The 57671-nt window shown below is 70.4% G+C and carries 51 protein-coding genes and 2 tRNA genes (1 of these 53 running past the window's edge); 31 read left to right on the top strand and 22 right to left on the bottom strand.

The window, feature by feature from the left end; all coding sequences use genetic code 11:
- On the bottom strand, window positions 1-1693 hold the 5' portion of the coding sequence (dnaB, locus tag ACLQ25_RS12465) for a replicative DNA helicase (RefSeq protein WP_425731035.1). 1079 nt of this gene lie to the left of the window's left edge; 1693 of the gene's 2772 nt are visible here — the first part of the coding sequence; its start codon is at window positions 1691-1693; its stop codon lies off the left edge, out of view.
- Window positions 1694-2074: 381 nt separating this feature from the next.
- Between dnaB and ACLQ25_RS12460 the strand changes: the two genes are divergently transcribed.
- Window positions 2075-3673: a hypothetical protein gene (locus tag ACLQ25_RS12460; protein ID WP_425731034.1), complete on the top strand. Its 1599-nt coding sequence runs from the start codon at window positions 2075-2077 to the stop codon at window positions 3671-3673.
- Between the two features lie 87 nt (window positions 3674-3760).
- Here the strand turns inward: ACLQ25_RS12460 and rplI are convergent, their stop codons facing one another.
- The 4 genes from rplI to rpsF all read right to left on the bottom strand — a co-directional run bounded on the left by rplI (window position 3761) and on the right by rpsF (window position 5411).
- Window positions 3761-4207, bottom strand: coding sequence for a 50S ribosomal protein L9 (rplI, locus tag ACLQ25_RS12455; RefSeq protein WP_425731033.1), 447 nt, complete (start codon window positions 4205-4207; stop codon window positions 3761-3763).
- A gap of 14 nt (window positions 4208-4221) precedes the next feature.
- Window positions 4222-4461, bottom strand: a complete 240-nt coding sequence (gene rpsR / locus ACLQ25_RS12450; RefSeq protein ID WP_007073789.1) for a 30S ribosomal protein S18 — start codon at window positions 4459-4461, stop codon at window positions 4222-4224.
- Window positions 4462-4502: 41 nt separating this feature from the next.
- Window positions 4503-5030, bottom strand: a complete 528-nt coding sequence (locus ACLQ25_RS12445; RefSeq protein ID WP_425731032.1) for a single-stranded DNA-binding protein — start codon at window positions 5028-5030, stop codon at window positions 4503-4505.
- A 90-nt stretch (window positions 5031-5120) separates the two neighbouring features.
- Window positions 5121-5411, bottom strand: coding sequence for a 30S ribosomal protein S6 (gene rpsF / locus ACLQ25_RS12440; RefSeq protein WP_007453836.1), 291 nt, complete (start codon window positions 5409-5411; stop codon window positions 5121-5123).
- Between the two features lie 630 nt (window positions 5412-6041).
- Here rpsF and ACLQ25_RS12435 point away from each other — a divergent pair.
- Entirely contained in the window at window positions 6042-6833 is a 792-nt protein-coding gene (locus ACLQ25_RS12435; RefSeq protein ID WP_425731031.1) for a deoxyribonuclease IV, read from the top strand.
- Window positions 6830-9028, top strand: a complete 2199-nt coding sequence (locus tag ACLQ25_RS12430) for a hypothetical protein (protein ID WP_425731030.1) — start codon at window positions 6830-6832, stop codon at window positions 9026-9028. The genes ACLQ25_RS12435 and ACLQ25_RS12430 overlap by 4 nt, the downstream gene beginning before the upstream one ends.
- Window positions 9029-9156: 128 nt before the next feature.
- On the opposite strand, the gene ACLQ25_RS12425 is transcribed toward ACLQ25_RS12430, so the two are convergent.
- The 3 genes from ACLQ25_RS12425 to ACLQ25_RS12415 form a co-directional block, all read right to left on the bottom strand.
- Entirely contained in the window at window positions 9157-10671 is a 1515-nt protein-coding gene (locus ACLQ25_RS12425) for a glycosyltransferase family 87 protein (protein ID WP_425731029.1), read from the bottom strand.
- Window positions 10672-10867: 196 nt separating this feature from the next.
- Entirely contained in the window at window positions 10868-13666 is a 2799-nt protein-coding gene (locus ACLQ25_RS12420) for a transglycosylase domain-containing protein (protein WP_425731028.1), read from the bottom strand.
- 197 nt (window positions 13667-13863) lie between these two features.
- Window positions 13864-14319, bottom strand: a complete 456-nt coding sequence (locus ACLQ25_RS12415) for a DUF5318 domain-containing protein (protein WP_425731027.1) — start codon at window positions 14317-14319, stop codon at window positions 13864-13866.
- A 175-nt stretch (window positions 14320-14494) separates the two neighbouring features.
- Between ACLQ25_RS12415 and ACLQ25_RS12410 the strand changes: the two genes are divergently transcribed.
- A complete protein-coding gene (locus ACLQ25_RS12410; RefSeq protein WP_030331823.1) occupies window positions 14495-15133 on the top strand; it encodes a PadR family transcriptional regulator in 639 nt (212 codons plus the stop codon).
- Window positions 15134-15156: 23 nt separating this feature from the next.
- On the top strand, window positions 15157-16236 hold the full coding sequence (locus ACLQ25_RS12405) for an inositol-3-phosphate synthase (protein WP_425731026.1): 1080 nt from the start codon (window positions 15157-15159) through the stop codon (window positions 16234-16236).
- A gap of 147 nt (window positions 16237-16383) precedes the next feature.
- Here the strand turns inward: ACLQ25_RS12405 and ACLQ25_RS12400 are convergent, their stop codons facing one another.
- A complete protein-coding gene (locus ACLQ25_RS12400) occupies window positions 16384-16863 on the bottom strand; it encodes a methylated-DNA--[protein]-cysteine S-methyltransferase (protein ID WP_425731025.1) in 480 nt (159 codons plus the stop codon).
- Window positions 16864-16932: 69 nt separating this feature from the next.
- Between ACLQ25_RS12400 and ACLQ25_RS12395 the strand changes: the two genes are divergently transcribed.
- Genes ACLQ25_RS12395 through ACLQ25_RS12380 form a run of 4 tightly spaced genes read left to right on the top strand, consistent with a single transcriptional unit; the run spans window position 16933 to window position 20683 of the window.
- Window positions 16933-17451: a SigE family RNA polymerase sigma factor gene (locus ACLQ25_RS12395; RefSeq protein WP_425731024.1), complete on the top strand. Its 519-nt coding sequence runs from the start codon at window positions 16933-16935 to the stop codon at window positions 17449-17451.
- Window positions 17448-18560, top strand: a complete 1113-nt coding sequence (locus tag ACLQ25_RS12390; RefSeq protein ID WP_425731023.1) for a TolB family protein — start codon at window positions 17448-17450, stop codon at window positions 18558-18560. Before ACLQ25_RS12395 ends, ACLQ25_RS12390 begins: the two co-directional genes overlap by 4 nt.
- Window positions 18561-18600: 40 nt before the next feature.
- Complete coding sequence (locus ACLQ25_RS12385) at window positions 18601-19122, top strand: hypothetical protein (protein ID WP_425731022.1); 522 nt, start codon at window positions 18601-18603, stop codon at window positions 19120-19122.
- 28 nt (window positions 19123-19150) lie between these two features.
- A complete protein-coding gene (locus ACLQ25_RS12380) occupies window positions 19151-20683 on the top strand; it encodes a flotillin family protein (RefSeq protein ID WP_425731021.1) in 1533 nt (510 codons plus the stop codon).
- 147 nt (window positions 20684-20830) lie between these two features.
- Here ACLQ25_RS12380 and ACLQ25_RS12375 read toward each other — a convergent pair whose 3' ends face one another.
- Complete coding sequence (locus tag ACLQ25_RS12375) at window positions 20831-22291, bottom strand: CCA tRNA nucleotidyltransferase (RefSeq protein WP_425731020.1); 1461 nt, start codon at window positions 22289-22291, stop codon at window positions 20831-20833.
- 126 nt (window positions 22292-22417) lie between these two features.
- Here ACLQ25_RS12375 and murJ point away from each other — a divergent pair, with 126 nt between their 5' ends.
- The 7 genes from murJ (at window position 22418) to ACLQ25_RS12340 (ending at window position 30692) form a co-directional block, all read left to right on the top strand.
- Complete coding sequence (gene murJ / locus ACLQ25_RS12370) at window positions 22418-24175, top strand: murein biosynthesis integral membrane protein MurJ (protein WP_425731019.1); 1758 nt, start codon at window positions 22418-22420, stop codon at window positions 24173-24175.
- A gap of 432 nt (window positions 24176-24607) precedes the next feature.
- Window positions 24608-26215: a protein kinase family protein gene (locus ACLQ25_RS12365; protein ID WP_425731018.1), complete on the top strand. Its 1608-nt coding sequence runs from the start codon at window positions 24608-24610 to the stop codon at window positions 26213-26215.
- 43 nt (window positions 26216-26258) lie between these two features.
- Window positions 26259-26951: an RNA polymerase sigma factor SigM gene (sigM, locus tag ACLQ25_RS12360; RefSeq protein ID WP_425731017.1), complete on the top strand. Its 693-nt coding sequence runs from the start codon at window positions 26259-26261 to the stop codon at window positions 26949-26951.
- Entirely contained in the window at window positions 26948-27898 is a 951-nt protein-coding gene (locus tag ACLQ25_RS12355; protein ID WP_425731016.1) for a hypothetical protein, read from the top strand. Before sigM ends, ACLQ25_RS12355 begins: the two co-directional genes overlap by 4 nt.
- A 174-nt stretch (window positions 27899-28072) precedes the next feature.
- Complete coding sequence (gene trxB / locus ACLQ25_RS12350; protein ID WP_425731015.1) at window positions 28073-29023, top strand: thioredoxin-disulfide reductase; 951 nt, start codon at window positions 28073-28075, stop codon at window positions 29021-29023.
- Between the two features lie 31 nt (window positions 29024-29054).
- A complete protein-coding gene (gene trxA / locus ACLQ25_RS12345; protein WP_007453873.1) occupies window positions 29055-29378 on the top strand; it encodes a thioredoxin in 324 nt (107 codons plus the stop codon).
- Between the two features lie 150 nt (window positions 29379-29528).
- A complete protein-coding gene (locus tag ACLQ25_RS12340; protein WP_425731014.1) occupies window positions 29529-30692 on the top strand; it encodes an N-acetylmuramoyl-L-alanine amidase in 1164 nt (387 codons plus the stop codon).
- Between the two features lie 6 nt (window positions 30693-30698).
- Here the strand turns inward: ACLQ25_RS12340 and ACLQ25_RS12335 are convergent, their stop codons facing one another.
- Window positions 30699-31364, bottom strand: coding sequence for a GNAT family N-acetyltransferase (locus ACLQ25_RS12335; RefSeq protein ID WP_074315552.1), 666 nt, complete (start codon window positions 31362-31364; stop codon window positions 30699-30701).
- Between the two features lie 285 nt (window positions 31365-31649).
- Between ACLQ25_RS12335 and ACLQ25_RS12330 the strand changes: the two genes are divergently transcribed.
- Window positions 31650-32963: a PLP-dependent aminotransferase family protein gene (locus tag ACLQ25_RS12330; protein WP_425731013.1), complete on the top strand. Its 1314-nt coding sequence runs from the start codon at window positions 31650-31652 to the stop codon at window positions 32961-32963.
- A gap of 7 nt (window positions 32964-32970) precedes the next feature.
- Window positions 32971-33972, top strand: coding sequence for a D-alanine--D-alanine ligase family protein (locus ACLQ25_RS12325; RefSeq protein ID WP_425731012.1), 1002 nt, complete (start codon window positions 32971-32973; stop codon window positions 33970-33972).
- Between the two features lie 510 nt (window positions 33973-34482).
- Here the strand turns inward: ACLQ25_RS12325 and ACLQ25_RS12320 are convergent.
- From ACLQ25_RS12320 to rpmH, 9 genes are all read right to left on the bottom strand, one after another.
- The gene (locus ACLQ25_RS12320) at window positions 34483-35526 is read right to left on the bottom strand and encodes a hypothetical protein (RefSeq protein WP_425731011.1); all 1044 of its coding nucleotides are present in this window, start codon (window positions 35524-35526) and stop codon (window positions 34483-34485) included.
- A 637-nt stretch (window positions 35527-36163) separates the two neighbouring features.
- Window positions 36164-37189 (bottom strand): ParB/RepB/Spo0J family partition protein, encoded by a 1026-nt coding sequence (locus ACLQ25_RS12315; protein ID WP_425731010.1) that lies wholly within the window; start codon window positions 37187-37189, stop codon window positions 36164-36166.
- 27 nt (window positions 37190-37216) lie between these two features.
- The gene (locus ACLQ25_RS12310) at window positions 37217-38524 is read right to left on the bottom strand and encodes an AAA family ATPase (protein WP_425731009.1); all 1308 of its coding nucleotides are present in this window, start codon (window positions 38522-38524) and stop codon (window positions 37217-37219) included.
- Window positions 38525-38779: 255 nt separating this feature from the next.
- Entirely contained in the window at window positions 38780-39478 is a 699-nt protein-coding gene (rsmG, locus tag ACLQ25_RS12305; protein WP_425731080.1) for a 16S rRNA (guanine(527)-N(7))-methyltransferase RsmG, read from the bottom strand.
- Window positions 39479-39633: 155 nt separating this feature from the next.
- Window positions 39634-40236, bottom strand: coding sequence for a protein jag (locus ACLQ25_RS12300; protein ID WP_425731008.1), 603 nt, complete (start codon window positions 40234-40236; stop codon window positions 39634-39636).
- Between the two features lie 214 nt (window positions 40237-40450).
- Window positions 40451-41443, bottom strand: a complete 993-nt coding sequence (gene yidC / locus ACLQ25_RS12295) for a membrane protein insertase YidC (RefSeq protein ID WP_425731079.1) — start codon at window positions 41441-41443, stop codon at window positions 40451-40453.
- A gap of 2 nt (window positions 41444-41445) precedes the next feature.
- Window positions 41446-41739 (bottom strand): membrane protein insertion efficiency factor YidD, encoded by a 294-nt coding sequence (gene yidD, locus ACLQ25_RS12290; protein WP_425731007.1) that lies wholly within the window; start codon window positions 41737-41739, stop codon window positions 41446-41448.
- Window positions 41736-42155 carry a ribonuclease P protein component gene (gene rnpA / locus ACLQ25_RS12285; protein ID WP_425731006.1) on the bottom strand — a complete coding sequence of 140 codons (420 nt, stop codon included), beginning with the start codon at window positions 42153-42155 and terminating at the stop codon, window positions 41736-41738. Before rnpA ends, yidD begins: the two co-directional genes overlap by 4 nt.
- 34 nt (window positions 42156-42189) lie before the next feature.
- Window positions 42190-42327 (bottom strand): 50S ribosomal protein L34, encoded by a 138-nt coding sequence (rpmH, locus tag ACLQ25_RS12280; RefSeq protein WP_355242966.1) that lies wholly within the window; start codon window positions 42325-42327, stop codon window positions 42190-42192.
- A 534-nt stretch (window positions 42328-42861) separates the two neighbouring features.
- Here rpmH and dnaA point away from each other — a divergent pair.
- The 5 genes from dnaA to ACLQ25_RS12255 all read left to right on the top strand — a co-directional run bounded on the left by dnaA (window position 42862) and on the right by ACLQ25_RS12255 (window position 49440).
- Complete coding sequence (gene dnaA, locus ACLQ25_RS12275) at window positions 42862-44775, top strand: chromosomal replication initiator protein DnaA (protein WP_425731005.1); 1914 nt, start codon at window positions 42862-42864, stop codon at window positions 44773-44775.
- An 842-nt stretch (window positions 44776-45617) separates the two neighbouring features.
- Window positions 45618-46751 carry a DNA polymerase III subunit beta gene (gene dnaN / locus ACLQ25_RS12270; protein WP_357171746.1) on the top strand — a complete coding sequence of 378 codons (1134 nt, stop codon included), beginning with the start codon at window positions 45618-45620 and terminating at the stop codon, window positions 46749-46751.
- Between the two features lie 38 nt (window positions 46752-46789).
- Window positions 46790-47662 (top strand): phosphogluconate dehydrogenase (NAD(+)-dependent, decarboxylating), encoded by an 873-nt coding sequence (gnd, locus tag ACLQ25_RS12265; protein WP_425731004.1) that lies wholly within the window; start codon window positions 46790-46792, stop codon window positions 47660-47662.
- Between the two features lie 16 nt (window positions 47663-47678).
- Entirely contained in the window at window positions 47679-48812 is a 1134-nt protein-coding gene (gene recF, locus ACLQ25_RS12260; protein ID WP_425731003.1) for a DNA replication/repair protein RecF, read from the top strand.
- Window positions 48802-49440 carry a DUF721 domain-containing protein gene (locus ACLQ25_RS12255; protein WP_425731002.1) on the top strand — a complete coding sequence of 213 codons (639 nt, stop codon included), beginning with the start codon at window positions 48802-48804 and terminating at the stop codon, window positions 49438-49440. Before recF ends, ACLQ25_RS12255 begins: the two co-directional genes overlap by 11 nt.
- A gap of 10 nt (window positions 49441-49450) precedes the next feature.
- Here the strand turns inward: ACLQ25_RS12255 and ACLQ25_RS12250 are convergent, their stop codons facing one another.
- Entirely contained in the window at window positions 49451-49678 is a 228-nt protein-coding gene (locus ACLQ25_RS12250) for a hypothetical protein (RefSeq protein ID WP_425731001.1), read from the bottom strand.
- 99 nt (window positions 49679-49777) lie between these two features.
- On the opposite strand from ACLQ25_RS12250, the gene ACLQ25_RS12245 reads away from it, so the two are divergent.
- Window positions 49778-50254 carry a MarR family winged helix-turn-helix transcriptional regulator gene (locus ACLQ25_RS12245; RefSeq protein WP_425731000.1) on the top strand — a complete coding sequence of 159 codons (477 nt, stop codon included), beginning with the start codon at window positions 49778-49780 and terminating at the stop codon, window positions 50252-50254.
- Here the strand turns inward: ACLQ25_RS12245 and ACLQ25_RS12240 are convergent.
- Window positions 50239-50793, bottom strand: coding sequence for a hypothetical protein (locus ACLQ25_RS12240; protein ID WP_396803546.1), 555 nt, complete (start codon window positions 50791-50793; stop codon window positions 50239-50241). The two genes, ACLQ25_RS12245 and ACLQ25_RS12240, sit on opposite strands and share 16 nt — an antisense overlap.
- A gap of 521 nt (window positions 50794-51314) precedes the next feature.
- Between ACLQ25_RS12240 and gyrB the strand changes: the two genes are divergently transcribed.
- The 7 genes from gyrB to ACLQ25_RS12205 all read left to right on the top strand — a co-directional run bounded on the left by gyrB (window position 51315) and on the right by ACLQ25_RS12205 (window position 57564).
- Entirely contained in the window at window positions 51315-53261 is a 1947-nt protein-coding gene (gyrB, locus tag ACLQ25_RS12235; protein ID WP_396803547.1) for a DNA topoisomerase (ATP-hydrolyzing) subunit B, read from the top strand.
- A 130-nt stretch (window positions 53262-53391) separates the two neighbouring features.
- On the top strand, window positions 53392-55914 hold the full coding sequence (gene gyrA, locus ACLQ25_RS12230; RefSeq protein WP_425730999.1) for a DNA gyrase subunit A: 2523 nt from the start codon (window positions 53392-53394) through the stop codon (window positions 55912-55914).
- A 4-nt stretch (window positions 55915-55918) separates the two neighbouring features.
- Window positions 55919-56824, top strand: a complete 906-nt coding sequence (locus ACLQ25_RS12225) for a DUF3566 domain-containing protein (RefSeq protein WP_425730998.1) — start codon at window positions 55919-55921, stop codon at window positions 56822-56824.
- A gap of 153 nt (window positions 56825-56977) precedes the next feature.
- A tRNA-Ile gene (locus tag ACLQ25_RS12220) sits at window positions 56978-57051 on the top strand.
- Between the two features lie 42 nt (window positions 57052-57093).
- A complete protein-coding gene (locus ACLQ25_RS12215; protein ID WP_007453934.1) occupies window positions 57094-57222 on the top strand; it encodes a DLW-39 family protein in 129 nt (42 codons plus the stop codon).
- 36 nt (window positions 57223-57258) lie between these two features.
- Window positions 57259-57334, top strand: a tRNA-Ala gene (locus ACLQ25_RS12210).
- An 80-nt stretch (window positions 57335-57414) separates the two neighbouring features.
- Window positions 57415-57564: a hypothetical protein gene (locus tag ACLQ25_RS12205; RefSeq protein WP_425730997.1), complete on the top strand. Its 150-nt coding sequence runs from the start codon at window positions 57415-57417 to the stop codon at window positions 57562-57564.
- Window positions 57565-57671 lie beyond the last annotated feature (107 nt).

Here is a 57671-nt window from a genome sequence, read left to right as displayed (position 1 = left end):
CGCGGCGCTGCGCTTCGGACGCGCGCAGGTAGGCATCGGGGATGTGCTTGACGTTCAGCACGCCCAACTCTCGCAGGCTTCGCACCAGTGACGAAGGACGGTTCCCGCAGGCCACACAACCATTCCGACGCCGGTCGCAGACCGGGCAGCTCTTGGGCAGGATTGTGTAGAGGGTCGAGACAGAGCGTGACCCCCTGATCTCGAAGCCGTCCTCCTCGATGCGCCGGAGAATACCCGGGTCAACGGTGGTGATCCGGCTGTCGGCGCTGCTGCCGTCACCCAACCAGGCACCAAGGGTGTACGGCGGGATAGGAAGTAGCCGGTCGGGAAGGTTGAGCGGGGCTGCATTCGTGACCGCGTGATTGAGACGACGGTCTGCGGTCTCCGTGCGAAGCGTCGCCCGAATCTGCTCGGTGGTGAAGACCCCCGGATGCACGCTGTCAGCCAAAGTAGCGGTCCACCGCTCCACGCGGTTGCGTAAACCCGCGTAAAGCGCTCGGGCGGGATACGCGCGCCCGGGGCGCGCACCCGGCCTGCCGCGCATGGTGGGGGAAACCCCTAGCGGTATATCCCGGGTGACCCGCTCAGCGGTGTGCACGAGTTCCGCTCCGACCGAGCTGGCCAACTCGTTGATGGTGACAGTGTCCGTGCTCGAAGCGGTTGCGGCAGCGATGCGGAGTCGCTCGACGGTCTCCGGACGCCAGTGGTTGCGGCGCCTGACGTCACCCGCTCTGCGGCTCGCGCGGGTGGTGGTTTTCCACAGATGCTCGGCGTCGGCGACGAGGACCGAGCCGTCGGAGAACTCGACCTCGTAGCACGGGCGATCGTGACGTACTTCGAAAGCGTGCGTGACAGCGGTGGGATGCCCGTCGGCACCGATCAGCCGGTCGCCGACCTTGACCTCACCCATCGTGGTCCAGCCATCCGGCGTCGGCAGCGGGGTGTCGAGCGCGAGCGCCTTGCCCAAACCAGGCCGGCCGGCCACGATGATCAACTGTCCCGCGTGCAGGCCGTTGAGCAGCCGGTCCAGGTCGCTGAAGCCGGTCGGCACGCCCGTCATCACGCCGCCCTGCGCGCCCACCGCCTCGATCTCGTCCAGCGTGGGCTGGAGCATGTCGGCCAGGATCGCGAAGTCCTCGCTCACCCGGCGTTCGGTGACGTCGTAGACGGCCTGCTGGGCGAGGTCCACGACGTCGTCGACGTCGCGGCTGCCGCCGCTGGCGGTGCCGTAGCCCAGCTGCACGATCTTGGTGCCGGCCTCGACCAGTCGACGCAGCACCGCCCGCTCGCTGACGATCCGCGCGTAGTACGAGGCGTTCGCGGCGGTGGGAACGCTGGCGATGAGGGTGTGCAGATAGGGCGCCCCACCGATGCGGGCCAGGTCGCCCGAGTCGGTCAGGGCGGCGGCCACGGTAATCGGGTCGGCCGGCTCACCTCGACCGTAGATGTCGAGGATGATGTCGAAGATGGTGGCGTGCACCGGCCGGTAGAAGTCGTTGGTCTTGAGGATCTCGACGACGTCGGCGATGGCGTCCTTGGAGAGCAACATGCCGCCGAGGACGCACTGCTCGGCAGCGACGTCCTGGGGTGGAGTCTTGTCGAACTGGCCGTCCCGCTGCACGGGTGGCTGGCCGTTGCCGGACCGGGCCTCCGCCCGCATGTCGTCGGTGACCGACACCGGTCCCCCCTCCACTGCGTCGGATCCGTCCCAGCTCTACCGCCCGGGTACGACAGTTCTCCCGACCGAACCGGTCGATCGGGGGCCATCGCGCCGGCGGTCGAGGGCCAACCATACGGACCCCGAGGTCAGCGACTCAACAAGCACGGTGGACGAGCCTTGGGACAACCTGTGGACGCCGGTGGACGAGCATGTGCGCAGGGTGTGCACAGCCTGTGGACAACCGCTGGGGAATTCTCGGCCGCAGGTCGTTGACCTGGTGATATGCGGTCCCCACCCTGTGGAGGAGAATATTTCGGTCGGTTCTTTTACACGATCTTCCCGTACTATCTCCAGCGAACGGCTACACCTGGACAGCGGATCACGCTTTGGGTTCAGAAGGGTCACACTCCGGCCGTGAGTTACCGGGACTGGGGACGCGGGGAGGGCAGCCCGCGGGAGCGTCCATCAACCGCCTCGCGGGGTCAGCCCGCGCTGCCCGCTCCGGCCGATCCGTACGACGACGACGCGCCCTACCGCACCTCCAGTCGACGGCGTGCGCGGGACCGTGGGCAGGACGAGCCGGTCGACGCCTACCTGCCGCGGTGGGCGCTGGAATCGGGCGTCCAGCGTGCCGACGGTGGTGGACGACACGCCGCGCCCGACGAGGCACAGGACGAGGTGGAGCCGGAGCGTCCGAGCTCCGGTGCCGGTTGGCGCAGCGCCGAGACGACGGGCAGACGCCGGGCTGACGCGAGCGGTCGGCGCGAGCAGCGGGCGATCGGTACGAGTGGTTGGCGCGAGCAGCCAGCGATCGGCTCGGGTGGTCGGCGCGAGCAGCCGGCGATCGGCGCGGGCCCCGAATCGGACCACACCCGGGAGTGGACGCTCGACCGTCCCCAGGAGCAGGGCTATGCGGGCCGCCGACGCGCCGACTCGGCGGAGGAGGAGCCGGTCTCCGGCGCGGCCGCCGACCGTCGTCCCCGTCGCGCTCCGGCCGGTCGTCCGCAGGTGATCTGGTCCGGTGGGGACCTGGAGGCCGGCCCGGCCGAGGCGACGTCCCGCCCGGAGGTGAGCCGACCGACGCGGCGCAGCCGGCGCGCGGCGGAGGAGTCGTGGACGCGTCCGGCGGTCGATCCCTGGGAACGCGGGTCGGAGCGGCCGGCGGAGCCGGATCCGTCGTACGCGCCCGCGGTGGACCCGTGGGACGCGTCGGGTGTGCACGCCTGGCCGCCGCCCGGCCCGGACACCACGGACCTGAGCGGGCAGTGGTCGCAGGGGGAGAGTGTCGGTGGTTGGGAGCGGTCGGACCGCACCGGCCAGTGGGAGCGGTCCGCGGTCGAGGACGACCAGTGGGACCGGACGCTGCCACCCCGCTCGGATCGACTGACGGAGGGATGGCCGAGCCGGGACAGCGGTTTCTGGCCCGGTACGCGGTTGTCCGGTGACGATCCGCGCTGGATGGACACCACGACGACGTCGGCGCCTCGGTCGCCGGTGGTGGGTTACACCGCGCCGCGACCGCGTAGTGCGCCCGTACCCCCTTCCGGCACCGTGCGTCGGGCGGACCGGTCGCCGGTCGGTACGGCGGCGGTGCGGCGGCGGGTCGAGTCGGTGGCGACGGGCGGCTGGGCGCGGCGTCTGGAGGATGACCTCCTCGACCCTGATCCCGGTGGCTCGGTCCGGCCGCTGCTGTACACGACCGCCTGCTACGTGGTGCCGGCTGTGCTGATCTTCCTGTGGTTGCTGACGCTGGACGGGCAGGCGCCCGCCGGTTGTGTCACCGACATCAGTGGGGGTGGCTGCGACTCCGCACGGTCCCGTGCGTTGGAGTCGTTGCTCGCCGGCTCGCCGCGTTTCGGGTTGGCGCTGGTGAGCAGCCTGGTGGTGGCGGCGCTGCTGCGGCGCGTCGGCACGACGTGGCGGTCGGCGACGATCGCGCTCGCCGCGGCGGTGGTCGGTGGTGGTCTGTCCACGGTGCTGATCAGCGCGGTGACCGGTCAACCGATCGGCTGAGGCTGGCGAGCCGGGCCACTTGTGGAGTATGCGCGAAGGCCCGCACCGATCGCTCGGTGCGGGCCTTCATCGTGGTCCAGCGGGTCGTCAGCCCTGAACGACGTTCAGGTTGAACGACGCGGTGACCTCGGGGTGCAGCTTGATCTTCACCGGGTAGGTGCCGGTCGACTTGATGTGACCGGGCACCTCCAGCCGACGACGGTCGAGGACCGGACCGCCGGCGCCCTTGACGGCGTCGACGATCTCGGCCGAGGTGACCGAGCCGAAGAGCCGCCCGCCGTCGCCGGCACGGGCCTTCAGGTTGACCTTGAGACCCTCGAGCTGGCCCTTGACCTCGTTGGCGTGGTCGAGGTCGCGGATCTCGCGGGCCGAGCGGGCCCGCTTGATGACCGTGACCTGCTTTTCCGCGCCCTTGGTCCAGGCGATCGCGAAGCCCTGCGGCAGCAGGTAGTTACGGCCGTAGCCGTCCTTGACCTCGACGATGTCGCCCGGGGCACCGAGGCCGGACACTTCCTGAGTCAGGATGATCTTCATATCGGTGCCTCCTCTCAGCGGGCCGTTGCGGTGTACGGCAGCAGCGCCATCTCGCGGGCGTTCTTGACCGCGCGGGCAATCTGCCGCTGCTGCTGCGAGGTCACGCCGGTGACCCGCCGAGCGCGGATCTTGCCGCGGTCGGAGATGAACTTGCGCAGCAGCGCCGTGTCCTTGTAATCGATATAGGTGATCCCGTCCTTGTCGAGCGGGTTCACCTTCTTCTTAGGCTTGCGAAGTGCCGCAGCCTTGGCCATTGACCTTGCTCCTGGTTTGCGATCGCGGGCGCTCGGCGCCATTAGAACGGAGGCTCCTCGTCGAAGTTGCCGCCCGAACCGGCACGCGCGGGAGAGGGTGCGGCCGAAGCCCAGGGGTCGTCGAAGTTGCCTCCGCCGCCACCCTGGCCGCCACCACCACCGAAGCCGCCGCCACCGCCACCGGAGCGGGACATCTTCTGCACCTTCGCCGTGGCGTAGCGCAGCGACGGGCCGATCTCGTCGACCTCAAGCTCGATGACGGTGCGCTTCTCACCCTCGCGGGTCTCGTACGACCGCTGACGCAGCCGGCCCGAGACGATCACGCGGGCGCCCCGCTGCAGCGACTCGGCGACGTGCTCCGCCGCCTGACGCCACACGGTGCAAGCAAGGAAGAGCGGCTCGCCGTCCTTCCACTCATTGGTGGTCTTGTCCATGAAACGGGGCGTCGAAGCGACCCGGAACTTGGCGACCGCCGCACCGGACGGGGTGAACCGCAACTCGGGGTCATCGGTCAGATTGCCGATGACCGTGATGGTGGTGTCTCCTGCCATGACCATCTCCTCGCGCACTCAGCGTCTCGTCGTACAGGCTCTCAGAGCCGTACGACAGAGTCGCGGAGGCTGATCCGGGCGAACCGGGTTGAATGCCGGACAGAATGCTTAGCGCATCTCCGGCCGGATGACCTTGGTGCGCAGCACGGACTCGTTCAGCCGGAGCTGGCGGTCCAGCTCGGCCACGGCAGCAGGCGTGGCCTGCAGGTCGACGACGGCGTAGATGCCCTCGGCCTTTTTGTTGATCTCGAACGCGAGGCGCCGGCGGCCCCACACGTCCGTCTTCTCAACCGAGCCACCCGCGGTCCGAATCACGTTCAGGTACGTGTCGAGCGACGGGGCGACGGTGCGCTCCTCGAGGCTGGGGTCGAGGATCACCATGATCTCGTAATGACGCAAGACGTGCTCACCTCCTGTGGGCTAAGCGGCCACGGTCCTTCCGTGGCAGGAGGTCGTGCGTCGCTGCCCGCACGTGCCGGGGGAACCCGGCCGGACGCGGACAACCTGACCAGGATACCCGGTCCGGACGATCATGCCCGGGGCGGTCGGGTCGGCGTCGGGGCATGCCGACGGGGGCCCGCCTTCCGACCGTCACTGGTCGGTGGCGAGCCCCCGTCAACGAGGCCGCGGAGCGTCCCGTCCGCATTCCTTGGGTGGGACCTGGGGAGGAACGACCACACCGATGAGGTTGGACCGGAGACGCCCCGCGGAGCTTTATCGTGTTGTTATCTGACGATACAACGGCTGTCGTCCCATGTAGGGGGAAAAGGCAGAAATTTCCGAGATTCTGGATCCGGGCCGATCTGGTACGACGACGGGTCTCCCCCCGCGACGCCGGGCCGCGCCGCAGGGGTGACCTCGCTGGCGGGCCGACGAACACCCGGTGGCCGTACCCGGGCGCCTCGTCGCGCCCAGCCCCGGGCCCCGCTCGTCGGATCCCATTCCGTCAACGATCGTCCGACGGCCGGAGTGACGACATCGCGCCGACCGTCAGCACGGCCGTCGGGGTCCCGACGTAGGCTCGCTGCCATGCGTATCGGAGCCCACGTCGATTCGACCGACCCGCTGGCGGAGGCAGCAGCACGGTCCGCCGACACCGTGCAGTTCTTCCTCTCCGACCCGCAGGGATGGAAGGCACCCAAGCCTCGGGAGGACGCCGAGCGGCTGCGGGCCACCGACGTCGACCTCTACGTGCACGCGCCGTACGTCATCAACGTGGCAACCCTCAACAACCGCATCCGGATCCCCAGTCGCAAGCTGCTGCTCGGGCACGCGACCGCGGCGGCCGAGATCGACGCCAAGGGCCTGATCGTCCATGGTGGGCACGTCAACGCCGGAGACGACCCGGCGGTCGGCTTCGACAACTGGCGCAAGACCTTCGCGTACGCGGCCGACTCCGGCGGGTTCGGCGTGCCGGTCCTCATCGAGAACACGGCCGGCGGCGACAACGCGTGTGCCCGCCGGCTGGACGCGCTGGCCCGGCTCTGGGACGCGGTCGGCGACTACGAGGTCGGCTTCTGCCTGGACACCTGCCACGCGTACGCCGGGGGTGAGGAGCTCCTCGGCCTCGTCGACCGGGTCAAGGCGATCACCGGCCGGATCGACCTGGTGCACGCCAACAACTCCAAGGGCGCGTTCAACTCGGGGCAGGACCGGCACGACAACCTCGACGGCGGGACGATCGACCCGGAGCTGGTGGTGGCGGTGATCCGCGCCGCCGGGGCACCGGTGGTCGTCGAGACCCCGGGCGGCGTCGCGGGCCAGGCCGCCGACATCGACTTCCTGCGTCAGCAGCTCCCGACGGAGCGCCCGGCAGCATGACGACCGGCCAGTCCAAGCCCGGGAAGGCTCGGCCCGCGTCCACCGGCGACGAACCCATCCGACCGGCCGCGCCACCCACCGGTGACACCCCGGCCGTCTCGCCCGCAAGCACCACGAACGGCGTGACCCGCGACGACCCGGCGCAGGGGAAGGCTCGCACGAGCGCCAACACGGCCGCGAAGGGCGCCGCCGACGAGCAGGCCGGCGCGAACACCGCCGGCGCGGCCGCGAAGGGTACCCCCGGCAGGAACGGTCGCGCCAAGAGCGGCGCGGAGAAGGCCAACAGGGCCAAGAGCGCCGGTACGACCAGCGACGGCGAGAAGAAGGCCGACAGCGCGAAGAAGGCCGACGACGCCAAGGACGCCACCGCCAAGGACGCCGAGTCGACCGCGAAGGCGACCGACGAGGCCAAGCCGGTCGACCCCGACCGCTGGGAGGCGTTCGCCTCGGCGCCGGAGCCCCGGCCCAGCTGGCTCACCCGGGCCGCCCGCCCGGTGGGCCGGTCCCTGGTCCACGAGTGGACCCTGGCGGCCCTCGCCTCGTTGGCGCTGGCCGTGCTGATGACCTGGCCGACGCTGCGCTACCCGCGCTACACCCTGCCGCAGGACACCTGGGACCCGAGCCTCCAGGCCTGGCAGATGGCATGGTCCGGCCACATCCTGCTGGCCGACCCGGCCCGCCTGTGGCAGTCGAACACGTTCTTCCCGGAGCTGTGGAGCTTCGCGTTCTCCGACACGCTGCTCGGCTACGCCCCGGCCGGGATGCTCGGCAGCGGCCCCGAGGACGCGGTGCTGCGCTACAACATCATGTTCGTGCTGGCGCACGCGCTCGCCACGCTCGGGGCGTACGCCCTGGCCCGGCAGCTCGGGGCCGGCCGGATCGGCGCCGCCGTCGCCGGGGTCGGCTACGCCTACGCGCCGTGGCTGCTCGCCCAGGCCGGGCACCTGCACGTGCTCTCCAACGGTGGCATCCCGCTGGCCCTCGCGATGCTCGCGCGGGGGCACGGCTGGTCGCTGCGCCACGGCTACCGGCCCGAACGACGGCACGACGGCTGGGTGTACGGCGGTTGGCTGGTGGCGGCCTGGCAGATCAGCCTCGGCTTCGGCATCGGCCTGCCGTTCGCGTACTTCCTGGCCGCCGCCGCGCTGGTCGCCGCTGTGCTGTTCGGAGTGAAGTGGCTGCGGTCCGGTCGTACCCTGCCGTTCGGCCGCCGGCTGCTCGTGGCCGACCTGGTCGGCGGGGTCTTCTTCGCCGGGGTGGGCGCGCTGATGGCGTTCCCGTACTTCCAGGTGACCGAGCTGCACCCGTACGCCGAGCGGAGCGTCGGCGACATCGCGATCTTCTCGCCGCCCGCGTCCGGCTTCGTGACCGCGCCCGCGGAGTCGCGGATCTGGGGTGGGTTGCACGAGGGTGCCCGCGCGGCGCTGCCGTTCCATGCGGAGATGACGCTGCTGCCGGGCTTCGTGCTCTACGCGCTGGCGTTCGGCGGGCTGTTCTTCTCGGTCTGGCGGCTGCGACACCGACTGTTCCTGCTCGGCGGTGTGCTGGTCACGATGGTGTTCGCGATGGGCACCCGCTTCTTCGACGGCACCTTCACCTACGTGCCGCTGTTCGAGCACGCGCCGGGCTGGAACGCGCTGCGTACCCCCGGGCGGTTGATGCTCTGGATCACGTTGCTGCTCGCGCTGCTCGCGGCGGGCGCGGTCACCGCCCTCACCGACCGGGTCCGTGAGCTGGCCGCGCAGCGGGTGCCGTCCTGGCCCAGGCCGTGGCTGCGGATCGCCACGCTGTTGCCGCTGCTGCTGGTCACCGTCGAAGGGTTGAACACCACCCCGCATCCGGTGGTGCCGAGGCAGCCCGCCGCGATGCGCTCGGCGGAGGGTCCGCTGCTCGTGCTCCCCAGCGACCAGGGCCTCGACCAGCACGTCATGCTGTGGTCGACGAGTGGATTCCCGGACGTGGCGAACGGCGGCAGCGGCTTCACGCCCCGGCAGCTCGACGAACTCCGCCGGGCCAGCCAGTCGTTCCCCGACCCGAACAGCGTCAACTACCTGCGGACGTACGGCGTGCGGACGGTGGTGCTGCTACGCGACGAGGTGCCCGGCACGCCCTGGGAGATCACCATCGACGCGCCGGTCGAGTCGCTCGGCATCACGCGCCAGGAGGTCGGCGACGCCGTGGTGTACCGGCTCTGATGCCCGGCCTTGGGGCGGTTTGCGGGGGGAGCCCGCCCGGCTCCGGGCGGTCAGGCTTGATCCCTGCGCCGGGCGGGCTCCCCCCGCAAACCTGACGTGGTTCCGGCGCGTCCGTGCCTGAGGATCGATCAGGTCGCGGTTGCAGTCTGTGGCTCGGGCTCGGGCTCGGGCTTGTTCCCGGGGCGGCGCCAGCGGTCCAGCCAGGGGGCGTCCGGTGCGCCGTCCAGTACGCCGCCGTCCGGGTCGTCGGCGTAGGTGGCGCGTACCGCGTCCTGCTCCGGGTGCAGGATCTCCCGCACGACCAGCACGCACAGGGTCACCACGGTCGCCAGCCGCAGCGTCGAGGCCAGCACGAACACCCCTTCGGGGAAGACGGGACGGCTGGTCGCCGCGCCCAGCAGCTCACCGTAGAACGCCACGAAGTAGCAGACCTCGGCGAGTTGCCAGGCCAGGAAGGCACCCCACTTCGGCCGGGCCAGCACCACCAGCGGCAACATCCAGAGCACGAACTGCTGGGACCAGACCTTGCTGAAGATGAGGAACGCGGCGACCACCAGGAAGGCGAGCTGGGCGAGCCGCGGCCGGCGCGGGGCCCGCAGCGCCAACACCGCCACGCCGATGCAGGCCAGCCCGAACAGGGCGTACGAGATGGTGTTGAGGGTCGGGATGTTGGTGTTCAACCATTCGAACGGGCCCTGCTCGCCGGGGTCGTTGCCGACCTTGCCGTCGAGGTAGCGCCCGATGTACCAGAGCGTGCCCCAGTCGATCGGCCGGGTGGTGTTCAGCTCGAAGAACCGACCCCAGTTGTCGGGGTTGGCCCGGTAGGCCGGCAGGTTCACCAGCACCACGGCCACCACCGCCGCACCGAGCGCGGTGAGCGCGGCGCGGAGCCGGTTGGCCCGCAGCGCCAGGACGAGGATCGGCCCCAGCAGAAACAGCGGCCAGAGTTTCGCCGCACCGGCCAACCCGAGCAGCACGCCGGCCACCACCGGTTGTCGCCGGGCCCAGGCCAACAGACCGAACGCCGCCAACCCGATGGCGAGCAGGTCCCAGTTGACGGTGGCGGTGAGCAGCAACGCCGGGGCGAGCGCGAACAGGGCGGCGTCCCAGGGTCGTCGGCGGCGCAACGCGAGGATCACCGCGACAGTGGCCACGGCGAGCGCGCCCAGCACGAGCGCGTTCAGGTTGTAGAACCACTGACCCTGGTTGATGCTCGGGTCGCCCTTGCCGATCGCGTGCACCGGCAGACCGAGGGCACCCATGAAGTAGCCGGTGAGCACCGGGTACTCCACCGGGTGATCCCGGTAGGGCACCTTGCCCTCGTTGAGGCCCTCAGCGTAGTAGAGGGCGAGGACGTCGGTGTAGCAGAACCGGTTGTACTGGACGTTGTTCTGCCAGGCGCCGTCCTGACACGGGGATTTCTGCACCCAGTGCAACGCGAGCGTGAGGCAGACCAGCGCCAGGACGATCCGGACGGCGGTCCAGAATCGGCGTTCCTGCCCGGCCGGCCGGTCCAGTGCCGTCGCGTGGTCGCCCAGCGGCCCGCCGATGGCGCCGGAGAGGCCGCGGACGAACCCGTCGGAACGGGACGGGTGGTCGGTGGTTCCGGCGTCGTCGATGCCGGGCGTCGACTGGGTGCTCATAGAGAGGCATCCTGCCGTACTCGCAGCGGTGCGTCATGTACTCGTCTGCCCGCCGTGGTCACAACCCGGGCGGTCGACAAGCGACGAGTGGCCCGTACCGCTACGGCAACCGCCGGCCGGACAGGTCGTCCGGCCGGCGGCGGCGTGTGCGCTGTGGCTCTTGTTCCAGGGTGGTCAGTGGCAGGTCGGGTGGCGGTTAACCGTTCGGGCCACCGGGCCCACCGGGACCGCCCGGCCCACCCGGATTGTTGCCCCCGGGGTTGCCGTCGTTGCGCGGGCAGAACGGGTTGGTCAAGGGGTCACACGGCTGCCCTGGCTGACCCGGCTGACCGGGCACCGGCGGTGGCGCGGCCGGCTCCTTGCCGTTGCCCTTGGTGATGTCGCCCTCACCGGTGACGGTGGGCAGGGGAATCTTCTCCTGACCCTTGAGGGCGGTGTTCATGTACTTCTCCCAGATCGGGCCGGGGAGGGTCGAACCGCCGATGGGCTTACCGCTCGCGAGGCGGATCTGGGGCTTCTTGATATCCCGGCTGCCCACCCAGACGGCGGTGGCGATCTGCGGCGTGTAGCCGACCGTCCAGGCGTGCGCGTTGTCCTCGCTGTTGTACTCCCAGGTGCCCGTCTTCGCGGCGGCCTGGCGGCCGTCATCCAACGACAGCTTGTTGGGAGCGGGAATCTGCTTCAGGACCGCGGTGACCTCGTCGGTGACCTTCTTGTCGATCCGCTGCTCGGGCTTGATGCGCTCGCTGCCGACGACCTTCCACTTACCGGTGTCCTTGTCCTGCTGCTCCACCTTGATGACGAAGTGCGCCTTGATGTACTTGCCGTCGTTGGCGAACGTCGCCATCGCGTTCGCGTGGTCGAACACGGTGAGCGGGTACTTGCCGAAACCGGTGTAGTTGTCGAACGGATTCGGCCCCTTCTTCGACAGGTCGAACGCCTGCGGCGGGTCGACTCCCCACATGGTGGTCACGCCGGCCTTGTGGGCCATGTCGACCACCTTCTCGGCGCCGACCTCCTTGGTGACCCAGTAGAACGGCACGTTGTACGACTGGATCGTCGACTCTTCGAGCGTGCAGTACTTGCCGCACTTCAGGTTGGTCCGGCCGGCGTTACCGATGGCGACCTTGGAACCCTCGGGCTTGTACGGCGTGGGGTCCCAGTGCGACTTCACCGAGATACCGGCCTCGATCGCGGCGGCCAGGGTGTAGACCTTCATCGACGAGCCCGGCGCGTGACCACCGGTCAGGTCGCCGTTCTTGTCGGTGTTCTTGCCGGCGTAGTCGAAGTCGGCGCCACTGTCACCGCCGTAGTAGGCGAGCACGCGGCCCTTCTTCGGGTCGATCGAGACAACGGCCGCCATCAGGTTCTTGGGCTGGTCGTTGAGCTCCGAGCCCTTCTTCGACTGCATGGCGACGTTCTCGGCGGCCGTCTGGAGCTTCGGGTCGATGGTCGTGGTGATCCGGTAGCCACCGTCCCGCAGCGCGTCGACACAGCTCGTCTTGCCCTCCGCACCGCTGTCGGAGCAGAGGCCCATCGCGTCCATCTCCTGACGGACGTAGTTGATGACGTTGCCCCGAGGGCTGTCGACGCCGAAGCCGTTGCCACCCTTCTTCGGCGGCAGCACCTTCGGGTACGCGATCGGAGCGGCGGGGTCCAGCCACCCCTCCTTCTTCATCCCCTCGATCACGTAGTCCCACCGGGTCTTCGCGTCTGTCGGGTTGACCGCCGGGTCGAAGCCCTTGTGGGTGTCGGTCGCCACCGGCTGCTTGATGACCGCCGCCAGGACGGCGCCCTCGGCAGGGGTGAGCTTGATCGCGGACTTACCGAAGTACGTCTGCGCCGCCGCCTCGATGCCGTACGCCCCGCGTCCGAAGTAGATAACGTTGAGGTAGTGCTGCATGATCTCTGGCTTGCTGTACGCGTCGTTCAGCTTGGAGGCGAGGATGGCCTCCTTGACCTTGCGGCCGTACGTGTCGTCCTTGAGGTTCTCGAACGCGTTGCGGGCGTACTGCTGGGTGATCGTCGACGCGCCCTGCTTGTCACCGTTGGAGACGTTGTTCCACGCGGCACGAACGATGCCCTTGTAGTCGACGCCCGAGTGCCGGTAGAAGTTCCGGTCCTCGGCCGCCGCCACCGCGTGCTGCACGTGCTCCGGAATCTGGTTGATGGTGACGAAGGTACGGTTCTCGCTGCCCAGCCTGGCCAGGGTGGTCTTGCCGTCCTTGGCGTACACCGTGGTGGACAGCGGCAGCGGCAGTTCCTCGGGCATGACCACGTTCGTCGAGTAGTAGGTGAACCCGACCACGCCGGCGCCGGCGAGCATGATGAAGACGGCGAACCCGGCGATCAGCAGGTTCATCCGCTTGCGCTTCTTGGCCCGCGCCGCCGCAGCCGGGTCACCCGCGCCGCGACCGCCCCGGCCACCGCGACCGGGCCCGTTCGGTCCGCCCGGGCCGTTCGGACCGCCGGGACCACCCGGCCCGCCGGAGACCGGCGAGACACTCGCCCGGGCGACCGCGGCACGGCCGCCCACCGACGCGGAGCCGACACTGGCCCGGCCCGCCGAGGCGGCGCCGACGGCGGCGGTGCCCACCCGGGCCCGACCGGCGGGCGCTCCCGGCGCAGGTGACACCGGAACGGAGGCCCGTCCGGCGCCGGCGCGACCCGCGGCCGCTCCGGGTGCCGGGGACACGGGCACCGAGGCCCGACCGCTGCGGCCGGGCGTGGCCGGGCCCACGGACGCGGATCCGGCGGCAGCGCCGGGGGGCGGCACGGAGGCCGAGCCACCGACCGACGCGCGGCCGCCGGCGGCTCTCGATGTCACCGAGGCCCGACCGGGGGGTGCCGCGGGCTCCGGGGAGGGCCAACCGCCCGCGTGGGAGTCACCGCCGGGTCTGCGGTACGCGTCGTCCGCGCCCGGTCCGGGGTCACCGCCCGGGCCCGGGTACTGGGCCCGACCGCGCGCGGAGCTGGGATCGCCGTACGAGTTCATTCTTCACACCCTGCCGGTCGCGGTGGGGCGCGACAGCGCCGCCACCGGGTTGCCGTGAGTTGCTTCACCCGGACCGCCGGCACGAGGGTGCCGGTTCGCCAGGGTCATTGCCGAATTAATCGGGCTAATCGGACCAACGAGTGATCGGCCGTCCCGGGTCATGTGCCCAGCCCCGGAGCCGGTCCAACCCGCTGAGATCACCGTTGCGCCTCTCGCCTCCGCCGACCCACGCCTTCGGTGGCCGCGGCGTCCTGCCCGTCAGCGCCAACACCGTCGCCGTCGCCGGTGAGACCGTCCCGACCGAGCAGGTACTGCTCGACGAGATGGTTCCAGTCACAGCCGAGGCACACCTCCACCACGAAGACCTGGAACTCACGTAGCGTCATCGCCAGTACGGGCAGCTCGGCGAGCGTCCGGGCCTGTCCGGCGGACTGCTTGAGTTCGTCCCCGTAAATGTAGTGGACCAGGGTCAGATTCTCGCTGCGACAGATGGGGCAGCGCAGGTCGGTCGACTCGCCGTGGAACCGTGCAGCGTTCTTCAGGTACGGCGACGCGTCACACACGTCGTACGTACCGATGCGGCTGGCCATCAGCTCACGCAGCACTGCTCGCTTCTGAAGCGAGTAGTCGACGACCTGGCGCTGCGTACGCATGCGGTGAAGGGTACGCGGTCCGGCTCGACGGGGCGACCACGGTCACGATGCGTGACGGCAGCATCCCGGAATGGGGGTTTGCCTTGGCCGGCAGCAGCGGCTAACGTGCGATGTATCGGTCCGATACATCGCGGCGGTTACCGCTCCGCGCCGGAGGGTAAAGGGAGGGTGGCCCGTGCTCGAATTCGCCATCCTCGGCCTCCTGCAGGAGTCTCCGATGCACGGCTATGAGCTGCGCAAGGAGTTGACCGCCAAACTCGGCGCGATCCGGGCGGCGATCAGCTACGGCTCGCTCTACCCGACCCTGCGCAGGTTGCAGGCGGCGGGTTGGATCACCGAAGCCGCCGAGACACCCGCCACCGCCGAGGAGGTTCCCGCGCTGACCAGCCGACGAGGTCGGGTGGTCTACAAAATCACTGCGGAGGGCAAGGAACGCTTCGCCCAGCTCATCGCACAGGCCGGGCCCGAGACGTACGACGACACGGGTTTCGGTGTGCACTTCGCGTTCTTCGCCCGGACCGACCAGGCGACCCGCCTGCGCATTCTGGAGGGTCGCCGCCGCAAGATCGAGGAACGTCGTGAAGGCCTTCGCGACGTGCTGGGCCGGGCGGCCGAGCGCCTCGACGCTTACACCTTGGAACTGCAGCGCCACGGTCTTGATGCCTGTGAGCGTGAGGTCCGCTGGCTGGAGGAGCTCATCGCCAACGAGCGCTCCGGCCGAGCCCCGACGGTCCCGAACATCGGGACAGCCGGCGGCCGACGAGAAGACAACAGCCCGCCTCCGCCTGGAGAGACCAGGAATGAGCGGCCGTGACAGAAAAGAAGGAGGCAGACGCTATGGGCTCCGTCCGCGTCGCCATCGTCGGTGTGGGTAACTGCGCCTCGTCCCTGGTTCAGGGCGTCGAGTACTACCGGAACGCCAACCCGAACGACCGCGTCCCGGGTCTCATGCACGTCGCCTTCGGCGACTACCACGTCAACTCCGTGGAGTTCGTCGCGGCGTTCGACGTGGACGCCAAGAAGGTGGGCATGGACCTCGCGGAGGCGATCGTCGCCAGCGAGAACAACACCATCAAGCTCTGCGACGTGCCGCCGACCGGCGTCAGCGTCCAGCGCGGCCCGACCTTCGACGGTCTCGGCCAGTACTACCGCGAGATCGTCGAGGAGTCCGACGCCACGCCGGTCGACGTGGCGCAGGCGCTGCGCGACGCGCAGGTCGACGTCGTCGTCTGCTACCTGCCGGTCGGCTCCGAGCAGGCCGCCAAGTTCTACGCCCAGGCCGCGATCGACGCCGGTTGCGCGTTCGTCAACGCCCTGCCGGTCTTCATCGCCTCCGACCCCGAGTGGGCGCAGAAGTTCACCGACGCGGGCCTGCCGATCGTCGGCGACGACATCAAGAGCCAGGTCGGCGCCACCATCGTGCACCGCGCCCTCGCGAAGCTCTTCGAGGACCGCGGCGTCGAGCTGCTGCGCACGTACCAGCTCAACTTCGGCGGCAACATGGACTTCATGAACATGCTGGAGCGCAAGCGGCTGGTCTCGAAGAAGATCTCGAAGACCCAGTCGGTCACCTCGCAGATCCCGCACGAGATGAGCAAGAGCGACGTGCACATCGGCCCGTCGGACCACGTGCCGTGGCTGGACGACCGCAAGTGGGCGTACATCCGCCTCGAGGGTCGCTCCTTCGGCGACACCCCGCTCAACGCTGAGCTCAAGCTCGAGGTGTGGGACTCGCCGAACTCGGCCGGTGTCATCATCGACGCCGTCCGGGCCGCGAAGATCGCGCTGGACCGCAAGATCGGCGGCCCGATCCTGTCGGCCTCGTCGTACTTCATGAAGTCCCCGCCGGTGCAGTACGCCGACCACGACGCCCACCAGGCCGTGGAGGAGTTCATCGCCGGCGAGGTCGAGCGCTGACCCGCTGAACCACCAGCACGGCCGAGGGCCGGGTCCGACAGGACCCGGCCCTCGCCGCGTTCGGGCACTGCCGGTGCGGAGATCGGTGGCAGCCCAGCAGCACCCTGTTCGGCGTGCCGAGTCGCTCAGCAGCCAACGATCAACGAGTCAGGACCAGGCCTGCCGCAGAGCCACGCCCGCCTCCAGCTCCAGCAACCTGACCTTGCGCGGCAGGCCGCCGCCGAAACCGACCAGCTTGCCGCCCGCGCCGACGATCCGGTGACACGGCACGATCACCGGGATCGGGTTGCGGTTGCAGGCCACCCCCACCGCCCGTGCCGCCCCGGGATCGCCGACCAGCCGCGCCACCTCGCCGTACGTCAGCGTCTCGCCGTACGGAATCCGGGTCATCTCCCGCCACACCGCCCGCTCGAACTCGGAGCCGCGCGGGGCCGACACGGGAACCGTGAACGCGGTCAACGCGCCCTCGAAGTACGCCCGCAGCTCGGCCACGACCTGCCGGGACAGCGGATCGCCCGGCTCCTCGACGGCCGTGTCCACCCGACCGAAGTGGGCTCCGCACACGCTCGTGTCGTCGGTGGCCACGGAGAATTCCCCGATCGGCGAGTCGAGCACAATCCAGCGCACAAACCCATTGTCCCTCGCGACGAGGCAAAGTTCCGCTGCCGCTCAGCGTCTGAACTACGGAGGTGGGCGGTGGCGGATGTCGACGGGGAGTTCACCACGTTCGTTGAGGAGCGGGGCGCCGCCCTGCTGCGCGTCGCGTACGCGCTGGCCGGGAACCAGCACGCGGCGGAGGACCTGCTGCAGAACGCGCTGGCGAAGGCGTACGCCCGCTGGCCGCGGATCAGGGGCGACGCCGAGCCGTACGTCAAACGCATCCTCTACCACGACCAGGTGTCCGGCTGGCGACGACGAGCGCGGCGCAGTGAGGTGCCCGTGGCCCAGGTGCCGGAGCTGGCGGCGGCCGGCGACGACGGCCGCGAGACTGATCTGCGCCTGCTGCTGCTGGAGGCTCTGCGGGCGCTGCCGCCACGGCAACGGGCCGTGCTGACGCTGCGCTACCTGGAGGACCTGAGCGTCGAGCAGACCGCGTCACTCCTCGGGTGCCGGGCCGGCACGGTCGCCAGCCAGAGCTCCCGGGCGCTGGCACGGCTCCGACGCCTGGTGCCGGGGTTGGACGAGCTGACCGACCGCCCGGGGGTGACGCGATGACCACGCATCTGGACGAGATGCTCCGCCGGGCCGTACGCGACCTCGCCAACGGCGCCGCACCCGCTCCGGGCCTCGCCGTCCAGGCGCTCGGCCGGGGTCGCCGGCTGCGCCGTCAGCGACGACTGATCGTCAGCGCGGCCGCAATGGTCGCGATCGTCGCGACGGCTGTGCCATTCGTGCTGCTCCGACCCCGGCCGGCCCCGACCCCGGCGACGCCGCCCCCGACCGTGACCCCGTCACCCTCGATCACCTCGTCACCGTCGGTCCGGCCCACCCCGGGAGCGAACTGGGCCGCCGCGCCGCTGGTGCTGCCCGGTAACTGGGTGGTGACCCGGGCACAGTTCGCCGGCGGGTCGGGCAGCGGATTCCTGCTGGACCGGAGCCGGGGCCGCTACGTGCCCACCGACCGCTACGACGCCATCTTTCCCGCACCTACCGGGTCTCTGGTGGCGGTCATCGAGGAAGACCGTCCACGCGAGGTCGGTCTCGTCGACATGGCCACGGGAAAGAGCCGCTGGCACGAGGTAGGCCGCGCGCTGAGCCGCCCGACCTGGTCACCGGATGGTCGTCGCCTGCTGTTCACCACCACTGCGCTGGACCACTTCGGCTTCGTCGTGGTGGAGCGGGACGGCACGAAGCGTACCCACCAGGTGTCCCGGAAGGATTACCTCTGCACCGACCAGTGCTCCTTCGTCTGGACCCGGAACGGCCGGGAGGTGGCACTGCCACAGACCGCCCAGGGCAGGCCACGGTCCGAGTCGGTCCGGCACCCTCGAAGTGGCGTGCAGATGTTCTCCGCCGACGACGGACGACCGACCCGGTCGGAGCCGCTACCCGGCGATCCCGCCGGGCCGTGGGCCTGGTCGTCGGACGGCCGCCTGGTCGTCGTGCAGGGCCAGCAGGAACCGTTGCTGGTGGAGGCGGCCAGCGGACGGGTGGTCAATCCGTTGCCGAGCGCCGACGCCGCCTGGGTCGATGACGACCTGCTGCTCTACCGCGAACCGTACAAGGGTGACTTCGTGCTCGCCGACACCACAGGGCGCGAACTCGTCCGCCAACCGCTGCCCGCACAGCTGTCCGAGTTGGAGATCAACGTGGCGCCTCGTTGAGCCGTTCGGCCCTTCATCGGCGTTGCGCGGCATCGATACCGTGCAGGTCGTGGCCACGGGGACGCTCATCTTTCTGATCATCGGTGGGGCCGGCGTCGCGGTACTGGCGCTCGCCCTGCTCGGTAGCGGGCTGCTCCACTTCGGACACCCGGACGTGGACGGACCGATCTCCACCGAGACGGTCGCCGGCTTCGCCGGAGCGTTCGGCTTCGGCGGAGCGATCGTGAACGAGTTGCTGGGTGCGCGTACCCCCGGGATGATCGCGGGCGCGGCGGCCGGCGGTGTGCTCGCGGCCGTGCCCACCGCGTGGCTGGCGTCGCGCTTCAGTCGGGCGGCGCGCAACATGCGCACCGACGCCACCCCCACCCGCGACGACCTGGTCGGCGCGCTCGGCCTGGTCGTCACGCCGGTGCCCCTCGACGGGTACGGCGAGGTGCGGGTACGCGTCGCCGGCCAGCCGGTCAAGCTCAACGCCCGCGCCGACCAACCGATCCCGATCGGCGCGCAGGTCTTCGTCGTGCAGGCGCTGAGTGAGACCAGCGTGCACGTCGAGACCTACTGATTCCTTCTCGTAGACAGGACCCCCCTTCATGCCCCTGTTGATAGCTGTCGTGGGCGCGGTCGTCCTCGCGCTCGTCCTGGTGATGTTCGTGCTGTCCCGGATCAAGGTGGCCGGGCCGAATGAGGCGTTCATCGTCACGGGTCGCAAGGGACGTACCACGCACACCGCCGACGGCGGCCGATCGACCGACACCTCCGGGCAGAAGGTGGTGCTCGGGGCCTCGGTCTTCGTGCTCCCGGTGGTGCAGAAGCTCCAGTCGCTCGACCTGTCCAGCCGGCGGATCGACGTCGGCATCCGGGGCGCGGTCAGCAAGCAGGGCATCCGTGCCGACCTGCACGGCGTGGCGATCGTCAAGGTCGGCGGCACCGAGGACGCGATCCGGGCGGCCGCCCAGCGGTTCCTGCACCAGCAGGACGAGATCGACAACTTCACCCGGGAGGTACTGGCCGGCGCGCTGCGTTCGATCGTCGGTCGGCTCACCGTCGAGGAGGTCATCCGGGACCGGGCGGCGTTCGCCAGCGCCGTGGCCGAGGAGGCCGAGCACTCGATGACCAACCAGGGCCTGGTGCTCGACACCTTCCAACTCCAGGACATCCTCGCCGAGGGCTCCTACCTGCAGGACCTGGGCCGGCCCGAGGCCGCCCGGGTGCTCAAGGACGCGGCCATCGCCGAGGCGCGGGCCCGGCAGCAGGCCGAGCAGGAGCGGCTGCTCGCCGAGGAGGCCATCGCCGAGGCGAACCGCAACCTGGCCCTCAAGCAGGCCGGCATTCAGGCGGAGATCGACGCGGCGAAGGCCAAGTCGGCTGCGGCCGGGCCGCTCGCCCAGGCGGAACGGGACCAGGCCATCCTCTCCGAGCAGCAGAAGGTAGCCGAGCGCAACGCCGAGCTGAAGCAGCGCCAACTGGACACCGAGGTGCGCAAGCCGGCCGACGCCGCCCGGTACAAGGTGGAGCAGGAGGCCGAGGCGGCCCGCAACGCGGCGGTGCTCAGCGCGGACGCGCAGCGCCAGGCGGTCATCGCCGCCGCGCAGGCTTCCGCCGAGCAGGCGCGGCTCACCGGTGAGGGCGAGCGGGCCCGACGGGCGGCCCTCGCCGAGGCGAACGCGATCGAGGGCGCCAAGGAGGGTGAGGCCGAGCAGCGGCGGCGCTCCGCGATCGCCGAGGCCGTCGAGCGCGAGGGTCAGGCCGAGGCGGCGGCCATCCTGGCCAGGGGTCGGGCCGAGGCCGACGCGATGGCGCGCAAGGCCGAGGCGTTCGCCGCGTATGGCGAGGCCGCGGTGCTGGACCTGCTGGTCAAGGTCCTGCCGCAGGTCGTCGAGGCGGCCAGCGCTCCGATCGGTGCGATCGACAAGCTGACGGTCATCTCCACCGAGGGCGCGTCGTCGCTGACGAAGTCGGTGGCCGGCAACGTGGCGCAGGGTCTGCAGCTCGGCAGCGACCTCACCGGCATCGACCTGGCCGGCCTGCTGGCCCGCCTCGGCTCGGCATCGACGCCCGGCGGCAACGGCACCCCGACCGGCAAGGGTGCGGCAGTGGACGGGATCGCCGTCGAGACCCGCTGACGCCGTACGCCGATGGGCGCCGCTCCCGGTTCGGGGGCGGCGCCCGTCAGATGCACTCGGGTTCCTGGAAAGCGGGGTGTCCCGGTCGCCAGGACACCCCGATTTCCCTAAAAGCGAGCCGATCAAGGCCGGGACGGTCTGATCGAGCTAGCCGATCAGGCCCTCGGCGCGGGCCCAGCGCAGCAACTCCGCCTCGGCGGCGTCGCGGTCCAGGGGGCCGTGCTCCAGGCGCTGTTCCTTGAGGTGCTTCCAGGCCCGCCCGACGATCGGCCCCGGAGGTACGCCGAGCAGCTCCATGATCGCGTTGCCGTCCAGGTCGGGGCGTACCCGGGCCAGATCCTCATCGGCGGCGATCCGGGCGATCCGCTCCTCCAGCGCGTCGTAGTCGGCGGCGAGCTGGGCCGCCTTACGACGGTTGCGGGTCGTGCAGTCCGAGCGGGTCAGCTTGTGCAGCCGGGGCAGCAGGTCACCGGCGTCGGCGACGTAACGGCGCACCGCCGAGTCGGTCCACTCGCCCCGTCCGTACCCGTAGAAGCGCAGGTGCAGCGCGACCAGCGCGGTCACCTTCGCGGTGATCTCCTTGGGGTACCGCATCGCCTTCATCCGGGCCTTGGTCAGCCGGGCGCCGACCACCTCGTGGTGGTGGAAGCTGACCCGACTGTCGGACCCGACGGCCTTCGTCGCCGGCTTGCCCACGTCGTGCATGAGGGCGGCCATCCGCAGGACGAAGTCGCAGCCCTCCTCCTCGTAGGAGACCGCGTTCTCGACGACCGTCAGCGTGTGCTCGTAGACGTCCTTGTGCTGGGCGTGCTCGTCGATCTCCAGCTTCAGCCCGGTCAGCTCCGGCAGGAACCGTTCGGCCAGACCGGTGTCGACCAGCAGACGCAGCCCGGTGATCGGGTCCGCGCCGCAGAGCAGCTTGGTGAACTCGTCACGGATCCGCTCGGCGGTGATCCGGTCCAGGTCGGCGGCCATTTCGGTCATCGCGACGTGCACGTCCGGGTGCACGGCGAAGCGCAGTTGGGCGGCGAACCGGGCGGCCCGCAGCATGCGCAGCGGGTCGTCGCCGAAGGACTCCCGAGGGGTGCTGGGAGTACGGATGACCTTGGCCGCGAGGTCGTCCAGCCCGCCGTGCGGATCGGTGAAGCGGTGGTCCGGCAGGCTGACCGCCATCGCGTTGATGGTGAAGTCGCGCCGCTTCAGGTCCTCGTCGAGGCTGGTGCCGTACACCACCTCCGGGTTGCGGCTGACCTGGTCGTACGACTCCGCGCGGAAGGTGGTGACCTCCAGCCGGAGGCCGTCGCGCTGGAGCCCGATGGTGCCGAACTCACGGCCGGTCTCCCAGATCGACTCGGCCCAGCCCTTGATGATCCGCAGCGTCTCGTCGGGGTGGGCGTCGGTGCAGAAGTCGAGGTCGTCGCCGAGTCGGCCGAGCAGCGCGTCACGTACCGAACCGCCCACCAGGTGCAGCTCGTGGCCGGCACGGACGAAACGGCGGCCCAGCTCGTCGGCGACCGGGGAGACCCGGAGCAGTTCGGCGACGGCGTTGCGCTGCGCGGCGGTGAGGTCGCGGCGGTCGGCGGCGTGGGGAGCGGAGGCTTCGGACATGGGATCGCCAGCCTATCGGGCCGAGGTGTGATCCGATCCGCCGGGCGCGGGTAACGGGTGCGGGTTGACTAAGGTCTGTGACGTGCGGGTCGGTGCCCGGCTCGACGTACCCCTGGGAGGCTGGAGATGAGCGGCGGGCTCTACCGCAGCGCGAACGCCGCGCAGGACGGTGGTGCGGGAGCCAACATCCGCCCCTCCGACGGCGCCACCTTCATCTCCGCGGAGCCGCTGAACCAGCCGGCCATGGAGTCGACCGCTCCGCCGCAGGAGCAGGTTGGCGAGGCGAGCGCGGCGGCCAACAGCGCGGTGATGGCGATCGGGAGCCTGGTCAGCCGGGGTACGGGCTTCCTGCGCAACCTCGTCATCGCCGCGGCGCTCGGTGGCGCGCTGGTCGGTGACGCGTACACCACCGCGCAGATCCTGCCCGGCATGGTCTACGAGTTCCTGCTCGGCGGGGTGCTCACCAGCGTGCTGATCCCGGTGCTGGTACGCCGTCGCAAGGTCGACGTCGACGGCGGCCAGGCGTACGCCCAGCGACTACTCACCCTGGCGGTGCTCGCCCTCGGCGTCGCGGCGCTGCTGGCGGTCGCCTTCGCCTCGACGCTCACCTGGCTCTACGGCAGCGGCCCGTCGAACGGCGACTATTCGCAGTTGGTCACCGGGCTGGCCCGCCTCATGCTGCCGATGATCTTCTTCTCCGGGCTGAGCGCGCTGATCAGCGCGGTGCTCAACACGCGGGGCCACTTCGCCGCCCCGATGTGGGCGCCGATCCTGAACAACCTCGTGGTGATCGGCACGGCAGGTCTCTACATCGCGATCTTCGGTGCGGAGATCGTTCGTCCCGAGGAGATGACGACCGGACGGATCCTCCTGATCGGCGGTGGCACCCTACTCGGTGTCGCCGTCCAGGCGGCGGGCCTGCTGCCGGCGTTGCGTAAGGTCGGCTTCCGCTGGAAGGCCCGCTTCGACTTCCGCGCGCTCGGTCTGCGCGAGCTGGGCCGGCTCGGGGCCTGGATGATCTGCTACGTCGCGGTGAGCCAGGTCGGCCTCATCGTGCTGTTCAACCTGCTGAACCGGGCCGGTAAGGAGAACGCCGCCGGTCCCCTGATCTACAACAACGTCTTCCTGCTGCTGATGACCGCACACGGCATCATCGCCGTCTCGATCATCACCGCGCTGATGCCCCGGATGAGCACCGCCGCCGCCGACGGCCGGTACGCCGACGTCGCCGCCGACCTGTCGCGGGGCACTCGCACGGTCACGGCGGTGCTCGCGCCGATCGCGGTCTGCTACGCCGTCCTCGCCACCCCCATCGCGTTCACGCTGTTCCGGTTCGGCGCGTTCAACGAGGACAATGCCACCGCCACGTCCGTCGTCCTGCTCGCCGCCGCGCTGGCGCTGGTTCCGTTCGCGGTGAGCCAGCTCTTCACCTTCGCCTTCTACGCCCTGCCGGACACCCGCACCCCGGCACTGATCAACATCCCGGTGGTGGCGCTCCGGATCGGCGTACAGGTTGTGCTCTTCGTGGCCTTCTCGGCGAGCTTCGCCGGAGCCGGCATGATGATCGGCAATGCGGTCTCCTACCTGGCTGCCGCGATCGGCTCCGCGTGGCTGCTCCGGCCGCGCGTCGGCCGGATCGGCCTCGGCGGAATCATGCGGACTGGTGGGCGGGTCGCGGTGGCGGCGCTCGGCTCGGCGCTCGTCGGTCTCCTGGTGATCAAGCTGTTGCCCGGTGACGACACGCCGAGCCGCCTGGAGGCGATCGTCCAGCTCGTGATCGGTGGCGCCGTGATCGGTGGGACCTACCTCGGGCTCGCCATGGCGCTGCGGATCGGTGAGATCACCGAGGTTGTCGGCATGGTCCGTCGTCGTCTCGGTCGTTGACGGCGAGCCTCCGACACCACCCGGCACCGCCACACGGAACGTGACCATGGATCACCAGCCTGGGGATGTCCCTGTGGATAACTCCGCGATTCACCGGTCAGCCGCCGGATCGGCCTGTGGATAACCAGCCGTACGGCTGAGCGTAGGCGTCCGATCGGCGGGAAACCGGCTGGTGGACGAGGGCGGCACGCCCGGCCCGGCCCCGACGTCGGTCACTTGCGGTGAAGCCGTAGATTAGCTAGTACATGTGCCAGCAACGTGGCTGACAACGGTCGTAACCGGACGACTTCCCCGATCCCCGGCACCCCGGCGGGTACGGCAAGAAGATGACATGTCGGGGAGACGGGCAACCCGGGTAAGGTCGCTCTCGACGGGTACGGCAGGCGCCGACACCGGTTGGCCGGTTCCTTCAACGGCAGAGCGGGAAGCCACATGCCCAGCAGTACGGGTCCATCGATCGACACGATCACCGAGGGAGGACGGGTGACCCAGGTCGGCGAGGGTCAGGAGGCGGACGAGAGCGCTCCTCCGATCATGACCTTCGGTGCTCCCACGGCCGGTGAGATCCTCGCCGAGCGTTACGAGCTGGTCGAGCACATCAACAACGACAGCGCGGGTCGGCTGGTCTGGCGTGGGGTCGACGTCATCCTGCGCCGCCCTGTCGCGGTGGTGCTGCGCTACCCGGGTGGCGACTCCGCCACCGAGATGCTTCAGGCGGCCGTCGCGGCCAGCCGGGTCATCCACCCCAACCTCGTCGGCGTGTACGACGCCATCGACGAGGCCGAGCGGGCGTACGTGGTCCGCGAGTGGGTGGACGGGCAGTCGCTGCGCGATCTGGCCGCCGACGGCCCGCTGGACCCGGCTCGCGCCACCGCTGTCGGCAACGCCGTCGCCAGTGCGCTGGCCGCAGTGCACGCCACCGGTATGGTGCACGGCAACGTCCACCCCGGCACCGTCATGATCAGCGACGATGGCCGCGTGGTCCTGGCCGACGCCCGCACCGACGGCGACGACAGCCAGGAGAGCGACATCCGGGCGGTCGGCGGCGTCCTCTACTTCGCGCTGACCGGTCACTGGCCGCACGCCGAGGCGCCGCTGCGCGGGGCCACCGCCGGTCACGGGCGGGCCGCCATCCCGGACGCCGTCCGGGACGCCGCAAGCGCTCTCGCGGCGCCCCGCCAGGTGCGGGCCGGTGTGCCCGCGTACCTGGACGACCTGACGATGGACCTGCTCGACGCCGACATCGCGCCGCCGTCGTCCGACGTGCTGGCGGCCGAGTTGGCCCGGCTGGACGTGCCGGCCGAGGAGGAGCACTACCTCGACAACGGCGGACCGCTGCGGTTCACCGCCGAGACCGGGGAAGAGCCGTCCCCGCTGGCCGCCGCGGGCGGTCGCAAGGTCGCCATCGGCATCGCCGGTCTGCTTGCGGTCGCGCTGGTCGGCCTGCTCATCGGCATCAGCGCGCTCGGCGGCGACGACAAGGACCCGCAGGAGACCGCCGGGGCGACGCCGAGTGCCAGCGCTCCGGCCGGCGAGGCCACCCCGGCCGCCGTCACGGTGCGCAATCTTAAGGTGCAGGACATCCGGATCATCGACCCGGACAGCGCCCCGCGGGACGAGCTCGACGGCGCCAAGAAGATGACCGATGGCGACAACGACAAGGGTTGGGAGACCGACCGCTACCCGAACGCCACGTACGGCAACCTCAAGACCGGCATGGGTGTCTGGCTCGACCTGGGTTCGCCGCACACGGTGAAGTCGCTGCAGGCTGTGCTCTCCGGGCGAGGCGCCACCGCGAAGCTGCTCGCCGGCACGACGACCTACCCGTCGACCTCCAACGGCGACAAGTCGATGGTGTCGAACTACAAGACGGAGATCGGTGTCCTCAAGGAGCACGACGGCACCACGATGACCTTCAACGGGTTCGACGCCGACCAGAAGTACCGGTACCTGCTGCTCTGGTTCACCGAGTTGCCGCCCAACGGCGACGACGGCGGCTTCAAGCTGGGAGTGCAGGAGATCACGGTCCAGGGTTCGTGAGCCGCACGGCACGCCCCGGGCACCGCATCAGCCGGACGCGGTGATGGACGGGCGCGACGCGGCAACGGATCTGGAGCTGCTGCGCGCCCACGTCGCCGGCGACCGGGACGCCTTCGCGGCCCTGTTCCACCGGCACCGCGATCGGCTCTGGGCAGTGGCTCTCCGGACGCTCGGCGACCGCGAGGAGGCCGCCGACGCACTCCAGGACGCCCTGCTGTCGGCACACCGTGCGGCGGCCCGCTTCCGTGGTGACTCCGCCGTCACCACGTGGCTGCACCGGATCGTGGTGAACGCCTGCCTGGACCGCATCCGACGCCGGCAGGCGCACCCCACGGTGCCGCTGCCCGACGGCAACCGGACCGACGGGTCGGGCACCGGCGGCGTCGAGCCGGCCGCGCCCGTGCAGGACCACGACACCGCGCTCGTCGTCCGCGCGGCGCTCGCCGCGCTCCCGGTCGAGCAGCGGGCCGCCCTGGTACTGGTGGATGTGCAGGGCTACCCGGTGGCCGAGGTGGCCCGCATCCTCGGAGTCGCCGAGGGGACGGTGAAGAGCCGGTGCGCCCGGGGCCGGGCCCGGTTGGCGGTGCTGCTCGGACACCTCCGCCCGGCGCCGCCGCGCCCCGGACCGGTCGAACCGGACGTGCCCGACGTCACGACGGGGAACCCACGCCCGGCCGAGGGCGTCGGATCGGGGTCGGTTCTCATCCGGCAGGACGCCAATCAGGAGGAGACGTGACGGCCGAGGAGTTCAGGGAGGTCGACGCCGACCTGCTCGCTGACTACCTCGGCGGAGCGTTGGACGGCACACCGCAGCAGGCCCAGGTCGCCCGGCTGGTCGCCGCGGACCCGGCCTGGACCGAGGCGTACGCGCTGCTGGCATCCGCGGTGACGCAGGTCCGCAGCGACCTGACCCGGTGGGCCGAGCCCGCGCCGGAGCTGCCGTCCGCCGTCGCCGAACGAATCGCCGCCGCGCTGGTGGCGGCGGACACCCCACCGGCCGACACCCCACCGGCCGACACCACACCGGTGACCGTGCCGGCGCAGGGTGGACGTCGGCCCACCAGCTCGTTCCCCGCCGAGTCGGGGCGCGGCCCCACCGGCCCGGGTCGTCGACGGCGTCGCTGGGTCCGTAACGCCGCCCCGGTGGCCGCGGCCGCGGCCGCCGTCGTCGCGGTCGGTCTGGGGCTCAGTCACCTGTCGACCAACACCGCGGACAGTGGTGCCATGGAGCGTCCGGTCAACGCGCGCGACGGCATCGCCGCCGGCGGGACGGTCCGGACTTCCACGCCGGCCCTGCACAGCGGTGTCGACTACACCCCGCAGACCCTCGACGGCACGCCGAGCCCGTCGTCCCCGTTGCTGGGATCGAGCGGCAGTGGCCCCGGTGAGCAGCCCGGAGCGGACGCCGGAGGAGACCGGCGGCCCGCCTCCAACGGGTCGGACCAGCTCGCCCGGCTGACCGGCGAGGCCGCGCTGAGCACGTGCCTGTCGTCTGTGGCGGCGGAGCACGGCTCGGGTCCACTCGCCGTCGAAATGATCGACTACGCGCGGTTCCAGGGCGAGCAGGCGCTCGTCATCCGGTTCACCGACGCGAACGGATCGCGCTGGGCCTGGGTGAGCGGCGCCGAGTGCGGCGTACCCGGGTCCGGCTCGGACAGCCGGTATTCGGCGCGGGTAGGGTGAATCCGCAGCACGATGAGCGTCCACGTGACCTGACCCACCGGTTGCCCGGTTCGGGAATCCCCGCTTCGTACGATGACGTTCTGGAAGTCAGCTGCCGGCACCCCCCCAGGCGTCGGCACTCGGATCAGCATCGGTGCGCGCGCCGACGCCGAACACACAACTCGGGAGACGGCAGTGGACGAGGTCCGCAACCTGATCATCATCGGCTCCGGCCCGGCCGGTTACACGGCGGCGGTCTACGCGGCGCGCGCCAACCTGAAGCCGCTGATCATCGAGGGTTCCCAGTCCGGCGGTGCGCTGATGACCACGACCGAGGTGGAGAACTTCCCCGGCTTCGCCGACGGCATCCTCGGCCCCGAGCTGATGGACAACATGCGCAAGCAGGCCGAGCGGTTCGGCGCCGAGTTCCTGACCGACGACGTGACGCGGGTCGAACTTGTCGACACCGGCGACGCCGGCTCGGGCGCGACGAGCACCGTGTGGGTCGGCGAGACCGCCTACCGGGCCCGCGCCGTGATCCTCTCCACCGGTTCGGCCTGGCGTCCGTTGGGCGTGCCGGGCGAGCAGGAGTACCTGGGCCACGGTGTTTCCTCGTGCGCCACCTGTGACGGCTTCTTCTTCCGCAACCAGCACATCGTCGTCGTCGGCGGTGGTGACTCGGCGATGGAGGAGGCCAGCTTCCTCACGCGCTTCGCCGACTCGGTGACCATCATCCACCGGCGCGACTCCTTCCGGGCCAGCAAGATCATGGCCGACCGGGCGCTGAGCAACGAGAAGATCAAGGTCGAGTGGAACAGCACCGTCGAAGAGGTCCTGGGCGCTGACGGCAAGGTCACCGGCGTACGGGTCCGCAACGTACACAGCGGCGAGACCAAGGTGCTGGACGTGACCGGCGTGTTCGTGGCCATCGGCCACGACCCCCGCAGTGAGCTCTTCCAGGGCCAGGTCGAGCTGGACGACGAGGGCTACGTGAAGGTCCAGGCCCCCAGCACCCGGACGAACGTGCCCGGCGTCTTCGCCGCCGGTGACGTGGTCGACCACACCTACCGCCAGGCGATCACCGCGGCCGGCACCGGCTGTGCCGCCGCGCTCGACGCCGAGCGGTTCATCGCGACGCTCAGCTGAAACAGGAAACACATCCCGGAGGAGGGCAATAGTGGGAAATACCAAGGCGGTCACGGACGCGAGTTTCGTCGCCGACGTGCTGCAGGCCGACAAGCCGGTGCTGGTCGACTTCTGGGCCGAGTGGTGCGGGCCGTGCCGTAAGGTGTCGCCGCTGCTCGAGGAGATCGCGGGCGAGATGGGCGACCAGGTCACCATCGTGAAGCTCAACATCGACGAGAACCCGGAGACCGCCCGGGCCTACCGGGTCATGTCGGTGCCGACCCTCACCGTCTTCAAGAACGGCCAGCCCGTGCAGTCGATCGCCGGCGCCAAGCCGAAGGGCGAGCTGGTCCGGCTCATCGAGTCGGCTCTCTGATCAGCGCAGACACCACCGAACCCCGTACCCGCTCGTCGGGTGCGGGGTTCGGTGTTTTTCCCGGCCCGAGCCCGTCACCGGTCCGGAACGCATAGCCTCAAGCTCAGGGCCGCCGCCCGGCCAGCCAGACTCGTGCAGAGGGGGTCGTGCGTGCGTCCGATCCGACCCGGAGACCGGGGACCTGCGGTCACGGAGATCCGTACCATCCTCACCGGCCTCGACCTGCTCGCCGCCGCCGGCCCGCACAGCGACGAGTTCGACCTGGACACCGAACGCGCGGTCCGCGCGTTCCAGCAGTCACGGGGGCTCAGCGTGGACGGCCGGGTCGGCTCGGAGACCTGGGGCGCGCTTGAGGCCGCACGCTGGCGGCTCGGTGCCCGCACCCTCTACCACGCGGTCCCCGAGCCGCTCACCGGCGAGGATGTCCGGTCGCTGCAGGAACGGCTGCTGGAGATGGGGTACGACGTCGGCCGCGCCGACGCCATCTACGGCATCCGGACGTCCCGGGCCGTGGCCCAGTTCCAGCGCGAGGTGGGTCTCACACCCGACGGCGCCTGCGGCCCGCACACGATGGACGCGCTACGCCGGATCGGTCGCAAGGTCGTCGGCGGTCGCCCCCAGTGGTTGCGCGAGTCCGACGCGATCCGCCAGTCCGGACCGGCGCTGGTCGGTAAGACGGTGGTCATCGACCCCGGCCACGGTGGCACCGATCCCGGGATGGTGGTTCCGGACGGCCCGCTGCGCTGGACGGAGGCCGACCTCGTGCACGACCTGGCGAGCCGGTTGGAGGGACGACTCGCAGCGTCCGGGGTCCGGGTTCAGCTCACCCGGGGTCCCGCGCCCGACGCGTGCCTGCCGGACACCGACCGGGCGTTGCTGGCGAATTCGCTCGGGGCCGACGTGTTCATCTCCCTGCACCTCGACGGGCACGCCAACCCGGACGCGGAGGGGGTGGCCACCTACCACTACGGCACCGACAACGGGGTGACCTCGGCGACCGGTGAACGGTTGGCGGGTCTGGTGCAGCGGGAGATCGTGGCGCGGACCGGGCTGCGGGACTGCCGTACGCACGCGAAGGCGTGGGACCTGCTGCGACTGACCAGGATGCCGGCGGTCCGGGTCGAGGTCGGCTACCTCACCTCGCCCGTGGACCGCGCCCGGCTCGTCGACCCCCGCTTCCGCGACCGTGTGGTGGAGGCGATCGTGGCCGCCGTCCAGCGGATGTACTACCCGATCGAGCGGGACGTGCCGACCGGCTCGCTCGACGTCAGCGAACTGCGTGCGGTCGTGGCCGCCGGCACCGTGGTCGACTGATCCCGCTCAGCCGCCCGTGGAGCGGGTGGCCGGGGCGGGCCGGACCGGCCGGAGCAGCGTCTCCGGGCTCATCGAGCCGAGCAGCTTTTCCAGCGCGTACTCGACGTCGGACTTCCAGCTCAGCGCCGTACGCAGTTCGAGGCGCAGCCGGGGAAAACGGGGATGCGGACGTACCGTCTTGAAGCCGACGGAGAGGAAGAAGTCGGCCGGTGCCACGCAGCCGCCGGCCGGATCGTCGGCGTCACCGAACTTGGCGTCACCGAACGCCTCGATCGCCTTGATGCCACGCTTCGTCAGGTCCCGGGCGACACCCTGCACCAGCATCCGGCCCAACCCGCCCCCGGCGAACGCGGCGACCACGTTGGCGGTCATCAACAGCGCGGCATCGGCCGAGACCGGCGACGTCGGGAACGCCATCGAGCGGGGAACGTAGGCGGGTGGCGCGTACATCACGAAGCCCGCCGGCATCCCGTCGACGTACGCGAGCTTGCCGCAGGAGCCCCACTCCAGCAGGGTCTGGGAGACCCACGCCTCCTTCTCCAGGCCCGGGTCGCCGGCGGCGCACGCCCGGTCCGCGGAGACCGGATCGAGCTCCCAGTAGACGCACTGGCGGCAGGGGCGCGGCAGATCCTCCAGCGTGTCGAGGGTCAGGCTGACCAGACGTCGCGACATATGGCGCATCCCCACAATAGGCTCGGTGGTGAGACCGGCACGGAACGACAGCGCCGCCTTCCTGCCTCCGACGAGCGATCGTACGCCGCCGATCGACCGTACGGGAGGGGACGCGCAGATCCACCACCCACGGCGGGAGGGTCCGCCATGTGGTCGATCCGTTCCGGCAGGGCGGCAGGCAGGCCTCGGCGGACTAGGATCGACAATCGGTGTGCCGCCGCCATGGACACGAGCAGGCGGGGTACCCGGGGCGGTAGCCACCCGAGCAGTGATCGAGGTGAGGTCATGACCGGCACGACACTCGACGACTACACCGACCGGTATGCCCGGCGCGTGCGCGGGATGACCGCCTCCGAGATCCGAGCACTCTTCGCGGTGGCCAGTCGACCGGAGGTCGTGTCGCTCGCCGGCGGCGCCCCGTACATCGCCGCGCTGCCGCTCGACGCGGTCGGCGAGATGCTGGGCAGGCTCGGCTCCGAGCACGGGGTCACCACCCTCCAGTACGGCATCGGCCAGGGCACCCTGGAGCTGCGCGAGCGGATCTGCGAGGTGATGGCCCTCTCCGGCATCGACGCCGCGTGCGGCGCCTCCCCCGAGGACGTGGTGGTCACGGTGGGCGGTCAGCAGGCGCTCGACCTGGTCGCCCGGCTCTTCCTCGACCCAGGCGACGTGGTGCTCGCCGAGGGCCCCACCTACGTGGGCGCGCTCGGGGTGTTCCAGGCCGCCCAGGCACAGGTGGCGCACGTGCCGATGGACGCCGACGGACTGATTCCCGAGGCGCTGGAAACGGCCATCGCCGACCTCGCCCGGGCCGGCCGACGCGTCAAGTTCCTCTACACGATCCCGACCTACCAGAACCCGGCCGGCGTGACACTCAGCGAGGAACGCCGTGAGCGCGTACTCGACATCTGCGAGCGCGCCGGCCTGCTCGTGGTCGAGGACGACCCGTACGGCCAACTCGGTTTCGAGGGTGAGGCCCCGGCGCCGCTGCGGGCCCGGCGGCGCGACGGCGTCTTCTACATCAGCACCTTCTCCAAGACGTTCGCTCCCGGCCTGCGGGTGGGATGGATCCTGGCGCCGCACGCGGTCCGCGACAAGATCGTCATCGCGAGTGAGGCGCAGATCCTCTGCCCCAGCGTCTACGCCCAGTCCGCCGTCTCCACCTACCTCAGCACGATGCCGTGGCGGCAGCAGCTCAAGGTCTACCGCGAGGTCTACCGGGAACGCCGCGACGCCCTGCTCGACGCATTGGCCGATCTGATGCCCGAGGGCACCAGCTGGACCACCCCGGCCGGCGGGCTCTTCGTCTGGGCCACCCTGCCGGAGGGCCTGGACTCCAAGGCCATGATGCCGCGCGCCATCGCCGCCCGGGTCGCCTACGTGCCCGGCACCGGCTTCTACGCCGACGGCACAGGCACCGACGCGATGCGGCTGAACTTCAGCTTCCCGCCCCCGGAGCGCATCCGCGAGGGCGTACGCCGGTTGGCGGGCGTCATGGAGCAGGAACTCGCGACGAGGCGCGTCTTCGGTGCCGTTGGCGGTGTCGCCGGCCGTCGCGGCCGGCCCGGCTCCGACGTGCCGGGTCCCGACTTGGCATGATGCCGGCATGGGTACGACCGCTGCCGAGCGCTTCTCCGTGACCGATTCCGCCGTCGCGGCCGACCTGCGAGTGCTGGTCCTCGCGGGCGGACTCTCCTACGAGCGGGACGTGTCGTTGCGCTCCGGTCGGCGTGTGCTCGACGCCCTGCGTGCCGTGGGTGTCGAGGCCGAGCTGCGGGACGCCGACGCGGCCCTCCTGCCATCCCTCACCGCCGATCCGCCGGACGCCGTCGTGATCGCCCTGCACGGCGCCACCGGCGAGGACGGCTCACTGCGGGGAGTGCTGGACCTGTGCGGCATCCCGTACGTCGGCTGTGACGCCCGGTCGTCCCGGCTCGCCTGGGACAAGCCCTCCGCGAAGGCGGTGCTCCGCGAAGCCGGCATCCCCACCCCCGACTGGGTGGCCCTGCCGCACGACCGCTTCTCCGAACTCGGGGCGGTCGCCGTGCTGGACCGCATCGCCGACCGGCTCGGCCTCCCGCTGATGGTCAAGCCGACCCAGGGTGGTTCCGGTCTGGGCGCCGCCGTGGTCCGGGACGCCGCGTCACTCCCGGCCGCGATGGTCGGTTGCTTCGCGTACGACTCGACCGCCCTCGTGGAGCGGTACGTAGCCGGGATCGACGTGGCGGTCTCCGTGATCGACCTGGGAGACGGTCCGCAGGCGCTGCCACCGGTAGAAATCGTGCCGCGCAACGGCGTGTACGACTACGCCGCCCGCTACACCGCCGGCCGCACCACCTGGCACGCTCCTGCCCGGTTGGAGCCGGAGGTGGCCGCCTCGGTGGCCGACGTGGCACTGGCCGCGCACACCGCGCTCGGTCTGCGAGACCTCTCTCGGGTTGACGTGATCGTGGACGCTGAGGGCCGTCCACACGTGCTGGAGGTCAACGTCTCGCCCGGCATGACGGAGACCTCACTGCTGCCGCTGGCCGTCCAGGCCGCCGGCCTGGACTTCGGCCGCCTGCTCGGCTCACTGGTCAGCCGGGCCGCCGCCCGCCACACGTCCTGACCCGGCTCTCGTACCGGCTACAGTCCCGACGCCCGGAGCCGTTGCCCTTCCGACGCTCCGGGCCGTTGCCGTTCCCGACGCACGCGGCCCTGCCGTTCCGACGCCCGGAGCCGTTGCCCTTCTGACACTCTGAGCCGTTGCCGTCCCCGACGCACGCGGCCCTGCCGTCCCGACGCCCGGAGCCGTTGCCCTTCTGACACTCTGAGCCGTTGCCGTCCCCGACGCACGCGGCCCTGCCGTTCCGACGCCCGGAGCCGTTGCCCTTCTGACACTCTGAGCCGTTGCCGTCCCGACGCGCGCGGCTCTGCCGTCCCGACGCGCGCGGCTCTGCCGTCCCGACGCGCGCGGCTCTGCCGTCCCGACGCACGGCCCTGCCGTCCCGACGCACGGCCCTGCCGTCCCGACGCACGCGGCCCTGCCGTCCCGACGCTCGCGACCTTGGCGGCTGCTGATCGCCCGGGCGGGGTGGGGCTGACGTAGGCCCAGTCAACCCCACCCGCGGCCGGTGTCTCAGTGCGCGGCGCTCACGTCTGGCGGGGTGATTCCGCCCTCGCTGACGTCGTCGGTGGGGGTCCTGCGCGGCGACGGGACGATCTGGCTCCGGGAGGGGCGATTCTCGGCGTCGCGCGCCGGTGCGGAGATCGCCTCGCCATCGGTAGCCGAATCGACCGTCGGCTTCAGCACGGCAGGGGAGGTCTTCTCGACTGCCGGATGACCCTCGTCGCTGTCGTCGCTGTCGTCGCCGTCGCCGCTTTCGCTGTCGCTGCCGCTGTTGCCGGCTGGGGCGGCGGCTGGGACACCGTTCGCGACCGAAGGGCCGGCTACAGGGTCGCCGTCGCGGCTGTCACCGTCGGCGTCCTCGACTGCCGGTTCCGGAATTTCCTCGGCCGCCTCGATGACAGACACGGCCTCAGCCTCAGCGGCTGCTGCGTGCGCCGCCGCCGCCGCGGACTGGGCCAGCAGGCTCGACGGGGCCTGCCACTGGATGCGGGGCGGCTCGGCCAACGGTCGCCCACCGAACTCGGCGAGCCAGGCGGCGACGAGCGCCAGATTCTCCCGCCACTGCTCCTCGGAGATCGGCGGCAGGATGGAGTCCCACAGGGACAGGAAGGTGCCCCGTAGTTGGAGCCGACCGTACGGCCGGGCGAGGAACCACATGTGCAGGTGAGCGGAGCCGTCGCCCCACCGGTTCACGTGCACCCGTGCCACGCCGTCCAGCGACCGGATGGCCCGCTCGAGACGTACCGTCATCACCCCCAGCTCGGCGGCGAGCAGGTTCGGCAGGTCACCCAGGTCCAGGTGGGTCCGCGATTCGAGGATGAGCACCATCGGCAGGCCGGTCGGCCGGTCCATGGCACGGACCCGCCACCGCTCTCCCACCCAGATGTAGGCGTCGTCGGGTGCGTTGCAGGCGGTGCATTCCCGGAGACCCTCGCCCTTGCGGGGCGGTTCGACCGGGACCGGTTCTTCGAGCTGCTTCACCCGCAGCTCGCCCTCGAAGGGGAACGAGGGCCACTGGGTGAAGTCCGGGACTGAGGGAGGGGTGTCGCGCACGACGCTGACCCTAACTGAGTCTGGCACCGCTGTCCCTACCTGTTCGACCGGTTCCAACCGCCACGATCAGCGTCCGTCGTCGATCGCCCGGGGCCGTCGTCGTCGGCTGGCGAGTCGATATCCACAGGCTGCCAAGGGCGCTCATACACGCGGTCATCCACAGGCTGTCACCCGCTTTCACGCGGCGTTTCACGTGAAACGGGGGGTGCCTGTGGACAACCGGTGTGGATAACTTTTCGCCCCCTCGATCGTTGCCCGCGCGTCGCGCCGGTCGCGCTCCGGCCCACCACTCCCGGCGTTGCCCGCATGCGTGGGCGCCTCGCCCGCCGAGGGCCGTTTCACGTGAAACGCGATGACCACACACCGGCCCCGGCGCCGTGACTAAGGCCCGGCGAGCAGTGGCCCGTGCGCCGCCTGAGAGGGTCGCTGCCGCCCTCGGGGCGCCAGGGGGACCCGAGGGGGGTCCACCCAACCGTCTGGGACGCCCTCGCGGGCCCTGGCGGGCGAAAGTGTCCGGCCAGCGCCGAGTCGAGGTCGAAGAGCCGCTTCGGGCGTCGGTTTCACGTGAAACGAGGCCGCACACGCGAGGGCCGCGCCCCCTTGGGGAGGCGCGGCCCTCGACGGAAGGTCCCGGACGTCAGTCCTGCGACCCCTCCTCCTGTACCCCGATGATGCCGACGATCCGTTCCAGATCATCCACGGTGGCGAACTCAATGGTGATCTTGCCCTTGCTCCGACCGATGTCGACCTTCACCCGCGTGTCGAAGCGGTCCGACAGACGGTCGGCGAGATCCGACAGGGCGGGCGCGTGGGGCTTCGGGCGCCGCTTGGCGGCCTGTCCCTTTGCCGGGCCGTCGTTCAGCGTCAGAGCCACGATCTCCTCGGTCGCCCGCACCGACAGCCCTTCGGCGACGATCCGCAGCGCCAGCTGTTCCTGGGCCTCCGAGTCGTCGAGGCTGAGCAGAGCGCGGGCATGGCCGGCGGAGAGGATGCCGGCGGCAACCCGGCGCTGCACCTGGGCCGGCAGGTTGAGGAGCCGGATCGTGTTGGAGATCTGTGGCCGGCTGCGGCCAATCCGACGGGCCAACTCCTCGTGGGTGGCGCCGAACTCCTCCAGCAGCTGCTGGTACGCGGCGGCCTCCTCCAACGGGTTCAGGTTGGCCCGGTGGATGTTCTCCAGCAGCGCGTCCCGGAGCATGGCGTCGTCACGGGTATCCCGGACGATGGCCGGGATATTGTCCCGCCCCACCGCCTGGGCTGCGCGCCAACGGCGTTCGCCCATCACCAGTTCGTACTTCTCGTCGTCGAGCTGGCGCACGACGATCGGCTGCAGGAAGCCCACCTCCCGGATGGAGGTCTTCAGCTCCTCCAACGCCTCCTCGTCGAAGACCTGACGCGGCTGCTTCGGGTTGGGCATGATCGCGTCGACCGGGATCTCCGCGAACCGAGCGCCGGGAACGGGGCTGAGCTCGGGCTCCGGTTGGTGGGCGGCGACGGCGCCTACCGGGGCCGCGTGCAGGGCAGTGGGGGCCACGCCCTCGTCAGCGTCGACGCTCCCGTTCCCCGGCTCGGCAGTCACGGTGCCGGCGGCACCCGGCACGGGCCCGGTCGGGATGAGAGCCCCCAGGCCCCGCCCCAGACCGCCCCGAGGACGGTTCTTCATGCCACGCCTCCCAGCGACTTGTCCCCACTACGCATTCCGGCCCACCGGCTCCTTGACGCCCCGCTCGGCGATCTCCTGGGCGGCCTCGAAGTAGCTCGTGGCGCCCCGCGAACCGGGATCGTAGGTCATGACCGACTGGCCATAGCTGGGTGCCTCCGACACCCGCACGTTGCGGGGGATGACCGCCTGGAGCACCTTGTCGCCGAAGTGGTTCCGGACGTCCTGCTCGACCGCGTCCGCGAGGCGGGTACGACGGTCGTACATCGTGAGCAGGATCGTGGAGACGTCGAGCTTCGGGTTGAGGTGTTGCCGCACCAGGTTGATGTTGTTGATCAGCTGGTTGAGGCCTTCCAGCGCGTAGTACTCGCACTGGATCGGGATCAGCACCTCCTGCGCGGCGACCAGGGCGTTGACCGTGAGCAGACCGAGTGAGGGCGGGCAGTCGATGAAGACGTAGTCGAACTGGCCCGGGTAGGCGGCGATGGCACGGTCGAGGCGCGACTCACGGGCCACCACGGACACCAACTCGATCTCCGCCCCGGCGAGGTCGATCGTGGCCGGTACGCACCACAGGTTGGGGATGCCCTCGACCGCCTGCGCCACCTCGGCCAGGGGCACGCTGTTGATCAGGCAGTCGTAGACGTCTGGGATGCCGGTGTGGTGGGGCACGTTCAGGCCGGTGGACGCGTTGCCCTGCGGGTCCAGGTCGACCACGAGCACCCGGTTACCGTGCAGGGCGAGCGCCACCGCGAGGTTGACCGTGGTCGTGGTCTTACCCACGCCGCCCTTCTGGTTGGCGACGCACATGACCCGGGTCCGGTCCGGTCGAGGCATGGTCACCTCGCCACTGGGATTCAGGATCTGCACGGCGCGCATCGCCTCCATAGCCAACGGTGGGTCATCCTCTTCGCGCGTCGGGGTTTCACGTGAAACGTACGTGGGGTCGGCCGCGACCGCCGCCAACGACTCGGCCGACGCGACCGGTACGTCGGGAACCATCGGCGCGGCGTCGCGCGCCGCTGTGGCGGTGGGCTGGTGGGGCACGGCGGACTCGAAGCGCACCGCCGCAGCCCTGTTCCGCCGACCCGGCGTCTGCCGTACGTCGGCGGCATTGGCGGGTCGGCTCGGTCCGTCGGCCGCCCGACGACCGGTCGTCGGCTCCGGCCCGACGGTCGGAACCACTGCCTCGTCCGGTGCGGAGAACACATCGTCGTCCACCGGAATGGACGCTCCGGCGACGCCGGGGGACCAGCTCGGGTAGTCGGTTTCACGTGAAACAGGGTCGCTGGTTGACCCGGTCACGCGTGGATCGTCGTACCTGCCGTCGTCATGCACCTGTCATCCCTGCCCGCTTCGGATGGTCGGTCCGCGCCCCGGTCAACTTGGCCACACCCGCTGTCGCACCCCGGAGCGTACGGCCCCTCGGGAGCGGTCGGAGTCCGCGACGTCCGTCGGCCGCTCCACATTATCGACGCGCGGCCAGCCTACGGCGGACGGGCGTGGCCGGTCCACGTCGGGTTCTCATTCCGTCGTCCATCCGTACCGATACAACGAGGCAAACCGTCGACCGGACGCCCGATGGCGCGCTGGTCAGCGGCGGCGGGTCCGCCCGCCGCGCGAGCGCTTGCTCGCCGCCGGCCGGGCCGGGCCGACCATCCGCTCCCGCACGATCTCCACCACCGTGGTGGGCGGGTCGATGACGCCCACGCCGCAGAGGTGCACGGCCGCCTCCCCGCCGCCGAGCCGCTCCACGACCGTGGCGTGCTCCTCGATCTCGGCGGCGGCGGACGATCCCTTGAGGGCCAGCAGTCGTCCACCGCGCACGGCGAGCGGCAGGCACCAGGCGGCCAGTCGGTCCAACGACGCGACGGCGCGGGCGGTCACCACGTCACCGCTGATCGGGTCCCGGCCGCTCGACCCGCTGGCGGCCTCGTCGGCGCGGCCACGGAACACCCGCACCGATCGGGTCAGGCCGAGCCGCTCGACGACCTCGATAAGGAACGACGTGCGCCGCGCGAGCGGCTCGATCAGCGTGACCGTCAGATCGGGACGCGCGATGGCCAACACCAGACCGGGCAGCCCGGCGCCGGAGCCCACGTCGAGCACGCTCGCGTCGCTCGGAATGCGCTCGACCACGGCGGCACAGTTGAGGAGGTGACGGTCCCAGATCCGCGGCGCCTCGCGTGGACCGATCAGACCGCGGACCACGCCGTCGGTGGCCAACAGCTCGGCGTACGCGGCGGCGATGTCGAGCCGATCACCGAAGAGGGTCAGCGCGGCCGGAGCCAGTTCGGGCGGCAACGCGGCATCGGCCGGCGACGGCGGATTCCCGTTGGCCGCGTCGTACCCCGCCGGGCTGTCGTCCCGGACAGCCGACGGCCCGGACGGCGTACCGCCCGGGCCGGTCACGGCATCAGCCGCGGTGTCGTCGTGGGTCAACGGAGTCAGTCCGCCGGCCGTACGACGATGCGACGGTTCGGCTCGACGCCCTCCGACTCGCTCGCCACGCCGGCCATGGCGTTGACCACGTCGTGGACGCACTTGCGCTCGAACGCGTTCATCGCCTCCAGGCGCACGGGCTCGCCGTACTCCTTCACCTTCTCGACGGCGTTCTTGGCGACGGCGGCGAGTTCCTTGCGACGGGTCGCCCGGTAGCCACCGACGTCGAGGAGCAGGCGGCTCGGCGTACCGGTCTGCCGGAAGACGGCGAGCCGGGTCAGCTCCTGGAGCGCATCCAGGGTGGCGCCGCGCTGGCCGACCAGGTTCTGCAGCCGGGAGCCGACCACCTCGACGACGGGACGGCCGCCGGCCACCAACTCGTCGATGTCGCCGTCGTAGTCGAGGATGTCGAGCAGTCCCTCGACGTAGTCGGCCGCGATCTCGCTCTGCCGGAACAGGTCGCTCTCGCCCGCGCTCTTCTTCTCACGACCACCGGCCGGGGCCTCGGTGTCGTCGTCGGCCTCGGTGTCGTCGCCGTCCGCCTCTAGCGTCGCGGTCTCCTCCTCGTCCAGGGACTGGTCGGCGCGGGGGATGCTGGTCTCGGTCACGGTCTCATCTCCGTACTCGCTAGGCCGGACCGTCGGGTCCGCTGGTTTCCCGGGGCCGGCGGGAGGTCGCCGGTGCCCACGGGCACGTCTGTACGGGCAGTGTCGCCCGTGACCGCGCCGTGCGCGGTCGGTTCCGCCCGGCGCCGGCCGTACGGCGGCTGCGCGGTGCGGGGCCTGGGCCGTCGCCGGTTGCCCGGCGACGGCCGCACGGCGGTCAGCCCTGCCGCTTGGCGGGGCGGCTCTTCTTCGGGTTGGCGGGCTTGGCACCCGGCTTCGGGCCGGCCACCTTCGGCGCGGCGGCCTTGACGGGCGCGGCCGGGGCGGTCTTGCCACGCCCGAAGAGCCCACCCGCCTTGGCGGGCTGCACCGGATTGCGGCTGGCCACGGGGGCGGTGGCCTTCTTGGCGGTCACCGGCGGCGGGAACTTCCGCAGCACCCACTGCTGCTGGCCGAGGGTGAAGAGGTTGTTCGTGACCCAGTAGATGATCACGCCGATCGGGAAGATCGCGCCCGAGATCAGCAGCGAGGCCGGGATGCCGTAGAGCATCAGGCGCTGGATCATCCGCTGCTGCGGGTCCTCGGCCCAGCCGGTCTTGAGGATCATCTGACGGCTGGTCAGGTACGTGGTCGCGATCATCACCAGGACCAGGACACCAGCAATGATCTTCGTGGTGTTGCCGTTGGCGTTGAGCCGCGCCAGTTCGTCGGCGGTGGAGCCGAACTTGCCGGCGAGCGGGGCCGTGAACAGCTTCGCGTGCGAGGCGCTGTTGAACTGATCGACGGTCCAGCCGTAGATCGTCTTCTTGTCCTCAGGCTTGAACGGGTCAAGCCGGCGCAGCACGTGGAAGAGGCCGAGAAAGACCGGGATCTGGAGGAACATCGGAAGGCAGCCCATGAGCGGGTTGGCCTTTTCCTTCCGGTAGAGCTCCATCATCTCCTTCTGGAGCGTCTCCCGGTCACCCTTGTGCTTCTCCTGCAGCTCCTTGACCTTGGGCTGGAGCGCCTGCATCGCCCGCTGCGACTTGATCTGCTTGACGAAAACCGGGAACAGGATCACCCGGACGGTGACCACCAGGAAGATGATGGACAGGATCCAGGCGAAGTTCGTGCCGACCACCGCGCCGACCGGCACCCCGATGGCGTCCCACGCCGAGTGCCAGGTCAGCAGGATCCACGAAATCGCGTAGTAGATCCAGTCGAGACTCAGACTCAATTCGGGGCTCCAGTCACATCAGCACGACGGCGGCTGCCCGGCTCCGGAACCGGGTCATGTCCACCAGGGTGAAAGGGGTGGCAGCGCAGCAACCGGCGGACCGCCAGCACGACTCCCCGGAACGCGCCGTGCCGCACGATCGCCTCCTGGGCGTACGCACTGCACGACGGGTAGAACCGGCAGCGTGCCGGCAGTGCCGGACTTATCCACCGACGGTACGCGATGATGGGCGCGATCAGCACCCGGGCACCTGTCGACGACGGGCGTGTGGCGGTCGGATCGGCGCTCACCGGGGCCGCCTCTCCCGTGGCGACCGGGCGACCGCGATGGCGGCGTCCAGGTCGGTGGTGAGCCGGGCGTACGACGCCTCGGCCGCGGCGGGCAGTGCTCGAACGACCAGGGTGCTGCCGTGGGGCAACGCGTCCAGCCGTTCCCGGACCAGCGCCCGAAGCCGGCGCCGGACCTTGTTGCGGACCACCGCGTTGCCGACAGCCTTGGATACGACGAAGCCGGCGCGGGCCGGAGCGGAGGGCTGCTCCGCTCCAGGCTCCCGCGCCGGCTCCGGCGAGGAGGTCGTTGTGCTGTGGTCGGTGGCCGGAGGCATGGTCAGGTGGACCACGACGGCACCTCGGCCGACGCGCCGGCCACCGCGAACCGCTGCGGCGAAGTCAGTGCTGCGCCGCAGTCGCTGTGCGGCGGCCAGCACGACTGCCCACGTCCCCCGGACCAGCCCGGTCGGCTCAGGCCGACAGGGTGGCGCGACCCTTGGCGCGGCGGCTCGAGAGGATGGCACGGCCGGCACGGGTGCGCATGCGCAGCCGGAAGCCGTGGGTCTTCGCGCGCCGGCGGTTGTTCGGCTGGTAGGTGCGCTTGCTCACGTCAGGCTCTCCGTTTTCGTACGCGCCCCGCGCGACGGGATCGCCGGGGTCGTGGGGTGGTCCAGGCCACCTCGACGATGGCCACCGTTCGGCGCTGCCCGGCGAAGCGGGTCCGGCGGTGCGGAAAACGACCGCGGGCAGCAAGCACCCATCACCCTAGCAGAGGGCGAGAGAGCAGCCGCTCCAGCCTACGCAGGGGTGCAATGACCGTCAAACATCCACAGCGAGGAGGTCGGGACGCGCCCGGGACCGAAGGGGCGGTTTTCGCTGATGCCGACAAGGTCGCTGGGGCGTCGCCGGTTGATGGGGCAGGGACAACGCTGTTACCGTGCCCGATTGCGGTGAGCGTCGGATGCTCCGGTCGTCGCGCGCAGGCAAGACCGGACACGCTGGTGAATCGTTCGGCACGGTGAACCCGCTTCAACGGCCGTCCAGGCAGGGGCAGGTCCCGCGCCCGGCGGGCGGCCACAACCGGTCGGTGCACAGGCTGTGGATAACCTGTGGACGAGCGCTGGTCAGTTGTCCGGGTGGGTGATGTTCCACCCGTGCACGCGGCGGGCCCGGGACGGGCGGCTGGCAGACAGCGGCGGCCGGGAGCAGAGGCGAGGGGGTGGCACGACGGTGGCCGGTACGACCGACCTTGCCGCGGTGTGGTTGGCGGCGACCGACGAGCTCGCCGACGAGATCATCTCCGCCCAGCAGCGCGCCTACCTCCGGTTGACCCGACTGCGGGCGATCGTCGAGGACACCGCGCTGCTCTCGGTACCGGACGCGTTCACCCGGGACGTGATCGAGTCGCGGCTGCGCCCGGCGATCACCGAGGCGCTGACCCGCCGACTCGGCCGGCCGATCCAGGTTGCCGTGACCGTACGCGTGGCGGAGGACGCCACCGGCCGCCCGGCCGGCACCGTCTACCGCAGCACCCCGGAGCCGGGGCCACTCGACGTCAACGAACCGCAGTCGGGCCCGCTCGGGGACGAGTACGCCGGACGGTCCGTGTCGAACGAGGCCATCGGTGAGCAACTCGGGCCACGGCTGCCCGAGACCGCCGTACCGCCGTCGCCGACCGGTCCACCCCCCGCGCCGGTCGTCGACGCGCACCGGCCCGGGCTGATCCCGGCCAGCCGCGACGGACAGGAGGCGCTGTTCAGCGCGGCCTTCGTCGAGCCGATGCGGTCGTCCCGACCGGCGCCCGAACGGCGGGGGTACGACGAGCAGGCGGCCCGCCTCGACCCGCCCGGCCCCGACACCCGGCCGTACGAGCCCCGCTACCGCGAGGACGCCACGTCCCCCCGGGACCAGCACGTGATCCGTCCGCTGCCCCGGGACGGCGGAACGGACAGCGGCCCGGGTCGCAGCGGGATGGATCACCGTCCCGGCGGGCGGGACGACCGCCGGCTGCCCGGGGCCGACACCGGTGGCAACCGGTTGAACCCGAAGTACATGTTCGAGACGTTCGTCATCGGCTCGTCCAACCGGTTCGCCCACGCGGCGAGCGTGGCGGTGGCCGAGTCGCCGGCGAAGGCGTACAACCCGCTCTTCATCTACGGCAGTTCCGGGTTGGGCAAGACGCACCTGTTGCACGCCATCGGGCACTACGCCACGACACTCGGCAACGCCCGGTCGGTGCGGTACGTCTCGACCGAGGAGTTCACCAACGACTTCATCAACTCGCTCCGGGACGACAAGACCAGCGCGTTCCAGCGGCGCTACCGCGACGTCGACATCCTGCTGATCGACGACATCCAGTTCCTGGAGAACCGCGAGCGCACGCAGGAGGAGTTCTTCCACACCTTCAACACCCTGCACAACGCCAACAAGCAGATCGTGATCACGTCCGACCGGTCGCCGAAGCAGTTGGCCACGTTGGAGGACCGGCTGCGGACGCGCTTCGAGTGGGGGCTGCTGGCCGACATCCAGCCGCCGGATCTAGAGACGCGGATCGCGATCCTGCAGAAGAAGGCGGCACAGGAGCGCCTCTACGCCCCGCCGGACGTGCTGGAGTTCATCGCCTCCCGGGTGTCGAACTCGATCCGGGAGTTGGAGGGCGCGCTGATCCGGGTGACGGCGTTCGCCAGTCTCACCCGCTCGACCGTGGAGTTGTCGCTCGCCGAGGAGGTGCTGCGGGACTTCATCCCGGACGGCGCCGGTCCGGAGATCACGGCGGACCAGATCATGGTCTCCACGGCCGACTACTTCGGCGTGAGCCTGGAGGATCTGCGCGGCCAGTCCCGTTCGCGCGTCCTGGTCAACGCCCGCCAGGTCGCCATGTACCTGTGCCGGGAGCTGACCGAGTTGTCGCTGCCGAGGATCGGGCAGGCCTTCGGTGGCCGGGACCACACCACTGTCATGCACGCGGACCGCAAGATCCGTCAGCAGATGGCCGAGCGGCGCTCGCTCTACAACCAGATCGCCGAGCTGACCAACCGGATCAAGCAGAACACCTGAGGGGTACGACGCCGCACGACTCCGCAGGACACGCCCGGCCGGACTCCGGCCGGGCGTTCTTCTTTGGATGCCGCTACGTCGCGACCCGACTCCGGACGGTGCTCACTTCGGCGTCGGCGGCACCGATTCCGCCGTCCGACGAGGGCTTCGGCTTGACCCTCGACATGGTGTAGGCCACAGGATCGGTGCCGTGTCCACCTCGAAGCTCACTCGTTGTCCACAACTCGTTATCCACCGTCGGTGGATAACTACGGTCGGTCTCGTCTCAGTTACCCACAGGCTGTGGAGAAACCCTGTGCACGACGCTGTGGACGCCTGGGGACAACGCCGAAGTTGTCCACCGATGATCGTCGAGGTGTGTACGAGCTGTTGAAGGTTCTGGGGACAACGCCAATGGTGATCTTCTCGGCTGTCCACAACCTTGGGGAGAAAGTCGGTGGATTACCGGTGGACAACCGGTGGACAACGGTGGACAACCGGCCCGCGTCGCCGGGTTGTGGACAGGTGACGTGGTTTCACACCCGGTTATCCACAGCAAACTCACCGGTGGATAACCTGTCTGAGCTGCGCAGACCCGAGTTCTCCACAGTTTGCACAGGTGCGATGAAGACGATGGGTTATCTCTTCTAAGAGAACAAAAACCAATCATCACCGTTGGGCTTTCTGTGGATCGTGCCGAACGCTGCCGGACAGGCCGGTCAGCATCGACACGATCCATGGGGTCGGGCGCACAGCCGATGTCCCCGCGCCCTAAGGTGCGATGGACACCCGCACGGTCGGGCGGGACGGTAGGCAGCGGTCGGCATGAGAGAGTTGTCGCTGACGTCGACGCGGAGGCATTGATGAAGTTCCGAGTGGAGCGCGACGCGCTCGCCGAGGCCGTGGCGTGGACCGCGAAGAGCCTGCCCAACCGGCCGTCCGTACCGGTGCTCGCCGGGGTGATGCTCCGCGTCACCGACGGCAACCTGCGGGTCTCCGGTTTCGACTACGAGGTCTCCAGCCAGGTGACCGTCGAGGTCCAGGGTGACGCCGACGGCGCCGCGCTGGTCTCCGGCCGCCTGCTCGCCGAGATCACCAAGGCGCTGCCGGCCAAGCCGGTCGACATCGCCGCGGTCGGCGCCCACCTCGAGCTGGTCTGCGGCAGCGCGCGGTTCACCCTGCCCACCATGCCGGTGGAGGACTACCCCGCCCTGCCCGAGATGCCGCAGAGCGCCGGCACCGTCGACGCCGCGGCCTTCGCCACGGCGGTCGCCCAGGTGGCCATCGCCGCCGGCCGGGACGAGACGCTGCCGATGATGACCGGCGTCCGCGTCGAGCTCTCCGGCAGCACGCTGTCGATGCTCGCCACCGACCGGTACCGGTTGGCGCTGCGCGAGATCCAGTGGCGACCCGACGACCCCGAGGTCAGCATCAACGCGCTGGTCCCGGCCCGCACCCTGAACGACACCGCCAAGGCCCTCGGTCCGCTGGGCGGCGAGGTCACCCTCGCCCTCGCCCAGGGCGCGGCGGGTGAGGGCATGGTCGGCCTCGCCGGTGGCACCCGTCGCACCACGAGCCGGTTGCTCGACGGCGCCAACTACCCGCCGGTGCGCTCGCTCTTCCCGGCCACCCACAACGCCGAGGCGCGGGTGTCGGTGAGCACGCTGATCGAGGTGGTCAAGCGGGTCGCCCTGGTGGCCGAGCGCACCACGCCGGTGCTGCTCAGCTTCAGCGCAGACGGCCTGGTGGTCGAGGCCGGCGGTTCCGAGGAGGCACGGGCGAGCGAGGCGATGGAGGCCACCTTCACCGGTGACGCGCTCACCATCGGCTTCAACCCCCAGTACCTCATCGACGGCCTGGCAAACCTGGGTGCGCAGACCGCCATGCTCTCGTTCGTCGACGCTTTCAAGCCGGCGGTGATCTCACCCGCTGGCGAGGATGGTGAGGTCATTCCGGGGTATCGGTACCTCATCATGCCGATCCGCGTCTCTCGCTGATCGGCCCAGCAACACCAGATCCACGGAGGTAGGAACAAATGCAGCTCGGCCTGGTAGGACTCGGCCGGATGGGCGGCAACATGCGCGAGCGGTTGCGGGCTGCCGGCCACGAAGTGGTCGGATTCGATCACAACCCGCAGCTGAGCGACGCGGCTGACCTCGCCGAGCTGGCACAGAAGCTCGAATCGCCGCGGGCCGTATGGGTCATGGTGCCCGCCGGCGTCACCGATGCGACGATCGACGAACTCGCCGAGGTGCTCGGGGACGGCGACATCATCATCGACGGTGGGAACTCCCGCTTCAGCGACGACGCTCCCCGTGCCGAGCGGCTGAACGCGCGCGGTATCGGCTACGTGGACGTCGGCGTCTCCGGGGGCGTCTGGGGCCGGCAGAACGGCTACGGCCTGATGGTCGGCGGCGCCCAGGAGCACGTCGACCGGCTGATGCCGATCTTCCAGGCGCTCAGGCCGGAGGGCGAGTTCGGCTTCGTGCACGCCGGCCCGGTGGGCGCCGGCCACTACTCGAAGATGGTGCACAACGGCATCGAGTACGGCCTCATGCACGCCTACGCCGAGGGCTACGAGCTGCTGACCGCCTCCGAGCTGGTGACCAACGTCCCCGGCGTGTTCAAGTCGTGGCGCGAGGGCACGGTCGTCCGCTCCTGGCTGCTCGACCTGCTGGATCGGGCACTCGACGAGGACCCGGAGCTGGCCGACCTGAGCGGCTACACCGAGGACACCGGCGAGGGGCGCTGGACGGTCGACGAGGCGGTCCGGCTCGGCGTACCGCTGAACGTCATCACCGCCTCCCTGTTCGCCCGGTTCCAGTCGCGACAGGACGACTCGCCCGCCATGAAGGCCGTTGCCGCGCTGCGCCAGCAGTTCGGCGGCCATGCCGTCCACAAGCGCTGAGCGGTATCCACAACCTGTGTACGTCCGCCGGCTGGAACTGGTCGACTTCCGCTCGTACGAGCGGGTCGCCGTCGACCTCCAGCCGGGGGCGAACGTCCTGATCGGCGCCAACGGTGTCGGCAAGACCAACCTCGTCGAGGCGCTCGGTTACGTGGCGACCCTGGACTCGCATCGGGTCGCCACGGACGCGCCGCTGGTCCGGATGGGCGCCTCCTCGGCGGTGATCCGCTGCGCGGTCGTCCACGACGGGCGGGAACTCCTGGTCGAGCTGGAGATCGTGCCGGGGCGGGCCAACCGCGCCCGACTGGGCCGATCTCCCGCCCGGCGGGCGCGTGACGTGCTCGGGGCGCTGCGGTTGGTGCTGTTCGCACCGGAGGACCTGGAGCTGGTCCGGGGCGATCCGGCCGAGCGTCGTCGCTACCTCGACGATCTCCTGGTCAACCGGCAACCCCGCTACGCGGGCGTACGCGCCGACTACGACCGGGTGGTCAAGCAGCGCAACGCCCTGCTGCGCACCGCGTACCTCGCCCGCAAGACCGGCGGCTCCCGCGGCGGCGACCTGGGCACCCTCGCGGTGTGGGACACCCACCTGGCTCAGCACGGCGCGGAGCTGCTCGCCGGCCGGCTGGAACTGGTCGCCGCGCTCACCCCGCACGTCGCCAAGGCGTACGACGCGGTGGCCGCCGGCCGGGGCGCGGCCGGCATCGTCTACCGGCCGTCGGTCGAACTGGCCGAACCGACCACCGACCGGGCCACGCTGACCGAGGCGCTGACCGCCGCGCTGGCCGCCTCACGGGCCGCCGAGATCGAACGGGGCACCACGCTCGTCGGGCCACACCGGGACGAGCTGGCCCTGTCGCTCGGCCCGCTGCCGGCCAAGGGGTACGCGAGTCACGGCGAATCCTGGTCGTTCGCGCTCGCGCTGCGACTCGCCGGGTACGACCTGCTGCGCGCCGACGGCATCGAGCCGGTCCTGGTGCTCGACGACGTCTTCGCCGAGTTGGACGCCGGTCGTCGGGAACGGCTGGCGGAACTGGTGGGCGGGGCGAGTCAACTGCTGGTCACCTGTGCCGTGGACGACGACGTTCCGGCCGCGTTGCGGGGCACCCGCTACCAGGTCGGCGAGGGGACGGTACGACATGTCGGATGAGCCAGAGACCCGGCCGGCGCGCGCCACGTCCACCGGCAGCGGCCGGCAGGCCGGGGATGCCGCCGGCGGGCGTACTCCACCGGCCGGGGCGACCGACGGGCAGCCGGAGGGTCCCAGCGGCCCGGAGTTGGCGCGGGCGGTGCTCGACGCCGCGCTGTCCCGCCGCCAGGCGGCGGCGCGCACCCGGCGTACCCCCGGTGGTGGCGCTGGCGCCGACGGCGCTGGCGGCTCGGGACGGCGGCTGCGTGGCTACTCGGGCCCCGGGCCCGACCCGCGCGACCCGCAGCTCCTGGGCGCGGTGCTGAACCGGTTGGTGAAGGCGCGGGGCTGGCAGCAGCCCGCAGCCGAGGCCACCGTGTTCGGCGCGTGGGAGCGGGTGGTCGGCGCGGAGGTGGCCCAGCACAGCCGGCCGGTGAAGCTGGAGGACGGCGAGTTGACCGTGGAGGCGCGCTCGACGGCCTGGGCGACCCAGCTCCGGCTGCTGGCCGGCTCGCTGCTCAAGCAGATCGCCCAGGAGGTCGGCCACAACGTGGTGCGCAAGCTGCACATCCACGGCCCGGCCGCGCCGTCCTGGCAGAAGGGCCCACGCCGGGTGCGCGGGCGGGGACCGCGCGACACGTACGGCTGAGCAGGTCCTCTCAGCGCCGCCGGCCGGCCTCCCGGGCCGCACGCTTTCGCTCGCGTTGTTCCTGCGTGTAGCGCTTGCGCTCGGCCAGGTCACGTTTCCACGCCTCGCGGGCGGCCGTTGAACCGCCCTGCACCGCGCCCTGCACGCCGTCGGCCGGCCCGGCGAGGTGCCGGAAGGCCCAGCTCAGGAGTCGACCGCCCTCGCCCGGTGCTCTGGTGGTAGCGCGGTCCTCGCTCATCTGTCGTCCCTCCGCGTGCCATCACCCTAGAGTTGGTACACCAATGGTTGGCGTACCAACGATCGGTACGATAGTTGCCGTGCGCGAGGAGAGCAACCGATGAGCGACCAACTGCAGGGCACCGATCCGCTGGCGCTGGAGCAGCAGGTCTGCTTCGCCCTGTCGGTCGCGGCGCGCAGTGTGGTGGCCATCTACCGGCCACTGTTGGAACCAATGGGGCTGACCCACCCGCAGTACCTGGTGATGCTGGCGCTCTGGCAGCACGCGCCGCTGTCCGGGCGCGACCTCAGCCGCCTGTTGCAGCTTGACCCGGGCACCCTGTCACCCCTGCTCAAGCGGCTCGAAGCGGCCGGCTACCTGCGCCGGGAGCGGGACGCCGCCGACGAGCGCAGCCTCGCCGTCACCCTCACCGCCAGCGGCGTGGCCCTGCGCGCCCAGGCCGAGCAGATCCCGGCCGCGATCGTTCAGCGCCTCGGACTGCCCGTCGAGGATTTGCAACACCTGCACGCGGCGCTCACCCAGGTGATCGCCGCCGCCAACCGCCCCGCCGACCCCGAGGGTCAGGCGTCGGCGTAGACGGCGAAGCCGCGCTCGGCGCACCGCCGGTAGAACGCCGCCAGCACGCCCAGCTCCGCACAGGTGAAGTTCCACTGCGGCGGATCACCGCTCTCGTCGCGCAACGCGTCGAGCCGGGTGTCCAGCCAGCGCAGCTGCTGCTCCGCCAGCCGACCGTCGCCGAGCAGCGCCCGCAGCACCGTACTCACCGAGTCGAAGGTGACCGTCTCGCCGTACTCCCGGTGCCCGGCCACGAACCGTTCGATGCCACCGGCGATCCAGGCGCAACCGTCCGGGTCGATCACCGGGTCCTCGTCCTCGGCCGCGGCGTCTGTGGCGTACAACACACCTTCGAGGCCGAGCAGGAGATCCACCAACTCGGTGTACGCGGTCGCCCGGACGGTGCCGGTCTTCGCGATCAGCTCGGCCAGCGCCGCCGTCGGCGCGGAGATCCGTGGCAGGTCGACGATCTCGCCGAAGTCGACGAACTCGGCCGGCGCCACCGGATCGTAGAAGCGGCCGGTCCGCGGCCACTGCACCGCGACGTTGTCCAGCCCCATCTGTCACCTCTTAGAGAGCACGTGTCGGGTCGATCGGGTCGATCGTCCCGGTTCCGGCCGGTAAAGATCAAGGCCGCTTCCGGGGCGCCGCAAACGTACGGCACGGACGATCCGACCGCGACCCCCGACCCGCCCGAGCGCGGGTCAACCTGTCTGGGGGCGGCGCGTCCGAACAGGGCGTGGCGTGTGGGGGGAGTCGAGGGTAACGGGGTTCTGCCGGCTACGGACATCTCAGCCGCCTCGTTGAGGGTGCCGAGTGGTGGTTCTGTCCCCCACGCACAGTAGGATTGACAGCGAGACGAAGACCCGGTGCGGGCGAGCGACGGGGCCGGTGGCCCCAAGTCATTCTCCACTCCGGGTCGAGCCGATCGCGATCCGCGGGCGACCGCGGCGACCGGCGCGTTCGACCCGTTGTCCGGAGGTCTCCGGCACCGGTCCGCGCGCCGACGTCGCGTCCTGTCCCGCCGAACCCGCGCCCGACGCGCCCCACCGGCGCCGACGACGCGAGAAAGTGGCCGAGGGTGGCAGCGCAGGACAAGCAGGAGTACGGCGCAGAGTCGATCACCGTTCTCGAAGGGCTGGAGGCGGTTCGCAAGCGGCCCGGTATGTACATCGGGTCCACCGGCGAGCGCGGTCTGCACCACCTCGTCTGGGAGGTCGTCGACAACGCGGTCGACGAGGCGATGGCCGGCTACTGCGACACCATCGACGTGGTGCTGCTCGCCGACGGTGGGGTCCAGGTCACCGACAACGGCCGTGGCTTTCCGGTCGACCTCCACCCGAAGCTCAAGAAGCCGGGCGTCGAGGTCGCACTGACCGTGCTGCACGCGGGTGGCAAGTTCGACGGCAAGGCGTACGCGGTCTCCGGCGGCCTGCACGGCGTCGGCGTCTCCGTGGTGAACGCGCTCTCGACGAAGATGGCAGTGGTGATCCACAAGTCCGGCTTCGTCTGGCGGCAGCAGTACACCCACTCCAAGCCATCCGCGCTGGAGAAGGGCGAGACCACCGACCGCACCGGCTCTGCGGTCTCCTTCTGGCCCGACGCGGACGTCTTCGAGACGATCGACTTCGACTTCCAGACCATCTACCGACGCCTGCAGGAGATGGCCTTCCTCAACCGGGGCATCACCATCCACCTGCTCGACGAGCGGGTCCCGGAGGACGAGGACGGCAAGACCCGCGAGGTCACCTTCCGCTACGACGGCGGTATCGCCGACTTCGTCCGACACCTCAACGCCTCCAAGAACCCGATGCACAAGACGGTGGTCGAGTTCGAGGCCGAGGAAGAGGGCATGTCCCTCGAGATCGCCATGCAGTGGAACGAGTCGTACGGCGAGTCGGTCTACACCTTCGCCAACAACATCAACACGCACGAGGGCGGCACCCACGAGGAGGGCTTCCGGTCCGCGCTGACCAGCGTGGTCAACCGGTACGGCACCGACAAGAAGCTGCTCAAGGGCGACGAGAAGCTCTCCGGCGAGGACATTCGAGAGGGCTTGGCCGCGATCATCTCGGTCAAGCTGACGAACCCGCAGTTCGAGGGCCAGACCAAGACCAAGCTGGGCAACACCCCGGTGAAGAGCTTCGTGCAGCGGGTCTGCAACGACCGGCTGGTCGACTGGTTCGACCGCAACCCGGCCGAGGCCAAGACGATCATCCAGAAGGCGTCCCAGGCGGCCCGCGCCCGCATCGCCGCGCAGCAGGCCCGCAAGCTGGCCCGACGCAAGTCGCTGCTGGAGTCCGGCTCGATGCCGGGCAAGCTGGCCGACTGCCAGTCCACCGACCCGCGCGAATCCGAGGTCTTCATCGTCGAGGGTGACTCGGCCGGTGGCTCGGCCAAGCAGGGTCGCGACCCGCGCACCCAGGCGATCCTGCCGATCCGCGGCAAGATCCTCAACGTGGAGAAGGCCCGGATCGACCGGGTCCTCAAGAACAACGAGGTCCAGGCGCTGATCACCGCGCTCGGCACCGGCATCCACGACGACTTCGACATGGAGAAGCTGCGGTACCACAAGGTGGTGCTGATGGCCGACGCGGATGTCGACGGCCAGCACATCCAGACCCTGCTGCTCACCCTGCTGTTCCGCTTCATGCGTCCGCTGGTCGAGCTGGGGCACGTCTACCTGGCCGCCCCGCCGCTCTACAAGATCAAGTGGAACAAGAAGGGCGACGACGCGCAGTACGCCTACTCCGACCGGGAGCGGGACGGGCTGATCGCGCTGCGCCAGCAGAAGAAGCCGAACGCCAAGCCGGACGACATCCAGCGGTTCAAGGGCCTCGGCGAGATGAACTATCCCGAGCTGTGGGAGACCACGATGAACCCGGCGACCCGCACCCTGCGTCAGGTGACGCTCGACGACGCTGCAACCGCAGACGAGTTGTTCAGCGTCCTGATGGGTGAGGACGTCGAAGCCCGCCGGTCGTTCATCCAGCGCAACGCCAAGGATGTGCGGTTCCTGGACATCTGACGGACGTCGACGGGCCAGCCGGGCAGCACCTGGCTGGCCCGCCGGTCCACAGAGTTATCCACAGCTTGACGGCTATCCACAGCCGTTATCCACAGCACGAAAACGACTCTGAGTCTGATAAGGGTATACAGTGACCGATTCCCCCGAGTCCACACCGAACGAGCCCGAGGTCCCCACCGAGGCCATCGCCGCGGTGGTCGCGCACGACCGGATCGAACCGGTCGGGCTCGAGGTGGAGATGCAGCGCTCCTACCTCGACTACGCGATGAGCGTCATCGTCGGGCGCGCGCTGCCGGACGTCCGGGACGGGCTCAAGCCGGTCCACCGCAAGATCCTCTACGCCATGTTCGACTCCGGCTACCGGCCGGACCGCGGCTACGTGAAGTGCTCGCGGGTCGTCGGCGACGTGATGGGTCAGTTCCACCCGCACGGCGACTCGGCGATCTACGACGCGCTGGTCCGGATGGCGCAGCCGTGGTCGCTGCGCTACCCGCTGGTCGACGGCAACGGCAACTTCGGCTCGCCGGGTAACGATCCGGCTGCCGCCATGAGATATACCGAATGCAAGCTCGACCCGCTGGCCATGGAGATGCTGCGGGACATCGACGAGGACACCGTCGACCTGCAGGACAACTACGACGGCCGGGCCAAGGAGCCCACCATCCTGCCGTCGCGGATCCCGAACCTGCTGGTGAACGGCTCCGAGGGCATCGCGGTCGGCATGGCCACCAAGATTCCGCCGCACAACCTGCGGGAGATCGGCGCGGCGGTGCAGTGGTGCCTGGAGCACCCGGAGGAAGACGAGGAGACCACCCTCGAAGCCCTGATCGGCATCGTCAAGGGTCCGGACTTCCCCACCTACGGTCTGATCGTCGGCACCACCGCGATCCAGGACGCGTACCGCACCGGTCGCGGCTCGATCCGGATGCGCGCCGTGGTGGAGGTCGAGGAGGACAAGCGGGGCCGCCCCTGCCTGGTCGTCAGCGAACTGCCCTACCAGGTCAACCCGGACAACCTCGCCGAGCGGATCGCCGAGCTGATCAAGGAGGGCAAGCTCGCCGGGATCGCCGACATCCGCGACGAGTCCTCCGGTCGTACCGGCATGCGGATCGTCCTGGTCCTCAAGCGCGACGCGGTCGCCAAGGTCGTGCTGAACAACCTCTACAAGCACACCCAGCTCCAGGAGACGTTCGGCGCCAACATGCTGGCCCTGGTCGACGGGGTGCCGCGCACGCTCAACCTGGCCCAGTTCATCCGCTACTACGTCGAGCACCAGATCGACGTGATCCGCCGGCGGACCGCGTACCGGCTACGCAAGGCCGAGGAGCGGGCACACATCCTGCGGGGCCTGGGCAAGGCGCTGGACGCGCTGGACGAGGTGATCGCCCTGATCCGGCGCTCTCCGACGGTGGACGACGCCCGGCAGGGCCTGATCCGGCTGCTGGAGATCGACGAGATCCAGGCGACCGCGATCCTGGACATGCAGCTGCGCCGGCTCGCCGCCCTGGAGCGGCAGCGGATCATCGACGACCTGGCCAAGCTCGAGATCGAGATCGCCGACCTGAAGGACATCCTCGCGAAGCCGGAGCGGCAGCGGCGGATCGTCTCGGAGGAGCTGGGCGAGATCGTCGCGAAGTGGGGCGACGACCGGCGTACGCAGATCATTCCGTTCGACGGCGAGGTCTCGATGGAGGACCTCATCGCCCGGGAGGACGTGGTCGTCACGATCACCCGGACGGGGTACGCCAAGCGGACGAAGGTCGACCTGTACCGCTCGCAGCGGCGGGGCGGCAAGGGCGTCAGTGGCGCCACGCTGCGGCAGGACGACATCGTCAGCCACTTCTTCGTATGCTCGACCCACGACTGGATCCTGTTCTTCACGAACAAGGGCCGGGTGTACCGGGCCAAGGCGTACGAGTTGCCGGAAGCCAGTAGGGTAGCCAAGGGCCAACACGTGGCCAATCTGCTCGCTTTCCTACCGGATGAGCAGATCGCGCAGATCATCGAAATCCCGGACTACCAGGTAGCCCCCTATCTGGTACTGGCCACGAAGAACGGCCTGGTGAAGAAGACGCGGCTCGAGGAGTTCGACTCCAACCGTTCCGGCGGCATCATCGCGATCAACCTGCGCGATGAGGACGAGCTGGTCGGTGCTGCTCTGGTGGCGCCGGAGAACGACCTGCTGCTGGTCTCGAAGAAGGCGCAGGCGATCCGGTTCAACGCCTCGGACGAGGCGCTGCGGCCGATGGGTCGGGCCACCTCGGGCGTGATCGGCATGCGCTTCACGGACGACGATGTCCTACTCGCCATGGAGGTCGTCCGGGAGGGTCTGGACGTCCTGGTGGCCACGAACGGGGGTTACGCGAAACGTACCCCGATCGAGGAATACCCGGTGCAGGGCCGGGGAGGTAAGGGCGTGCTGACTGCGAAGATCACCGAACGGCGCGGTGGTCTGGTCGGTGCGGTGGTGATCGACCCGGACGACGAGTTGTTCGCGATCACCAGCAACGGTGGTGTCATCCGGACTCCGGTGAAGCCTGTACGCCGTACGCGTGACCGGAACACAATGGGGGTCAAGCTGATGGACCTCCCGGACGGCGTGACTATCGTGGCGATTGCTCGCAATGCCGACGAGCCTGACGAACAGGACTAGTTGAATGACGGAGACACAGGCGAAGTCGGGGAACACGGGGACCTCGGCCAACCCGGTCGACGAGGAGGCCGCCAAGCGCGGCACACCAGCGACCGGCCGCGCGGCCGTGGGCCGGGCAACGGTTCCCGCCGACGCGCCTGCCCCGAAATTCACCCGGGCTCCCGGCATGACACCCCCGCCGGAGCAGCCCGGCGAGGACGGGGGATCGGGTGACACCAAGGCCGAGAAGTCGGCCGGTGAGGCAGCGACGTCCACCGGGGCGGCCCCCACGGCGGCCGCCCCGAACCCGGCGCGGCCGACGACAACGCAGCCGATCAGCACCCGACCCGGTCAGGCGACATCGACCGGGGCTACTGGCACGCAGCCCCGGATCACACCGGGGATGACGCCGCCGGATCCGGGGCGTACGTCCACCGGTGGTCGCCCCGTGAGCGGTGGCGGTCTGCCGCCGGGGATCGGCAACGCGTCGGCCGTCGGAGCTGCCCGGGTCGGCGAGGCGGTCCGCGCCGCGCGGAGCTCGGTCAGCTCGGCCGCGTCCCGTGGGCCGCGTCGGGCCCGGCTGAACCTCAAGCGGATCGACCCGTGGTCCGTGATGAAGTTCGCGTTCGCCGTCTCGGTGGTGCTGTTCATCGTCGTGGTCGTCGCCACGTCGGTGCTCTACCTGGCGCTGGACGCGATGGGCGTGTTCCAGAGCGTCAACGACAGCCTCAGCGACCTGGTCAACGCGGGTGGTGGGCAGAGCACCAGCGGGTTCCAGATCACCGCCAAGGGCGTGATCCTCAGCTCGGCGCTGATCGGCCTGGTCAACGTGGTGCTGTTCACCGCGCTGGCCACGCTGGGCGCGTTCGTCTACAACGTCTGCGCCGACCTGGTTGGCGGGATCGAGCTGACGCTCGCCGAGCGGGACTGAGTGTGACCGGGGCGTCGGGGCCTCCGCGGAATGCGGTCGCTCCGACGCCCCGTACTCAGGTAGTTTTTGCGGGCGTCGACGACCCGGATCGCGCAGTCGGACCCCGATTTGGGGCCGGCGCGGCGGATGGGTTAATCTTGCTCGTCGCTACGCGGGGCTATAGCTCAGTCGGTTAGAGCGCAGAGCTGATAACTCTGAGGTCGATGGTTCGATTCCATCTAGCCCCACCGCACATCGTCCGACGGTAGTCGAGCGCAAGGGGTTGCCCCATGTTCAAGAAGCTGCTGATCCTGGCCGGCGTCGTCGGCGTGGCTGCCGTCGTCTTCAACAAGGTCAAGGCCGCCAACGACGAGCGCGCCCTCTGGCACGAGGCGACCACCGCGCCCGACCTGCGCTGACATCGTAGTGGCGGCGAGTCAGTCGCCGTCATTTGCGGGGCCCTAGCTCAACTGGCAGAGCACTGCCTTTGCAAGGCAGGGGTTAGGGGTTCGAGTCCCCTGGGCTCCACCAGCGCTTTCTTCGCTGTGATCCGGCAAACCATGGCGGCCCCCGTCGACAAGCCGAGCGAGGTCGAGGCGGCTGAGGCCTGGTTGAACGCCAACCGAGACGCTCTCACCTACGCCGAAGAGGGCGACGGCTGCGGCTGCTGCGTCCGGGCCTGGAAGTTGGAAGGGCCTGCCGAGCTGTTGGCGACGATCCCCTATGAGGTCTCGGCCTCCTCCGACTGGGATACGGCCTAGGTGACTGGTGTTAAACGGCCGGTTGACCGAGTTCTGGTCGACCGCCGTTATCGCGTGGGTGGTGTCGGTTCGGTGCGTTGGCTCGAGGGTGTGGGGTGCGGGAACCG

This window comes from Micromonospora sp. DT44 (assembly GCF_049841635.1).
Lineage (GTDB): Bacteria > Actinomycetota > Actinomycetes > Mycobacteriales > Micromonosporaceae > Micromonospora.
The sequence above is the reverse complement of the archived record's forward strand: the minus strand, read 5'-3'. Positions and strand labels throughout refer to the sequence as shown.

What these genes read in the sequence shown, in the direction of transcription:
- rplI (WP_425731033.1), bottom strand. Translation starts at nt 4,207, where the DNA reads ATGAAGATCATCCTGACTCAGGAAGTGTCCGGCCTCGGTGCCCCGGGC.
- ACLQ25_RS12375 (WP_425731020.1), bottom strand. Translation starts at nt 22,291, where the DNA reads ATGTCCGAAGCCTCCGCTCCCCACGCCGCCGACCGCCGCGACCTCACC.
- ACLQ25_RS12380 (WP_425731021.1), top strand. Translation starts at nt 19,151, where the DNA reads ATGCCCCTGTTGATAGCTGTCGTGGGCGCGGTCGTCCTCGCGCTCGTC.
- sigM (WP_425731017.1), top strand. Translation starts at nt 26,259, where the DNA reads ATGGACGGGCGCGACGCGGCAACGGATCTGGAGCTGCTGCGCGCCCAC.
- ACLQ25_RS12390 (WP_425731023.1), top strand. Translation starts at nt 17,448, where the DNA reads ATGACCACGCATCTGGACGAGATGCTCCGCCGGGCCGTACGCGACCTC.
- rpsR (WP_007073789.1), bottom strand. Translation starts at nt 4,461, where the DNA reads ATGGCCAAGGCTGCGGCACTTCGCAAGCCTAAGAAGAAGGTGAACCCG.
- ACLQ25_RS12255 (WP_425731002.1), top strand. Translation starts at nt 48,802, where the DNA reads ATGTCGGATGAGCCAGAGACCCGGCCGGCGCGCGCCACGTCCACCGGC.
- ACLQ25_RS12330 (WP_425731013.1), top strand. Translation starts at nt 31,650, where the DNA reads ATGACCGGCACGACACTCGACGACTACACCGACCGGTATGCCCGGCGC.
- ACLQ25_RS12215 (WP_007453934.1), top strand. Translation starts at nt 57,094, where the DNA reads ATGTTCAAGAAGCTGCTGATCCTGGCCGGCGTCGTCGGCGTGGCTGCC.
- ACLQ25_RS12415 (WP_425731027.1), bottom strand. Translation starts at nt 14,319, where the DNA reads ATGCGTACGCAGCGCCAGGTCGTCGACTACTCGCTTCAGAAGCGAGCA.
- ACLQ25_RS12420 (WP_425731028.1), bottom strand. Translation starts at nt 13,666, where the DNA reads ATGAACTCGTACGGCGATCCCAGCTCCGCGCGCGGTCGGGCCCAGTAC.
- ACLQ25_RS12225 (WP_425730998.1), top strand. Translation starts at nt 55,919, where the DNA reads ATGACGGAGACACAGGCGAAGTCGGGGAACACGGGGACCTCGGCCAAC.
- dnaA (WP_425731005.1), top strand. Translation starts at nt 42,862, where the DNA reads ATGTTCCACCCGTGCACGCGGCGGGCCCGGGACGGGCGGCTGGCAGAC.
- ACLQ25_RS12365 (WP_425731018.1), top strand. Translation starts at nt 24,608, where the DNA reads ATGCCCAGCAGTACGGGTCCATCGATCGACACGATCACCGAGGGAGGA.
- ACLQ25_RS12250 (WP_425731001.1), bottom strand. Translation starts at nt 49,678, where the DNA reads ATGAGCGAGGACCGCGCTACCACCAGAGCACCGGGCGAGGGCGGTCGA.
- ACLQ25_RS12425 (WP_425731029.1), bottom strand. Translation starts at nt 10,671, where the DNA reads ATGAGCACCCAGTCGACGCCCGGCATCGACGACGCCGGAACCACCGAC.
- ACLQ25_RS12335 (WP_074315552.1), bottom strand. Translation starts at nt 31,364, where the DNA reads ATGTCGCGACGTCTGGTCAGCCTGACCCTCGACACGCTGGAGGATCTG.
- ACLQ25_RS12435 (WP_425731031.1), top strand. Translation starts at nt 6,042, where the DNA reads ATGCGTATCGGAGCCCACGTCGATTCGACCGACCCGCTGGCGGAGGCA.
- ACLQ25_RS12430 (WP_425731030.1), top strand. Translation starts at nt 6,830, where the DNA reads ATGACGACCGGCCAGTCCAAGCCCGGGAAGGCTCGGCCCGCGTCCACC.
- murJ (WP_425731019.1), top strand. Translation starts at nt 22,418, where the DNA reads ATGAGCGGCGGGCTCTACCGCAGCGCGAACGCCGCGCAGGACGGTGGT.
- ACLQ25_RS12245 (WP_425731000.1), top strand. Translation starts at nt 49,778, where the DNA reads ATGAGCGACCAACTGCAGGGCACCGATCCGCTGGCGCTGGAGCAGCAG.
- ACLQ25_RS12405 (WP_425731026.1), top strand. Translation starts at nt 15,157, where the DNA reads ATGGGCTCCGTCCGCGTCGCCATCGTCGGTGTGGGTAACTGCGCCTCG.
- ACLQ25_RS12240 (WP_396803546.1), bottom strand. Translation starts at nt 50,793, where the DNA reads ATGGGGCTGGACAACGTCGCGGTGCAGTGGCCGCGGACCGGCCGCTTC.
- dnaN (WP_357171746.1), top strand. Translation starts at nt 45,618, where the DNA reads ATGAAGTTCCGAGTGGAGCGCGACGCGCTCGCCGAGGCCGTGGCGTGG.
- gnd (WP_425731004.1), top strand. Translation starts at nt 46,790, where the DNA reads ATGCAGCTCGGCCTGGTAGGACTCGGCCGGATGGGCGGCAACATGCGC.
- ACLQ25_RS12315 (WP_425731010.1), bottom strand. Translation starts at nt 37,189, where the DNA reads ATGAAGAACCGTCCTCGGGGCGGTCTGGGGCGGGGCCTGGGGGCTCTC.
- ACLQ25_RS12325 (WP_425731012.1), top strand. Translation starts at nt 32,971, where the DNA reads ATGGGTACGACCGCTGCCGAGCGCTTCTCCGTGACCGATTCCGCCGTC.